Genomic DNA, 57,026 nt, shown 5'->3' on the forward strand with positions numbered 1-57,026 from the left:
CGATAGATGGCGGGGTGCACTAGGTACCTGTTTGCGGCGTACGCCGGCGCCCAGTTCCCTGCCGCTCATGGAGAACACACCCGGCCCCCGCGCGGGGCGCAAGGAATGGACCGCCCTGGGCGTCCTGATGCTGCCCCTGCTGCTCGTCTCGATGGACGTCTCGGTCCTGTACTTCGCGATTCCCTACGTCAGTCAGGACCTGGAGCCCAGCGCGACGCAGCAGTTGTGGATCCTCGACATGTACGGCTTCGTCCTCGCCGGGCTCCTCATCCCGATGGGCGCGCTCGGCGACCGGATCGGTCGGCGCGCGCTGGTGCTCGCGGGAGCGGTGCTCTTCGGAGCGGCCTCGGTCGCCGCCGCGTACGCGCACACCGCCGAACTGCTCATCGCCGTACGCGCGCTGCTGGGACTCGGCGGTGCCGCCTTGATGCCCTCGACCCTCGCCCTGATCCGCAACCTCTTCCACGACGAGAAGCAGCGCGGAAAGGCGGTGACCCTGTGGACCGCCGTCATGACGACGGGCATCTCGCTGGGGCCCGTGGTCAGCGGTCTGCTGCTGGAGCACTTCTGGTGGGGCGCGGTCTTCCTGATCAACCTGCCCGCGATGGTGCTGCTGCTCGTGCTGGTGCCGTTTCTGGTGCCTGAATTCAAGTCAGTGAAGCGTGAGCGCTTCGACCTGCTGAGCGCGGTGCTGTCACTCGGCGCTGTGCTCCTGGCCATCTACGGCATCAAGGAATGGGCCCGGCACGGGTACGAGCCGCTGCCCGCCCTCGCCGTCAGTGTGGGGCTCGTGCTCGGTTTCGTCTTCGTGCGCCGGCAGAAACACCTCGCGCATCCGGTGATCGACCTCGGCCTGCTCGGCCGGCGCGCCTTCGGCGGCCCGGTGTTCGCCAACCTCCTCGCGATGTTCGCCACGGTCGGGATGGCCGTCTTCCTCACCCAGTACCTGCAGTCCGTCCTCGGCCTGAGCCCGTTCAACGCCGCCCTGTGGAGCCTGGTACCGGCTGCCGGGGTGGCCGTCATGGCTCCGGCCGGGGCCGCGCTCGCACAGCGTATGGACCGTGCGTACGTCATGGGCGGCGGCTTCCTCCTCTCCGCCTGCGGGTTCCTCTGGCTGACCCAGGTACGCACCGACTCGGAACTCTGGTTCGTCCTCGCCGGCGTCTCCCTCTACGCGGGCGGCCTCGTCGCCGCCATGACCCTCGCCAACGAACTCGCCCTCGGCGCGGCCCCGCCGGAGCGCGCGGGATCAGCCGCGGCCGTGCTGGAGTCAGGCCAGGAGCTCGGCGGAGCGCTGGGCATGGCACTCCTCGGATCCACCGGGGCAGCGGTATACACCCGGGACATGACCGGAGCAATGCCCCCGGGAGTACCGCAGGCCGAAGCCGTCCGCGAAACACTGGGCGGCGCGACGGCCACCGCGGCCCAACTGCCGGACGGGATGGCAGATGCTGTGCTGACGGCCGCGCGTGACGCCTTCACACACGGGATGAGCTTCGCAGCCGTAGGCGCGGCCGTCGTCATGGCCGGTGCCGCCCTCTTCTCGTTCACATGGCTGAGGGGCGCAGGTAAGACGACGCGCACGGCGGAATCATCTACCGACCCGCAGCCCGCGACCCTCGCGTCGTGATGGCCAGCAATCCTGATTCGAACACCACGCAGCATGTAGCCCCGAGCTCGGTTCCCGAGGGCTCACCTGTGGTGGGCGGCGAGTCGAGTTCGGCGACGTGCCGGGCCACAGCGTCGACGCCCGGGCGGGCGTATCGCTCCAGGGAGCGGATGAAGCCGTGGCGGGAGCCGGCCAGCAGCATCGGGGTGGAGGTGCCGTCCTCGGCGTCGTACATCAGGGCGCTGTGGCGGAGCCGGTGGAGTGTCCAGCCGTTCAGGTGCTAGACGTCCCCGGGCGAGACGAGGGGGGTGGCCAGGAGCCGGGTGTTCCCCTCGAAGAGTTCCTCAGCACGCCGGTGGGAGAGCCGGGCCCGGCCGGCCTCTGGGCACACGTCGAGTGTCGGCGTACCGGCCGAGGCCTCGCGGTCGGTGAGGAACAGCGGGCGGCCTTGGGCACGGAGTGGCAGCCGCTGGGCGGCGCCGGACTTCCAGTGAATCCACTCGGTCGCCCCGCCCTTGGCGGTGATCATCCCGCGCTTGTCCTGCGGGTACAGGTCCTCGACGTTCAGGCACAGCACCTCATCGGGCCGTGCGGCGGACTCGTGGAGCATCTTCCGCTGCGTCTCCCGGAGCCCTACGTCCTGCACCGGCGGGGTCGCTAGAGCCATTTGTTGCGGCGCAGCGCGCGGTAGATGACCGTGCACACGATCGCCATGAGGGCCCAGACCGCGGGGTAGCCGTACGGGGACTTGAGTTCGGGCATGTGCTCGAAGTTCATGCCGTAGACGCCGACGATCATGGTGGGGACGGCGATGAGTGCGGCCCGGGCGCTGATGCGGCGCATGTCGGCGTTCTGCTGGACGCCCAGCTGGGCGATGCTGGCACTGAGCATGCCGGAGACGAGTTCATCGAAGGACAGGATCTGTTCGCCGACCCGCTGGTGGTGGTCGGCCACGTCCCGGAAGTACGTGGCGACGTTCGACGGGATCCCTGGGACCGCTCCTTCACTGAGGCGCTGCAGGGCGCCGGCGAGCGGCATCACGGCGCGCTTGAATTCGAGGAGCTCTCGCTTGAGCTGGTAGATCCGCCCGGCATCGACCGGACGGTCGGGGGAGAAGACTTCGGCTTCCAGGGAATCGACGTCGCCGGCGAAGGCGTCCGCGACCTCTACGTAGCGGTCGACGACCATGTCCGCCACGGCGTGCAGGACGGCCGCGGGTCCGCAGCCCAGCTGCTGCGGATCCTCCTGGAGCCGGCGGCGCACGTCTTCCAGCGGCGGCGCGCTGCCGTGGCGGACGGTGATCGCGAAGCCGGGGCCGGCGAAGACCATGATCTCGCCGGTGTCGACGATCTCGCTGGTCGCGGTGACCTTCTCGTGGTCGACGTAGACGATCGTCTCAGCACGAGGAACAGCGGTGACGGAGGCGCTGATCGTGTCGGTCATGGCATGCCTTCCTCATGTGCCGCACCCCCCGGGGGCCGGGCCTGCGGCGTTGGAATCTCGTTGCACGTAAGACCGTGACGGAGACCCGAACCCATCGGCCCCGATCGCATGACCTGCGTCACACAAGCGGGGCCGATGCCGCCGATGCAGGCTCAGGCTCAGGCGAACAGCTCGGCGAGCAGCTCAGGGCCGATGGCGATGGGAGCGGGGCGGTAGGCAGGAGGCTGGGTGCCCAGCAGCTCGCGGACCAGGAAGTCCCAGCAGCGTGTACGGACATAGGCCAAGTGGTCGATGAACGTGTGCTCGGCGCCGGGCACGATGAGCAGCTCGAAGTCCTTGCCGGCGGCGATGAGCCGGTCGGCCAGGCGGAGGGTCTGGTCCGGATGGACCTGGTCATCCATGTCGCCGTGGATCAGGAGCAGCTTGCCCACCAGGCGGTCGGCGAGGTCGATGCTGGAAGTGCGGCCCCAGGCCTCGGGGTTGTCCGCGCCGTCGTAGGTCTCCACGAAGCCGGCGTTGAAGTGGCGGGCGTCGTGCGAGCCGGAGAGTGCGGCTCCCACCTTGTACGTCTCGGGGAAGTCCAGCATCGCGCGGGCCGCGGCGAATCCGCCTCCGGAGTGGCCGAACACGCCCACGCGATCCAGGTCCATCCACGGCCGGGTCTCGGCCAGTTGACGCAGCGCCGCGACGTGGTCGGCCAGGTTGCCCGCGTCGGCCAGGTGGCCGTACGAGGCGTCGTGGAAGGCCTTGTCCCGGCCCGGGGTGCCGCGTCCGTCCAGTGCTACCACTACGAAGCCCAGTGCCGCGAGGGGTTCCGCGTCGAGGCCCAACCCGCCGGGGTCGAAGGACGGGGAGACCCGGTTGAGCTGCGGGCCGGGGTAGACGTTGTCGACCACCGGGTAGGAGCGGGCGGGGTCGAACTCCCGCGGCCGGTACAGCACTCCGCAGATGTCAGTCACCCCGTCGGCCGCCTTGACGCAGAAGCGTTCCGGCGGCGTCCAGCCGGTGGCGGTGAGCTTGCCGATGTCCGCGCGCTCCAGCTCGACCAGCACGCGGCCAGTCCAGTCGCGGACCGTCGTCACCGGCGGGGTGTCGACCGTGGACGCGGAGTCGACGAAGTAGTCCTGGTGGTCGGGGAGGGCGGCGATGTGGTCCTGGTCGTCGTGGGTGACCTTGGCGAAGCCGGAGCCGTCCAGGCCGGCCCGGCACACCGTACGCCGGTACGGGTCCCCGTCGACCAGCCCGGAGGCGGTGAAGTACACCACCCGCTCAGCCTCGTCGACACGCAGGATCTGCCGTACCGCCCACTGCCCGGAGGTGACCTGTCCAAGCAGCGCGCCGGTGCGCAGGTCGTACCGGTACAGGTGTCCCCAGCCGTCGCGCTGCGAGTACCAGAGCACCTCGTCGGCGAGCACCCGCACGATCGGCGGCTCGTACACCCACTGGTTGGGCTCGACACGGGTCGCCCCGGTCTCGCTGAGCACCGTGGTGACCTCGCCGGTGGCCGCGTCCAGCCGGTACAGGGTGAGCGTGCGCAGGTCGCGCGGCCGGCCGAGGTAGTACACCGCCGAGCTGTCCGGGGCCCACCAGGCCCACTTGATCGTGATCGGCGACAGTGTCGGCATGAGCAGCGGCTCGGCCTGGGCGCGGACCACCGTGCCCGCGGTGACGTTCAGTACGACCAGTTCGGCCAGCGGTACGTGCTCGTCCCCGGGGTAGGCGAACCGCTGGGTGTGCAGCACCGGGGCGCCACCGTCGACGGGCCTGGCCTCCAGCAGGTGGGTCTCCCGGACCTCGCGCTCGTCGGTCCGGTGCGCCAGCACCTTCGTCGAGTCCGGCGACCAGGCCACCGCGGGCGGCAGGTACGGCAGGCCGATCTTGCGCAGCAGGGTGCTGTTCGCCGTGCACTCCGGGACGGTGCCGTACTGGTGGCCGGGCGCGCCATCGGCGGTCAGTGCCCACTCGCGGCCGTCGGACAGCGAGCGCGCCCACAGGTCGTGGCCCCGCCGGGACACCGCGAACTTCCCGTCGGGTGACGGTACGTCGAGGGGGCTGCCCGGCGGATTGAACTCGGCCCGCTCGCACACGTAGTCGTCCAGGCGGCAGCGCCACCACTCGCCGAAGGAATCGAACTCGACGGTGTTCCCAGCCAGTTCGATCGCCGAGGCCGGCAGGAACTCGGGGTCGACCGGCTGCCCGGAGGCGGCGGCCAGCCCGGCGGCGAGCAGGGCGTGGTCGAAGGCCGGCTCACGGGTTCCGGCCGCCGGGTCGACCAGCACGAACCGCTTACCGACACCGTTGCTCACGGCGTACCAGAAGCGGGCCCCTCCGTCGATCCACTGCGGCCGGACCTTGTCGCCGACGACGAGCTCGCCGGGGCGGGCGGGCCGGCGCAGCAGCTGTTCCGCAGCCTGGTAGTCCTGAGTGGTGCTCATTCTTCTTATCCTTCTTCGGTGTCGGTTTGGGCATGGTGATGCCACGGTGGCGCCATCACGGCAGAGGCGATGTGGCCGAGGAGGGCTGAAGCGAGGGCGTCGGCCGTCTCGCGAGCCAGGCTGATGTGAGGTGGGCTCCGTGAGCGCCGTGTCGGCGTCTGGAATCGCTTCCCGAGCGCGTACTGCGAGGGGGCGCGACGGATTCATCCTGCAGCTACGAGCCTCTGCGTCGCTCCCTAAAAGCACCTCGGCCAGGGATATTGCTGCATCGTCCAGGTAGTTCAGTGCGGTGGCCGGAGGCGGCGTCGCGAGCTTCGCTGAGCTTGCTCGTCATGTTCACCCAAGGGGGTGCCCGTTCGGAGCTACGGGGGTCAGAGGCTGCGGGCGGTGATGTCGCCGTAGGAGGTGGTCGCGTGGATGTTCGGGCCGGAGGCGGCACCGTCGGCGTTGTTGAGCGAGTTGTGGATCCGGCCGTAGCTGGTGCCGGCGTCCAGAGAGGCGGAGACCCCGCGGGCGGCGCCGACCGAGATCTCGCCGTGCTCGGTGCTCAGGGTGACCGTGCCGGTCATGGCCTCCGCGATGTGGATGGCGCCCTTCTGGGTGCTGATCTGGGCCGGACCACCCAGGCGGCCGACCGCGACGTCGCCGGCCTGGAGGGTGAGGCGGGCGCTCGCGGTCTCGTCGAGCTTGACCGTGCCCTGCGCGCCCTCGAAGGCGACATCGCCGAGCCGTCCGACGCCGCGGAACTCGGCGCTGGCCGTCTTCGCCTCGATGCGGGAGTCGGCGGGCAGGTGGACGGTCACCTCGACGGAGCCGGAGTTGCCGAGGATCTGGTTCTTCGCCTCCGGGGCCGCGATCCGCAGGACGCCGTCGCCGTACTCGACCGTGGTCTCCTTCGCCGCCTGCGCGTCGCGGCCCTTCGAGGCGTCCGCGGGCAGGACCTCGACGGTGGTGTCGGCGCGGTCGGCGGCGATGAACCGAATGCGTCCCGCGGGGATGTCGAGGACGGCGGCGATCGGGGCAGGGGTGTCGAACTTCTGCATTGTTCTGTCCTTCGAGTCGTTGTTTCCTGCGAGGGAAAAGCTACGTTGCGTTCAGAGATTCCTCAACATATCTACTGCGAGAAATCACCATCACTGCAGGTGAAAGGCGGCAAATCGTTGCAACGATCTTCAAATTAAACGCAACGGCAGATGCCTAATCGTTGCAATGAATTGAACGTGAACGCTCATGGCCTCAGCCAGTGGCGGCCGGGACGCGCGGCGGCCGTACGTCAGGGTCCGGCGACCGTGGCGAACTGGTCCCGGGTCCGGGCGGCCTCCTTCGCGGCCGCTTCGGTCGCGCGGTTCTGCATGAGGAAGAGCGCCAGCACCGCGGCACCCAGTACCCCGCAGACACCGACCAGGAAGGTGGCGGACATCGCGGCGGTGAAGGCCTCCCGGGCGGTGGCTGCCAGCCCCTCGTCCCCGGTGCGTGCGGCCAGGACGAGCGCCTCGGAAACGGCGTGACGGGCGGCCTCGGGCGCACCGACGGGCATCTCGGAGGTGTACGTGCTCGAGAGGACTGCGCCCAGCACGGCCACACCGAGGGCGGCGCCGGCCTGCTGGATGGTGTCGTTGAGCGCGGACCCGACACCGGCACTCTCGGCCGGGACCGCCCCCATCAGGGCGCTGGTGGCCGCAGGCATCACGAGTCCGGCACCCGCTCCGATCAGGATCATCGCGGTGGTCAGCGGTCCCCAACCGTCACCCGAGGAGAGGCCGGTGAGGACACCGGACCCGGCCGCGATCAGCAGCAGGCCGAGGACCACCATGATCCGGGTGCCGGTCTTCGCCAGCAGCGCGGCGCCGATGCCGTTGAAGGCGAGGGCGGCGACAGCGAGCGGGGTGAAGGCCAGGCCGGTCTCGGTGGGCGTGTAGCCGAGGACGAACTGCAGGTACTGGGTCAGCACGAGCAGAAGGCCGCCGTTGGCGAAGGTCAGCAGCACCAGCGACAGGCTGGAGCCGGTGAAGACCCGGTTGCGGAACAGCGACACCGGGACCATCGGGTGTGCCGTACGGGTCTCCCAGACAGCGAATCCTGCCAGGCTCAGCACCGCCACGGCGAGCGTGACCTGGGTACTCGTACGCTCCAGGCCCTCCTTGGGCAGCTCGGTGATCGTCCACACCAACGCGGTCATCCCGGCCACGGACAGCACCATGCCCAGCGGATCGGCCTTGCGCCAGGGCCCCTTCGACTCCGGCATCAGGACCAGGGCCGCGAGGATGGCCAGCGCCGCGATCGGGACGTTGATCAAGAAGACCGCACCCCACCAGTACACGGCGATCAGCCAGCCGCCGAGCAGTGGGCCGCCCACCACGCCGAGCATGGACACCGAACCCCAGGCGGCGATCGCCTTGGGACGCTCCTTCTCGTCGAAGACGGTGATCAGGATGGACAGCGTGCTCGGCATGATCAGCGCGCCGCCGACGCCCATCAGCACACGGGCCAGGATCAGCTGAGCGGGACTGTCGGCGATGGTCCCGAGGACCGAGGCCGCGCCGAACACCGCGAGTCCGATGACCATCACACGACGCCGGCCGAACCGGTCGGACAGGCTGCCCGAGGTGAGGAGCAGTCCGGCGAAGACCAGGATGTAGGAGTCGATGATCCACTGAATGTCCTGCGCGCTCGCCCCCAGGTCCTCGGCGAGCGGCGGGATGGCCACCGTGAGCACCATATTGTCGATGACCAGGACCAGCGTGCTCAGGCACAGCACGACCAGGATGAGCCAGCGGCGCGGATCCGGCCGCGGAGACTCTCGTATCTCGTCCACGGAAGACGGAAACCTCTCGGTTAGATGTGTTCGGGGGCGCCGACCGGCGGCACCCATTCGGTGAGCTGGACCACGACGCCATTGGGGTCGGTGAGCTGGAACTGCAGCTCACCCCAAGGCTCTTGGTGCAGCTGTCCGGTGACGTGGGCGCCCTCGCGGCGCAGCCGTTCGTACTCGGCCACGACATCCGTGACCACGAGGGTCACGACCAGATCCGCCAGCCCCAGGCCGAGCCGGGCAGGCGGCGGGAGCTCGGGGTCGCGTTCGAGCAGGGCGATTTCGGCAGAGGCGTCATCTCGGCGGAGGCATACGTACCCCTCGGCCGACTCGGCTTCACGGAACCCCAGATGCGCGGTGAAGAACCGGCTGGACGCGCCCACGTCCTGCACGGTCAACGACACTTTGGTGGTGACGACGTTCATGCAGTCAGCATCCGTTTTGGACAAGATGATGATCAACGGCCGATCATGCAACGCCGGTTAAGTCAGGGGTTAATGATCATGCGAGGCGCGGGGGCACGTGGAGCTGCGGGACATAGAGATCTTCCTGACGCTATGTGAGGAGCTGCACTTCGGCAGGACGGCCGAGCGGCTGCACGTGTCGGCGGCGCGGGTCAGTCAGGCAATCAAGAAGCAGGAACGGTCGATCGGGGCGGAACTCTTCGAGCGGACCAGCCGCCATGTGCGGCTCACGCCGGTGGGTGAACAACTGCTCGGCGATCTGCGGCCGGTGTTCCAGAGCCTGAAGGCAAGCGTGGACCGGGCTCGGCTCGCGGCCCAGGGCAAGACGGACATCCTGCGGATCGGCCTGATGGTCACCAACGGCCACGAACTGCGACCCTTCTGGGACGCCTTCCGCTCGCAGCACCCGCAGTGGGGGCTGCGGCTGAGCCACAACGGCTACATGGACCCGTTCGCCCCACTGCGCAACGGTGAGATCGACCTGCTGCTGGCATGGCTCCCGGCGGAAGAGCCCGATCTGACCGTGGGGCCGGTGCTCTTCGACGAGCCCAGGGTCGCCCTGGTCGCCTCCGACCACCGGCTGGCCGGCCGCTCGTCGGTGACCTTGGAAGTGTTCGCGGACCACGGGATCGTGGGGCCGGACGGGTTCCAACCCGAGTACTTCGAGGATGCCTTCGTACCGTTCTCGGCGCCCAGTGGTCGTGACATCGAACGGAAGTTCCTGGTCACGACGCTGGACCAGTTGTACACGCTCGTTGCGGACGGGGAGGTCGTCCACCTGCTGGGCAATCAGGTCACCCGCTTCTACGTCCGCCCCGACGTCACGTACATCCCCGTTCGCAACACGTCCCTCCTGCGGTGGGGCCTGGTCTGGCGCTCGGACAACGACAGCCCGATGGTCCGGGCGTTCGTACGCATCGCCCGGGAACTCGGGACGATGTCGCTGTGAGTGACATGCAAGTTGATGATCAACGGCCGACCGTGTACAGCCGGTTGAGGCCAGAGTCAGTGAACAGATAGGGCGTGGGGGCGCGTGGAACTGCGTGATATCGAGATCTTCCTGACATTGTCGGAGGAGTTGCACTTCGGGAGGACGGCCGAGCGGCTGCACGTGTCGCCGGCACGGGTCAGTCAGGCCATCAAGAAGCAGGAACGGTCCATCGGGGCGGAGCTCTTCGAGCGGACCAGCCGCCAGGTCCGGCTCACGCCAGTCGGTGAGCAGCTGCGCGACGACCTGCGCCCCGTCTACCAGGGGCTGAAAGCGAGCATGGACCGGGCCCGGCTCGCCGCCCAGGGCAAGACGGACATCTTGCGGATCAACCTGTTGGTCTCCAACGCACACGAACTGCGGCCCTTCTGGGATGCCTTCCGCTCCCTGAATCCGACGTGCGGGATCCGACTCCGCTACAACGGCTTCATCGATCCGTTCGGGCCGCTGCGCAGGGGCGAAGCGGACCTGCTGCTCGCCTGGCTCCCCGTAGAGGAACCGGATCTCACCGTGGGCCCGGTGCTGTTCGCGGAGCCCCGGGTCGCAGCCGTGGCCTCCGACCACCGACTGGCGGACCGGCCGTCGGTGTCCATGGAGGTGCTCGCCGACCACGGCGTGATCGGCGGGGGATGGGTGCAGCCCGACTACTGGGAGGACGCGTTCATGCCCTTCTACACGCCCAGCGGCCGGACGATCGAACGGAACTTCACCTGCACGGATCTCGACACGCTCTACATGATCATCTCCTCGGGCGACGCCATCCACACCCTCGGCGCCCAAGTCCGCCGCTTCCACGTCCGCCCCGACGTCACGTACCTGCACCTCGACGACGCCCCGATGCTCCGCTGGGGCCTGGTCTGGCGATCGGACAACGACAACCCGATGGTGCGGTCCTTCGTAAGCATTGCCCGCGAGCTCGGGACGATGTCCTTGTGAGGGGCTTTCGGCCAGCCTCACGCACCGACCCCCTGGCCGAGGAAGTGCCGGACATCGGTCGCGAGAGCGGACATCCGCTCACGGCTTCCAGCCAGGTGGTGACGGCTGCCTCAACACCGCGCTTTGTTGGCTGTCCACAACACAGCTCACCAGCTTCCACGACAGACCGACAGCGGGCTGCGGATTCGGAGGAGAGCCCACCCAGAGCCGCCCGCGGCAGCCAAAGAGTCCGGGGACCAGACCTCTCGGCATGAGGTTCCTCTGCCGAGAGGCGCGCCCACGCCCCCTCTCCAGGCAGTTCAGCGCACTCTTCCCCTAGCCTTCAGGCGAGTTGGGGGGAGTTCCGGAGCCGGAATCGGAGGGCCGTCGTAGCCCTTCACCTCGCCGTAGCGGGTGCCGTTCATCCAGTCTTCGCGGAAGCCTGCGATATCCTCTTGGGAGCGTCCGATCCAGTTCCAGAACATCACGATCTCCTCCTCGAACGGCTCGCCGCCCAGCAGCATCAGGCCGGCGTCCGAGACCGCGCGCAGGGGGAGGTCGGTGCGGCCGCAGCCGAGGTAGAGCATGGCGCCGGGGAGGAGCGGGACGCCGTCGACGTGGGCTTCGCCCGACATCGACAGGACCGCGTACTCGAAGTCCGGGTCCAGCGGGAGCCGGGTCTCCGTGCCCGCCGCCAGGGCCAGGTCCGCGCCGACGATCGGGCTGTACGCGGTTCCGGGCGAGGTCGCCGTGTCCAGGGTGCCCAGGATGACCGTCGCCGTCAGGCCCGGGGCGCTGACCTGCGGGAGGTCCGCGTGGTGCTGGAAGTGCGGGTCGACGTCGCGGTGCGCGTCCGGGAGGGCCACCCACAGCTGCGCGCCGTGCAGGAAGCGGGCGTGCCGGCGCGGGCTCTCCTCCGAGTGGCTGATGCCCCGGCCGGAGGTCATCAGGCCGAGCTCGCGCGGGCGGATCGTTTCCAGGCTGCCGACGCTGTCGCGGTGCAGCACTTCGCCCTCGTGGAGCCAGCTGACCGTCTGGAGGCCCGAGTGGGGGTGTGGGGCCACCGCCATGCCGGGCTCGTCGGCGATGTCGTCGGGACCGTAGTGGTCGACGAAGCACCAGGCGCCGACCATGCGGCGGCCCAGGTTCGGCAGGAGCCGGCGGACCTCGGTGGACTCGCCGAGTTTGACGGTGCGCGGGCTCAGGAGCTCGCGCACGGGCTCGGCGACGACGAACCCGCGTCCGCCGCAGGTGGAGAGAGCGGGCTGGCGATCGAGATTGCTCATACCGCACAACTTAGTCCCGGCGCAGCCGCCGGGGTCAGGGGAATGTGCGTACGGATCCACGTGTTGCAGCAGCCGGACGGAACGATCAGGGCAGACGACGGCAGCGGGACCGCACCGCGTCTGCACGGCGGAAGGGATCCGATGGACGTGAGGGGCGCGATCGCCAAGGAGCAGGGCTACCTGGAGCACGGGACCGCCGCCGAGCGCTGGGACCGCGGCCGGCTCTTCTTCGAGGCGAAGGAGTACGCGAACGCCGCCCGGGTCCTGCACGGCGTGGCGGCCGAGGCCCCCGAGCTGCTGGCTCCGCGGCTGCTGCTGGCCCGCGCCTACTACCACTCCGCGCAGCTCTCCAAGGCCGAGCGCGAGCTCCGCGCCGTTCTGGACCGCTGGCGGCCCGTGGAGGACTACGCGCAGCTGATGCTCGGGCGGACCCTGGAGCGCCAGGGCAGGGCCGCCGAGGCGGCACCGTACCTGCGGATCGCCGCCGCGATGGCCGGGGACTTCCCGCAGTAGACGGCCGGGGACTTCCCGGAGCAGGGGTGGCGGATCCGCCCCCGGGGCGGGGCCGCGGCGCGGCCGTGTGCGGCGCCGCCCACTCTCCCGGCCCCGCCCGTGCGGGACCGGGGCGGTCCCTCGGTTAGCCTGGGGGCAATATGAACCGTCTGACCACGCCCTTCGGCTCCTACGAGCTCGCCCGCTTCCCCGAGGACCCGCGCGACCGGCTCTTCGCATGGGACGCCGCCGACGAGTACCTGCTGCGCCACCTCGAATCCGGTACGGGTGAACGCGGGCCGGTGGATCTGGCCGGCGCCGGGCAGATCACCGTGATCGGGGACCGCTGGGGAGCCCTGACGACGGCGCTGGCCGCGCACCACCCCACGCAGATCACCGACTCCAGCCTGACCCGCTCCGCCACCATGGCGAACCTGGACCGCAACGGGATCGGCACCGCCAAGGGCACCGTCACCCTGCTGACCACCCAGGACGCGCCGCCGGAGCGGATCGACGTGCTCCTGGTGCGGGTGCCCAAGAGCCTGGCGCTGCTGGAGGACCAGCTGTACCGGGTGGCCCCGCACGTGCACGCGGGCACCGTCGTCGTCGGCGCCGGCATGGTGAAGGAGATCCACACCTCCACGCTGCGGCTCTTCGAGAAGATCCTGGGACCGACGAAGACCTCCCTGGCCGAGAAGAAGGCCCGCCTGATCTTCTGCACGCCGGGCAACCCGGGGGCGACCCGGCCGGCGACCCCCGGACCCTGGCCGCTGACGTACGTCGTGGACGAGGACGGCGGCTCGGGCGCCGGGCTGACCGTCGTCAACCACGCGGGCATCTTCTGCGCGGACCGCCTCGACGTCGGCACCCGCTTCTTCCTCCAGAGCATCCCGACCAATACGGACGGGGCCCGGGTCGTCGACCTGGGCTGCGGCAACGGGGTCGTCGGCACGGCGGTCGCGGTGGCCGACCCGCGTGCGGAGGTCGTCTTCACCGACGAGTCGTACCAGGCGGTCGCCTCGGCCAAGGCGACGTTCCGCGCCAACGTCACGCACGAACGGGAGCGGGCGGACTTCCTCGTCGGCGACGGGGTGGCGATGCTGGACCCCGGTTCCGTGGACCTGATCCTCTGCAATCCGCCCTTCCACTCCCACCAGGCGACGACCGACGCGACGGCGCTGCGGATGTTCGCGCAGTCGCGCAAGGCGCTGCGGCCGGGCGGCGAGCTGTGGGTGGTGGCCAACCGCCACATGGGGTACCACACCCACCTGCGGCGCCTCTTCGGCAACAGCGAAGTCGCGGCGAGCGAGCCGAAGTTCGTGGTCCTGCGGGCGGTCAAGCGGCGCGAGCAGCCCCGCGGCGCGTGACCTGCCCGTACGGCCCGCCCGTACGTCCCGCGCGTCGATCCTGCGACCGCCCTGCGCTAACCCGCCGGTAGGTCCGTCGCCGCGTCCTACACTCGGCCGCGTGAGCAGTCAGGTGGATCAGGACGCGGCCGTCGGCGGGCACTACCGCCGGGACGAAGTGGCGCGCGCGGCCGGGGTCAAGGTGCGCAACCTGCGGTACTACCAGGAGCGCGGGCTCCTCCCGCCACCGCGCCGGGAGGGGCGGATCGCCTGGTACTCCGACGACCACCTGAACCGACTGCGCCTGATCAACGACCTGTTGGGGCGCGGCTATACCGTCAACGGCATCGCCGAGCTGCTGGCGGCCTGGGAACAGGGCGGCGGACTGTCCCAACTGCTGGGCCTGGAGCGGGAGATGACCCGCGACTGGGAGCAGGACGACTCGGTGGTCATGTCCCGGGCGGAGCTGCGGGAGCTGTTCGGCCCGACGGCTTCCCCCGGGGACACCCGGCGGGCGGCCGAGCTGGGCTACGTGACGATCGACGGGGACCTGGTCACGCACCGCAGCCGGCGCCTGCTGGAGGCGACGGTGACGCTGGTGCGGGCGGGGGTTCCGCTCGCGGAGGTCCTGGACGCGGGGGACTTCGTACAGACGCAGGCGGCCGCGGTCGCGGACCGCTTCGTCGCGCTCTTCAGCGCGCACGTGATCGGCACGGACGGGCTGGAGCAGCTTTCGGCCACGCGCTTGCAGCACATCACCGAGGCGGTGGCGGCGCTGCGTCCGCTGGCGGGCGAGGTCGTGGCCACCGAGTTCGCCCGGGCGATGGCCCGGCGGGTGGACGCCGAGGTCGCCGGGCTGCTGCACACGGAGTCTCCCGGGGCGTGACCGGCGAGTAGGACTCGGCCTGAAAGGTACGCCCGAGCAACCTTGCCAACCCCCATTGGCACTCTTACATTCAACTCGTCGGTAACAACGGTGCACAGCCGAACATAAGGGACGATCTCATGGCAGATTCCCCGAAGTTATCCGAGAGGGCCGACGATGCGGGCAGAGTCCGCTGGCGCCGGTTCGCCGTACTGACCCTCCCCGCCGTCGCCGTGACCGCCGGCCTCGGCATCGCCCTCGCACAGGGTGCGCTCGCCGCCTCCTTCGCCGTCTCGGGCCAGCAGTTCAAGGTGTCGGCGAAGAGCCTGGAGGGCGAGGGCTTCGCCCAGTACGGCAGCGTCGACGTCAACGCCCGCGAGGAGCTCATCCCGGTGGCCGTCACCGCCATCAGGGAGGCCAAGCTGCACAGCCTCTGCCAGTCCGTGGTGACCACCCTCCCGATCATCGGGGACATCTCGCTCAACCTCACCGCCGGCCAGAAGGCCCCCGTCGAGGCGAGCAACCTCTTCGTGGACGCCACCCAGCTCTCCGGCGACGCGGTCTTCACCAACATCGAGATCGGCCGCGACGCCTCCACCCTCGACAAGGGGCCGGCGGACGCGGTCGGCATGCAGGACCTGTTCGCCCAGCAGGCCGACACCGTCAGCATCACCGATCTCCGCCAGACGGCGTGGGCCACCAATGCGGGCACCTTCAAGCTCTCCGGGCTGAACATGAACATCAGCAAGGGCAAGAAGGAATGCTTCTGAGCCGCTGGCGGCGCTGGCGGCGCGGCCGGCCCTTCTGGGGCGGGCTGTGCGCCATCCTCGCCGGGGCCGAGATCTGCGCCCTGCCGCTCGCGCCCCTGAAGATCATGCTCCAGCAGGGGGTCGCGGGGATCCCGTCGGTCCTGATGGGCATCGTCATGATCGTGCTCGGCCTCACCGCCTGGTTCTCCCCGCCCCAGCGCGCCCTGGCCGGCGTCCTCACCACCCTCATCGCCACCGCCGCGCTGGTCCTGTCGAACCTCGGCGGGTTCCTGATCGGCACCCTGCTCGGCATCCTCGGCGGCGGCCTGATGTTCGCCTGGCAGCCGTACGCCGCCCCGCGCCCCGGCGCCGCCACGGCCGCATCCCCCACGGCCACCGCCGCCACGCCCCCCACGTCCGCTCCCCCACAGCACCACGATCCCCAAGGAGCACAGCCATGAGCCGTACGCGCACCACCACGCTCGCGCTCGCCGCGGCCGCCGCGGCCGGAGCCATGTCCCTCGCCCCGGTCTCCGCCACCGCCACGCCCTTACCCCTGGCCGGGTCGACCACCGTCACCCCGGCCGGGCACGCCTTCAAGGCCACCCTCAGCGGGAAGGCCACCCTCAAAGCCGGTTCCGTCACCGTCACTTGTACGGTCTCGGTGTCCACCGGCGCGGTGCCGGCAGCCCCCGGCAACACCAACCCGGCGGGCCCCGTCTCCTCGCCGATCTCCCCGCCCACGTACAGCTCCTGCACCTCCAGCATGTGGGGCGTGACCCCCACGGTCACCACCAGCGGGGCCTGGTCGGTGTCGATGCAGAACGGGTCCCCCATCACCGCCACCATGACCGTGCCCACGGGCGGGCTCGTCGTCCAGACCAGCGGCCTCGCCAGCTGCACCGTCACCGCCGCCCCGTCCGGACCGGCGAGCGTTCCCGGCACCTGGACGAACGGCGCCCCGCCCAGCCTGACCTTCACCAACGCCTCGGTGCCGGTCACCGTCACCGGCGGCTTCGGCTGCCCGACGAGCGCGACCGCGTCCACCTTCAACGCCGTGTACAAGGTCACCGACAGCACCAACCCCGCGCAGCAGATCACCGTCGGCCCCTGACAGGCCCGCACGCGAGGAGGCCCGCCGGTCCCGGATCGCTCCGGGACCGGCGGGCCTTCGTGCGCGGGGAGCTCAGCGGTGGGCGGGGAACTCCACCACCTGCTGATATGTGGGCCGGTTCTGCCAGTTGATCTGTGGGTGGGACAGGCCGCCCACCGGGCGCTGCACGATCGCGTCCGCGCACCACTGGTTGCCCGCGGCGCAGGTCCCGTCCGCCGGGTACACGGCGGCGGGGGTGGCGGCCGCGGCCTGCTTGAGCGTTGCCGTCATCGCGTCCCGGCAGGCGGGGAGCGAGCCGTTCCCGCAGTAGGCCCGGGCCAGGGGTCCGGACACCGGGCGGCCGAGCACCGTCCGCAGGTCCTTGTCCACGTAGCTCCACCAGCCGTACTGGAAGGCCGAGCCGGCGTGCGAACCGGTGGGCCCGTGGCCCGCGTTGGGTGCCTCGTCGATGGTGAGCGAGGCGCGCAGGGCATCGTAGAGCGGCGCCCCGAGGCCGGGCTTGAACGCGGCCTCGACGAGCCGCGGCCACCAGGCGTCCATGATCCGTACGGCGTCCGCGTGCCCGTACGTCTTGGACCCGGGCGCGGTCTCCTTGCGCTCGGCGCCCGCGGCCTGCCACGCGGCGAGCTTGTCGATCGCGGCGCCGACGGCCGGATCGGTGACGGGCGCACTGCGCAGCACGGCCAGCAGTTCGGGCAGCAGGTTCTCGGCGCGCAGGTCGGTGACCGCCGCGTCGGCCATGGCCTGGGTGAGCTTGGCCCGGGTCACGCCGCCCGCCGCGACGAGCGCTCCGACACGCTGGTCGAGGAGGTCGCCGCGGTGGACGGAGCCCATCCCGAATCCGGCCGCGGCATAGCCCTTGGCCTGCTTGTTGTTCCAACTGATGTAGTAGTCCTGGCCGATGGACTGCGGGTGCTCGGCGGGTGGGGTGTAGGAAGCCGTGTTGGCGACCGGGTCGAAGTCCTGCCATTCGTAACGCTGCTCGCCCTGGACGGGCAGCGCCGCGTCGACTCCGGCCGCACGCACCGGGTTCGACCCGCTGTTGTAGTAGGCCGCTTCGCGCGAGTCGGCGTAGAACCAGTTGAAGGCGTAGCCGATGTGCCGGGCCGCCTCCTGGAAGGTGCGGGCGTCCTTCACGTAGGAGGGGTCGTTGAACATCTGGAAGCCGATGATCGAGTCGGCTTCGTGGCGGTACGTGGAGCGCAGCGCGGTGTAGGCCACGGGCTTGCCCGCGATGGTCGCGCGGTGCGTGACGATGCCGTAGTTGGTGCGCCACACCTGCATCCGGTAGGAGCCGCCCGGGGTGGGGTCGGCGACGGACGACTTCCAGGTGTTGGTGTGTTCCAGCTTCTCCATGGGCGTGCAGGCGCCGCGGTAGAGGTACGAGGTGCTCGCCCTGGTGGGGGCGCCGCCGCCGGGCTCGCACAGTTCGACGGCGAAGGTGTCGGTGATGTCCTGGCCGGCCGAGGTGGCGCTCCAGGCGTAGTCCTGGCCGCGGCCGAGCTGTACGTACATGCTGACGCCCGCGAAGGAGGCGCCGCGCGCGCTGATGCCCGGGCCCTGGAGCTCCTGGAGCATGAGGAGTTGGGGCGCGAGGTAACCGGTCTGCGGACCGAAGACGGCGACCGGGTGGCCGCTCGCGGTCTTCGCACCGGAGACGAGCAGGGCATTGGACATGCTCTGCTTCACCGGCCTGGGCGGGTCGGCCGCGGCGGCGGTCACCGCCGAGCCCGTACGGTCGTACACGAGTTGCTCGGCGGTGACCGAGCCGGCGTCGGGCAGGGCCGCGCCCTGCGGGTCGGCGGGCTTCTGCGCGTAGGGGAAGCTCGTGCCGTCGTGGACGGTGAGCACGGCTTCCGGGTCCTCGCGCTGACGGAAGGACTCCCAGACGCGGGTGCCCTCCTCCAGGCCGTACGTCTGCTGCGCGGACAACAGGGAGAGCGCGGCCTGCACTTCGCCGCCTCCACCGCCGCCGAACAGGCCGCCCACGACGGAGGCGAGGGCGATCAGGTCGGTGAGCTTGAAGGGCTTGATCTCACCGGCGTTGGTGATCGAGTTGATGTGTCCGGTCAGCACGTACTCGCCGGGGAAGTAGCGGCCGTTCTTGGACTGCACGCGGTAGGCGTTGATGCCGTCGATGTAGGCCTGGGCGTCCTCCATCGCGAGCCGTCCGCGCTCGCCCTCCCCGGTCCGGATCCGGTCCACCTGGGCCTGGAGGTCCGCCTCGGTGTACGGGGCCTGCGGCCAGAACTGCTGCTCCAGGCCCTGGTTGGCGAGGGCGCCGCCCGCGAAGGGGGTGAGGTCGCCCCGTCCGACGTGCCGGAAGAGGTCCATCTGCCAGAGCCGGTCCTGGGCGGCCGCGTAGCCGGCGCCGAAGGACGTCCCGTAGCGGGTGGTGCCCTTGATGTGCGGGACGCCGCTCTTCTTGTCCCGGGTGATGGTGACGTCGGAGCGCGGGCTCGTGGTGGACTCGACCTGGTCGGCCGGGACGCCGAAGGAGGCGTCGTTGAAGAACTCGTTGACCTTGGCGTCGGTGAGGCCGGGATAGCCGGCCACCAGCGAGTCGTAGCGCGCCAGTTGGTCGGAGGTGTGGGCGGGCAGCGTGCCGAACGCCTTGTGGGCGAGGATCTGGGCGAGGGTGGCGTTGCCGCTCTGGCCGGGCGGCAGGATGTCCGCGCACTGCTGCCCGCAGTAGTCGGTGTAGTCGGCGCTTCCGGCATAGCCGGCGGTCGGGCGCGGCGCCGGGACGTCGGCCGCGGAAGCGGCCGGGGCGAGCAGGGCCGCTCCGAGGGCGATCAGTGCGGTGGCGACGGCAGTTCTCGTGCGAGCTCTCGTGCGCGTGGTGGGGCGTCGCATACGTGCTCCTCCGTGGGGGGCAGGAACCGGTCACGGGGAGGGTACTGGCAGGTGCTACCACGCAGTAAGATGAACGACCGTCACTTTTCGCGCGTGTTCGCGCGTGTTCGCGCGTGCGGAAAATCCGTTGCCCCCGGGCGGTCTGCCGGGTGAAGCTCCTTGGCATGTCCCACAGCACCGCGGAAACCAGCACGCGCACCCGGCACGGCGTCGCCGACCTCTTCAACGCCGACGGCCGCCTCACGACCATCCCGCGCAAGGCGGCCCGCCGCGAGCAGCTGCTCGCGCACCTCACCGAGACCCTCTTCGCGCCGGACCGCGCGTACACGGAGTCCGAGGTGAACGGACTGCTGCGGACCGCCCACGAGGACTGCGCCGCACTGCGGCGGTACCTCGTCATCGCCGGGCACCTCACCCGCACCCGCGACGGCTCCGGCTACCGGCGGGCCACGACCACCCTGTAATGGGTCGTCAGCCGGCCGTCCTCGCCGATCACATGGAAGGCCACGGCCGGCGGCTCGTCCGTGTGGATGTACTCGCTCCCCCCGGAGGCCGCCTCCCACGGGAGCCTCGTCGTGGACACCACCCCCGGAGCCACGAGCAGCGGCCGCCCGGCGAAGGTGGTCGCCGCACCGGTGTGGGCGTGCCCGCACAGGAAGGCCGTCAGGTGCGGGTGCCGCCCGGCCAGCGCCGCCAGCCGCTCCTCGCCGAACTGCCGGATGCCGTCCACGTACGGGATGTGCAGCGGGACGGGCGGGTGGTGGAAGGCGACCAGGACGGGCACCTCGTGCGGGGTGTCGGTGAGCACCCCGTCCAGCCAGGCGATCGTCGAGTCCTCCAGATACCCCCGGTGTTCACCGGGTACGGACGAATCGCACACCGCGAGGACGAAGCCGTCGCCGCGCAGCACCTGGTCGACCGGGGCCGCGGACGGGCGCTCCTCCCCCAGCAGTCCGCGCCGGAAGGCGGCGCGGTCGTCGTGGTTCCCGGGGCAGACGATCAGCGGATGGCGGGAGCCGAGGGCCTTGCGCGCCTCCTCGTACTCCTGCGGGCGCGCGTGATCGGCGATGTCCCCGCTCACCAGCACCGCGTCGAGCTCGTACGGGAGCCCCTCCAGGTACTCCATGACGGCACGGGTCCGCTCGGCGGCCCGTTCCCCGCCGTCGAGGTGGACGTCACTGAGGTGGGCTATCACGATCACGGGCGGCGACTCCTTCGGTCCGGAAGCTGGGATTGTATGCCCGTGGCACGAACCCGTGGCGCGAAGGCGACGTACGAACCCGCGGGACCGGCCACCCGCATTCTTGACCCCTAGGTCAAGAATCGATAGCGTGACGTCATGGGCAGGCCGAAGAGCTTCGAACCGGACGCGGTCATCGCACAGGCGATGGAGGCGTTCTGGACCAACGGCTACGCCGGCACCTCCCCCGCCGACCTCGCCGAGGCCACCGGGGTGGCCAAGGGCAGCCTGTACCACGCCTTCGGATCCAAGCGCGAGCTGTTCGGCAAGGCCCTCGAGCTCTACGGCCGCGCCGGCTCCGAGATGACCGAGGAGTTCCTCGCCCGGCCGAGCACGACCAAGGAGTGCATCCGCGACTACCTGACGCTCCTCGTGGACACGGACCTGGACGGACCGGTCAGGCGCGGCTGCTTCGCCACCAACGTCACACTGGAACTCGGCGGCCGGGACGAGGAGGCCACCCAGGCGGTTCACCGCATGGGGCAGCGCACCATCCAGCTCCTCACCGACCGCATCGAGCAGGGCCGCCGCGACGGCGACGTCGCCCCCGAGGTCGACGCCAGGGCACAGGCCCAGTTCCTCCTGAACACCATCGTGGGGCTGCGCGTCATGGCCAAGACCTTCGACGGGCCGACGCTCCACGGGGTCATCGACACCGCCCTGGCAGGGCTCTGACCCCGACCCGCAACGCCCCTTCGGGGGCATTTTTTACACCCTGATTTTTGACCTGCAGTTCAAGAAAAACACAGCCGGCGAAAGTGGAGTCATGGACCTCGGAATCAGCGGAAAGACCGCCCTCGTCACCGGAGCCGGCCGCGGCATCGGACTCGCCATCACCCAGGCGCTGTCCGCGGAGGGCGTCAGGGTGGTGGGCGCCGCACGCACCATCACGCCCGAGCTGGAGAAGGCCGCCGCCGCCACCGTGTCCGTCGACCTGAGCACGCGCGACGGAGCGACGAGGGCGGTCCGGGAGGCGATCGACGCGGTCGGCGGGATCGACTTCCTGGTCAACAACGTCGGCGCGGGCGATCCGGACGGGCTGTCCCTGGGCGGCTTCCTCGGCGTGGACGACGAGCAGTGGCAGGCCGTCTTCGACCTCAACCTGTTCAGCGCGGTCTGGACGACCCGGGCGGCGCTGCCGGGCATCCTGGAGCGCCGGGGGGCGATCGTCAACATCTCGTCGATCAACGCCCGCGTGCCCGCCGGTTCGCCGGTCGGTTACGCCGAGGCCTAGGCGGCGCTGAACCAGCTCAGCAAGCGGCTCAGCGAGGAACTGGCGCCGCGCGGCGTACGCGTCAACACGGTCTCACCCGGCTTCGTCTCGAGCCCGCTGTGGACCGACCCGAACGGTTTCGGCGGCAAGGTGGCCGACGCCTTCGGAGTCAGCCACAGTGACCTGCTCGCGAACATCCCCGCGCAGTTCGGCCTCTCATCGGGACGCGTCACCACCCCCGAAGAGGTGGCCGACCTGGTCTCCTTCCTCCTGTCCGAACGCGCCGCCAACATCCACGGCGCCGACCACGTCATCGACGGCGGCACCCTCAAGGCCGGCTAGGCCGGAGGGCCGGAGGGCGCTTACCGCTTCACGGCGAGTTCACGGCCAGAACCTGCGCACCGACCCCACCGAAACCGCCGACGTCGCCCAGGACCACCCGGACGTGGTGAAGGAGCTCGCGGCGGCCTGGGAAGCCGCCGCCCGGCGCAACGGCGTGTTCCCCGGCTGCGGTTCGCCCACAACGAATACGGAGAACTGCACGAGACCGACGCCGGCCCCCTGACCGCGGGCCGGCGGACGCTCACGCTCTCGGCCGAAGCCGTGGAGGGCCTGCGCTGGACGTTCCGCATCCTGATCGACGGCGTGGAGACCGGCCGTTCGAACAGCGTGCACCAGCTCATCGGCATGGCTCCGCTGCAAGGCATCAGCGTGGGCGTGGACCGCAAGTCCCCCGTCTCCTGGCCGGTCTACGAGCGCCACCGCAGCTTCCGCTACACGGGCCGCCTGCGTTCGGTGACCTACACCCCCGGCACGCGGGCGCCCTACGACCCGGCGCTCGTGGCCCGCGCCCTGCGAGAGGCGGCCGCCGCCTTCGAGTAGCGCCGCCGGGAACAACCGGCCCCGCCGGCAGGGTTGCACCGGCAGAGGGGCGGTATGCCCGCACACGCTCAGGCCAAGACGTATCCATGCAGGAGGACTGCTTTTCATGACTGACCGGCCCTTGACGCTCATGGCAGTACACGCCCACCCCGACGACGAGGCCACCAGCACCGGAGGGGTCCTCGCGCAGTACGCGGCGGAAGGCATCCGCACGGTGCTCGTGACCTGTACCGACGGCCGTTGCGGTGACGGACCGGGGGGTTCCAAGCCGGGCACTCCGGGGCACGATCCGGCAGCCGTCGCCCTGATGCGTCGGCAGGAACTCGAGGTGAGCCGTGACGTGCTGAAGATCAGCGATCTGGAGACGCTGGACTACGCCGACTCCGGGATGATGGGCTGGCCGAGCAACGACGCCCCCGGAGCCTTCTGGCAGACCCCCGTCGAGGAGGGCGCCGCCCGGCTCGCGGAGCTCATGCGGCACTACCGGCCCGACGTCGTCGTCACCTACGACGAGAACGGCTTCTACGGCCACCCCGACCACATCCAGGCCCACCGCATCACGATGGCGGCACTGGAGATGACCGATCTGGCACCGAAGGTGTACTGGACGACGATGCCCCGGTCGGCGATGCAGCGCTTCGGGGAGATCATGCGCGAGTTCGGGGAGGACATGCCGGAGCCGGATCCCGCCGAGACCGCCGCGCTGGCCGAGATCGGCCTCCCGGACGAAGAGATCACCACCTGGGTGGACACCACCCCGTTCAGCGGCCAGAAGTTCGACTCGCTGGCGGCGCACGCCAGCCAGGGCGAGAGCATCTTCTTCCTCAAGATGGGCAAGGAGAGGTTCGGCGAGCTGATGGGCGTGGAGACCTTCGTACGCGTCAAGGACGCCTCCGGCGCGACCGTACCCGAGACCGATCTCTTCGCCGGACTGCGCTGACCCACCCGCAGGACCCAAAGTCCCGGGGCACCCGGCGACGGCGAGGGCGGCGAGGGCGACGACAGCGACGCTCAGGACGAGCACCTCGTCCGCGAGACCGAAGAGACCGTCGTCGCCCTCGGCCCGATCGTTCCCGGGCCTCTACGAGGTGGTGCCGCACGACCTGCGCGACCCGCGGCGGCGCTGCTGGCCACACTCGCACCTCTCCCGCGCAAGCCGGCGGACTAGGCAGAGAACTGTCAGTTTCCGTGCCGTGAGGGGCAGGGTCGACCGGAAAGCACCCCAGACAACTGGGATGTCCGAGGGCCCGGGAGCTCGTACAGAATCGGTCCGCGGGCACCGGTCAGCTGTTCGACGGCAGGACGGTCCGGCACGTCCGACGGTTCGGTACCGCGCCATCGAGAGAGCCACGAGTGACCGGAAGGCTCCATTGACCACTACAGCGTTTCGTCGAGCAACGATCCGATTCGCCCACATGAACGCCGGGGAACTCGTGGACCGGTCCACCATCGGGGCCTCCACGGCGGTGGACCGGGAATGGGCCTGGGGCGGGTCGCGCGGTGCGGGAATCCGGATCTGCGTCATCGACAGCGGAGTCACGCCGGACCATCCCGAGATCGGCCCCCTGGAGGGGTCGTACGCGGTGGAACGCACCGAGCAGGACGCCGCGGGCGACGGCCGGCCGGGCCACCGGATCGTCCCGGACGACCAGGGCGACGCCGCCGGTCACGGCACCGCCTGCGCGGCGATCATCCGGCGGATCGCACCGGACGTGAGCCTGACCAGCGTACGGATCCTGGGGCCGGGACTCGCGGGCGACGGCAACATGCTGCTGGCCGCCCTGCGCTGGGCGGTCGCGGAGCGCTTCCACGTCGTCAACCTCAGCCTCTCCTCGCGCAAGGGCGACTTCAAGGCCGCCCTGCACGACATCGCGGACGAGGCGTACTTCAACCGGGTGGCGATCGTGGCCTCGGCGCACAACAGCCCGGTCCGCAGCTATCCCTGGATCTTTCCCTCGGTGATTTCCGTCGGGTCGCACGAGATCGCCGACGCGGAGCGCATCGAGGTCAGCCCGCAGCCCCCGGTCGAATTCTTCGCGGCCGGCGTCGGAATCGAGGTCCCGTGGACGGGCGGCGGCCGTTCGTTCCTCTCCGGGAACAGTTTCGCGACCCCCCATGTCACCGGGTTCGTGGCCCGCATCCTCGGAAAGCATCCGCATCTTCCGGTGAGCGAGGTCAAGCACGTCCTCGCCTCCCTCTCGGACAACTTCACCGACGCGTCCGACCCGCCCCGAGCCCCCACCCCTGTCACCGCTTCCGTCGTACCCGTCTCATCCACCCCGTCCGCCGAAGGAGTCGGCCATGACGAATCCGGCGCATGACGCCCCTCTCGACGCCCCTCTCGACGGCCCTGCGCTGTCCCGGCGCGACGAGGTGTTGCGCTCGACCGTACGGCTGGCCCGGCTCGTCTTCGGCGCCCCCGCCTCGTCGGTCTTCCTGCACGACGCGGCGGGCGGGGCACTCGTCCTGGAGGCGATCTCCGACCCCCGGGAGGACAGCCTGGTGGGCTGGACCATCCCCGACTACAGCAGCATAGCCGGGTGGGTCTTCCAGAGCGGGGAGGCGGTGATCGCCGACCACCTCGACGACCACCCGCAGTTCAACCGGGACTTCGCGGCCTCCACCGGCCGGATACCGAAGGCCATCATCGCCGCGCCGCTGGACACCGACGGCTCCGTCTTCGGCGTTCTGGAAGTGCTCGACCCGGAGCTGGGCCCGCGCAGCAAGACAGCCGTCCTGGAATTGGTCTCGGAGCTGGCGCGCCAGTGCGCGGCGGCCCTGGTGCTGGCGGGCCCGCCGCCCGGCCCCGCCGGACGGCACGCGGCGGCCGCCGAACGGCTGACCACCCTGGTGGCCGACCTGGCCAGCACCGACGACCCGCATGCCGCGCGAACGCTCGCCTCGCTCGAGGAGATCGCCAGCGCCCTGTCATCGAGAAGGGGGTGATCCCGTGCACCTGCTGGAAATAGGCGCCATCCGCAACAAGCCCGCCGCCGGCCTCTATCTGGCCCTGACCCGCCGCTGCCCGCTGTCGTGCGCCCATTGCTCCACCGACTCCTCCAGTACCAGCGAACAGCATCCCGAGACGCCGTTCCGCCGGCTCGTGGAGTCCTTCGACCGCGAGACCAGGCCGGACCTGCTGCTGATGTCCGGCGGTGAGGCGCTGCTGCGGGCCGCGCTCGTCGCCGACCTCGCGCGCACCGCCCGGGCCGTGGGCTCCCGTTCGTACGTGCTGTCGGGGATGTGGTTCGCCCGGGAGAGCCGGCGGCTGCCCGCCCCGGTGTCCGCGGCGATCCGCGAGGTGGACCACTTCGCGGCGAGCCTCGACGAGTTCCACGAACGCGAGGTCAGCCGGGCCGACGTCTTCCGGGCCATGCACCGCATACGCGACCTGGTGCCGCAGGTGAGCTTCCAGCTCACCGGGCGGGGGGACGACGATCCCTACCTCCAGGGCCTGGTCGACGATGTGCGCCGCGAGTTCGACGACCAAGTACCCATCCTGGTGGGCACCTTGAGTCCGATCGGCCGTGGCCGCCAGCTCGGCGGGCTGACTCCCACGCCCTCCTCCGGGGTCCCGGTCTCGCCCGTCGACCCGTGCGACCGGATCACCTGGCCGCTGGTCACCTACGACGGCACCGTCTACGCCTGCTGCAATCAGGACCTGGTGGAGCGTCGGATGCCGGAGCACCTGGTCCTCGGCCACGCGTCCCACCAGTCGTGGCCCGAACTGCGCGAGAAGTTCCTGCGCCGGGAGCTGTACCGGGCGCTGCGCGTGCTCGGACCGAGCTTCGTGGCCGCCCGGTTCTCGGACGGACCGTGCGACAAGGGCATGTGCGGCAACTGCGTCGCGCTGTCCGGCGACGCCGAGGCCGAGCGGCAGGTGACGGAGTACCTGCGCAGCGACTCCGGGCAGCAGGTCGAGGCCGCCGCCCGCCGCATGGTCGAGCAGGTGGACGGGACCGCCTTCTCGGACCGCCGCTCCGGCCGCTACGGCGGCCTGGTGTCCCTGGGATGGGAGGCGGAGCGTGAACAGCCGTCCTACACGAGCTGACACCGGAGCGGTCCGCAACCGCCCCACGCTGGCGGACACCGAGGCGATGCGCCGCCGCCGCGGCGAGTCGGTGCTGCTGTACATCACCGACCAGTGCCCGGTCGGCTGCGCCCACTGCTCGGTGGACGCCCGTGCGGACAGCGACAGGGTCGCCGACTGGGAGGTGTTCCACGACGTCGTCGCCGGCATCGTCGCGCTGCCCGGCCTGCGGTCGGTGGCGGTCTCCGGCGGCGAGCCCTTCGCCGAGCAGCGGGCGCTGCCGTACGCGATCGGGGAGTTCGCCGACGCCGGGCTGGAAACCATCGTCTTCACCAGCGGGTACTGGGCGCGCGAGAACGGCTCCGCGCCCGGCTGGGTACGGCGGCTGCTGCCGCGGATCTCCACGCTCTTCCTGAGCACGGACGGCTTCCACCAGGGCGGCGTGTCGAACCACCGGTTCGTCGGCGCCCTGCGCGCGGCCGGCCGGGCGGGCTGCCGCATCGTCGTCCAGGAACTGGACACGGGCGACGGCGCGCGGGTGGCCGAGGAGCTGCTCTTGGAGGCGCTCGGCCCGCGGTGGGCCGACCAGGCGGAGACCAACGTGATCACCCCCCTGCGGTACGGGCGGGGCGAGGGGGTCTTCGCCCTCCAGCGCCGCCACGAGGTGGGGGCGTTCGCGGCGTGCACCCTGCTCGGCTCGCCCACCGTCCGCTACGACGGGGTGGTGATCCCCTGCTGCAACGAGGGGCTGATCACCGGTCACGGCCCGGCCGCGCTGCGTGCCCCGACCCGGCGGCCCGAGGGCGTGGCGCAGGCACTGACCGGGTTCCGGGAGGATCCGCTGCTCAGGGTGGTGGGGCGCCTCGGCCCGGGGGCGGTTGCCGACCTGCCCGGCTTCGGGGCCCTGCGGGAGGAACGCTTCGAGAACGTCTGCGGCGGTTGCTGGAAGGCGTACGACATAGCCGGCCGCCCGGGGCGGGCCGCCGACTCCGTGACGGCACTGGGCGCGGCCCTGAGGGAAGGCGGTTGACGGTGGAAGAGCAGACGAGGTCGGGGGCGCTGCGCCGCAAGATCGGGCTGCTGATGCCGGCGGTGGACGCCGCGTCCCGGCAGATGTGGACCCATCCGCACAGTGACCAGGTCTACCTGGAGTGGCTCAAGACGCTCCACGGGACGATCCGGGCCACGGTGCCGCTGATGCTGGCGGCCGTCGAGCAGTGCACCGTCCGTCAGGACGACCCGGTGGCCGACCTGGTGGGCCGCTACCTGGCCAAGCACATCCGTGAGGAGTACGGGCACGACCAGTGGGTGGCCGACGACTACGTGGTGGCCGGGGGCGATCCCGAGACGCTGCGCACGACGCTGCCGGGGGCGGCCGTCGCCTCGCTGGTCGGCTCGCAGTACTACTGGCTGCGCCATGCCCATCCGGTGGCGCTCGTGGGGCACATCGCGGTGCTGGAGGGCAACCCGCCCGGTCCCGGGCTGGCCGGTGACCTGGCGGTGCGGACCGGGCTGCCGGAGGCGGCGTTCCGCACCATCGCCCGGCACGCCCAGCTGGACGTGCAGCACCGGGACGACGTGTACCGGCTGATCGACCGGCTGCCGCTCGACCCGGCACAGGAGGAACTGCTCGGTGTGAGCGCGCTGCACTCCATGCGGGGGCTGATGGAGGTGATGGAGGACGTCATCAGCCGGGTCCACCGGCGCTCCCCGGTGGCCCTGGCCGGGTGAGCCGCGTACGGGTTCCGGGCCCGCTGGCGGGCCGCGACTTCCGGCTGCTGTACACCAGCACGGTGGTCTCCGGTCTGGGCGACTGGCTGGACCAGGTGGCACTGCTGGTGCTGGTCACCACGGTCTGGCACGGCGGCGCGGGCGATCTGGCGCTGGTGGTGGCCGCGAGCATGCTGCCGCTGCTGGCGACCCCGTTCCTGGCGGTGCTCGTGGACCGCCGGCCGTCGCGCCGGGTGCTGATCCTCACCGACCTCGTGCAGGCGGGGCTCACCTTGGGCCTGGTGGTCGCCCCCGGGGTGTACTGGGCGGCCGGGCTGGTGCTGGTCCGTTCGGCGCTGGGCTCGGTCGGCGGGCTCGCCGGCCAGATCCAGTTGCGGGTCTCGGTGCCGCCCGACGGAGTCCAGGCCGCGACCGTGCTGCTCCAGACGGCGATGCAATCGGTCAAGATCCTCGGGCCCGCGCTCGGAGGCCTGCTGATCGCCTTCATGTCGCCCCGGGCGGTCTTCGCGGCCAACGCGTGCACGTTTCTCGTCGGGGTGATCGCCGCCCGTGCCCTGCGCACCACGTCGTCGCCTTCCCGGAATAGGGATCAGCACTATGTCAAGGAACTCGGGGACGGCTTCCAGCACGTTTTCGGATCCCGTCTTCTGCGTTCCCTTCTGTTCGTCATGTGCAGCCTGATGTTCGTCGTATTCCTTTACGACTCCATGGCCGCCCTGATCGTGCCGGCTCTCGGGATGGGCGCGTCCTACATCGGCTACATGGTGTCCGCCGTCGGATTGGGCGGGGTCGTGGGTTCGCTAATGGGCCGTTTCGCGGCACGTCTTCGGCCTTTCCTCACCATGGCGGGGTCGGTCCTGGTGATCGGCTGCATCATCGTCGTCATCGGATTCGCCATTGTCCGTGAAACACGTATTGACTCCGCCATATGGCTGTGTGTTATTTTCCTTCTGGGAATCGCAAGCGCCGGAATTCTCGTCACTTTTCCCAGCGTGGTGCATTCCGAGACTCCGGTCGAACTGACCGGCCGGGTATGGGCGCTCATGAATTCCGCGCCGGCCGTACTGAACGTACTGGCCCCCGTGCTGGCGGCGGCCCTGGTCGTATGGATCGGGCTCGGAAGCCTGCTGTTGCTGGCGGGCGCCGCCCTCCTGCTCACCGCTGCCGTGGTCGCCGTCCGACTCGGCGGCGTACCGCCCACCGCCCAGCCGTCCGCCGCTCCCCCGTCCGCCGCTCCGCCGTCCACGGCCCCGCCGTCCGGCGCGGACGACGACGGTGCGGACGACGACGGTGCGGACGACGACGGCGCCGGCGCCGGCCGGGCCGAGGAGCCGGCGCCCGGCCCGGCCCCCCTGAACTCCGGTGCACCGCACCGGGAAACCAGAGCCCTGCGCGGGAAACGCGCAGGCTCGTCAACCGAGGAGATCACCATGGCAGACAAGATCGACAAGCTCGCCGAAGCCGGCTTCGCGCTCAACGACGCCAACGACGCCCAGCAGGCGGTGCTCAAGTCGCTCACCGAGGACGAGATCGACGTCCTGCTGAGCGTCAAGTCCCGGGTCGAGGCCGCCGGTTCGGACGTGGAGGGCCACTCGGTCTCCGACCCCAGCGGTGGCTACCTCTGGTAGTGCCGGCCCTCGTCAGGGGATCGGCCCCGGACCGGTGACGTCTGGGCCGTAGCACACATCGGGTGGTTCACGACGGGGCAAACGTCGTGAACCACCCGGTTGCCGCTCAGTGAACGGGGAGGACAGTATGAGCACGCCCACCGGTCCCATCGTAACCACCACGAGCCGGTGCACCGGCTGCGGTGTGGACAACCCGTCGGCGGCCCGCTTCTGCATGGCCTGCGGGGTGGAGATCGGCCTACCCGCCGCCCCCGCCAGCGGCCTGCGCTTCGTCTCCGTCATCTTCTGCGACGTGGTCGGCTCCACCAAACTGGCCACCTCGCTGGAACCCGACCGGTGGGCGGCCGTCCTGGACGGCTATTTCTCCCTGGTCGGCTCGCTGGTGGAGCAGTACGGCGGCAAGGTGGAGAAGTTCATCGGCGACGCGGTCGTCGCCGTGTTCGGCGTCGAGGGGCACGGCGAGTCGGCTGCCGCCGCCGCCGTCTCCGCCGCCACCGCCATCGGGCACCGCACCGGCGAGTACGCGCGGGGCCTGGGCGAACTGCTGCTGGGCGACTTCCCGGTGCGGTCCGCGGTCGCTTCCGGCCATGTCGCGGTCAGCGCCCGGACGTCGAGCTTCGTCATCGGCTCGGTGCTCAACCGGGCCGCCCGGCTCCAGCAGTACGCCCCCGACGACGGGGTGATCGTGGACCTGGCCACCCGGCTCCAACTGCAGGACCACTTCCCGCTGCGGGCGATCGAACCCGTCGCGGCCAAGGGCTTCGCCCGGTCCGTCCCGGCCTGGATCGTCGGTCCGGCCGGCGCCCCGGCCCCCGGAACGGGCACCGTCGGACGGACCGGCCTGGCCGGTGAACTGGCCGCCCGCATCGGCGCGGCCGCCGCCGCCACCGGCCCGACCCTGATCCTGGTCGGGGGCCCCTCCGGGGTGGGCAAGTCCCGGCTGGTCGCCGAGGCGCTCGCCCATTGCACCGGCCTCGCCACAGCCGTCCTGCGCTGCCCGCCCGCCGGGACCGGACTCGGCCTGCTGGCCTGCTGCCTGTTCCTGGAGGAGATCGAGAACGCCGCCCGGCACGGCCACGACAGGGTGGACGTGACGGTGCAGCTGACCGGCGCCTCCACGCGCGCCGAGCAGGCCCTGGCCCAGGACCGCGGCGAGCTGGGCCGGGCGCTCACCGCTGCCTTGGACCGCCTGCGGGGCGATCGGCCCCTGCTTCTGGTGGTCGAGCACAGCGAGTGGACGCCCGGGGCGCTGGCCGACCTGCTCGACGAGCTGACCGCGGCACCGGGGCGGCCCGTCGTGGTGCTGCTGGTCGGGGTCTCGGCCCCCGAGGCGCTGGCCGGCCGGGAGGACCACCGGCTCACCGTGCCGCCCCTCGGACGGCCCGACGCGCGGCGGCTGGCCCACCGGCTGCTCACCGCGCAGCACGACCCGACCGCCGCCGACCGCTCCCGGCCCACCGGCACCGGGGACCCTGGAGACGACCCGGCCCCTGCCGCCCTCCTGTCCACCGGCACCGCGGCCGAGCAGATCGCCTCACGGGCCGGCGGCATCCCCCGGTACATCGAACAGATGGTCGTCCTGAGCCGCTTCGCCCAGCCCGGCGACGACTGGGCGCCACCCAGCGCGCACGCCGCGCTCGGTGCCCGGCTGGACGAGCTGGACACCGACGCACGGGAACTCCTGACGCTGCTCGCCGCCGCCGGCCGGGACCTGTCCCTGGAAGACCTGGGCGCCCTGATGGACCCCGACCGGGTCGCCGCGGCCGCGGCCTGCCTCCTCGAAGCCGGGCTGGTGGAGTCCGCCGACGCCCACAAGGGCCGGCTGGCCCCGGCCTTTCCGGTCGTGGCCGAGGTGGCACTGCGACGGCTGACGCTCTCCGAGTCCGCCGACGTGCACGCCAGGCTCGCCCGCTCCCTGGAACCGGTGGCCGAACGGCGTCCCGCCGTCGCCGGGTTGCTGGCCCGGCACTGGGAGGCGGCGCACGGCGCGTGGCGCGGGGTGGAGCCCGGCTCCGACCGGACGGCCCGGGCCGCCGAGTCCGCCGTGGCCGCCTTCGGCGTCGCCGCCCGCTTCGCCCTCTCCCGTGGGCGACCCGAACTGGTGCTGACGCTCACCGGACGGGCCCGCGCGCTGGCGGAGGCGGACCGGGCGCGGGGCCACGACCTGGACGTCCTGGAGGCGTACGCCCTCGGCACTCAGGGAATGCCGCAGGCCGCCCTCGAACGCGTCGAGCGCGTGCTGTCGGACCCCGGCCGGGCCGCCCCGGCCGCCCGGATCCGCGCCCGCCTCAACTCGCTGTACTCCCGCACCTACCTGACCGGCGACGTGCCCCCCGTACCGGACGATCCGCACTACCTCGCCGCGGTCGCCTCCCCGGAGCCCGAGGCCCGGGTCGGGGCGCACCTGTACGCCGGGCTCCAGTCCCTGCGGGCGGGCGATCACCCCGCCGCCGAGCGGGCGCTGCGCTCCGCGCTGCGGTCGGCCGACGGCGCCGGGACCTGCCTGGGTCTGACCGAGGTCTACGCCAACCTGGCGATGGCCCTGGTCAACGGCGACACCCCGGTCCCCGCCGCACTCGCCGACTGCGAGCGGCTGCATCAGGAGGTCGCCGGTTCCCGGCTGCTGAGCTCGGCCACCGGCGTCGCGCTGGCGCTGGTGCGCCACATGTCCGGCGACCGGGCGGCGGCCGACTCCGCGATGGACGAGGCCGAGGAGGTGCTGCGCGATCTGGGCCAGGGCACCGGGGCCGCGACCATCGCGGGCTGGCGCGCCGTCCTGGCGGCCCGGTCCGGAGACTGGGGTACCGCGGCCGACTGGTGGACCGCCCAGGGTGATCGCTGCGCCGCCCTCGGCATGGTCCGCCAGGCGTCGCTGTCCTGTCTGCAGGCCGAGCTGGCCCGGGAGGCGTCCGGCGAAGGACGGTCCGGCGGCGCGCGGGGCGGGCCCGTGCTCGACGAGGTGGCCGTGCCGGCCCCCGAGGCCTGGGCGGAGTACACCGTCGCCCTGCAGGCCCGCGCCGTACGGGCGTTGCGGGCCGGCGATCCGGAGCCGGCCGCGACGCACCTGGACGCCGTGGTCCGCCATCTGGGCCAGGTGCGCGGCAGCGGCGCGGTGATCACACCGCTGCTCTTCAGCGCCGTCCTCGCCGGCCGTACCGGACTCCCGGTGGCCGGGCGGGCGTTGACCGCGCTCCAGCGGGCCATCGAGGCCAAACAGGACCTGGGCGTGCGCGCCCCGCAGCCCTAGCGGTACGCACCGCCCCACCGCACGCCCCGTCCCCCGCGAGGGAACTTCCGAGAAAGCAGCCGCCCGTGCGCGTCCTCCTGCTCTACGCCAACCCCCACCAGGTGCTGCCGGTCGGCCCGTACGGACTGGAGATCCTGCGGGCCGCGGTCACCGAGAGCGGGCTGCCGGTCGAGGTGTCCGTGTGCAACCCGTTCCTCGAATCGCTCGACCACACCGGCCTGTTGACCGAGGTGCTCGACCGGACCCGGCCCGACCTCGTCGCCCTGTCGATCCGCAACATCGACAACGCCGTGGTCGCCTGCGACACGGAGGCCGGCGCGGACGGGCGGTGGATCGACGTGGTGGACTACCTGGCGCCCATCGCCGAGCTGACCGCGACGCTGCGCGCCTGGGACCCCGGACTCGCGGTGGTGGCGGGCGGCGCGGCGTTCACCTCCTGCCCGGTGGAGGTGATGGACCGGCTCGGACTGGACTTCGGACTCGCCGGTCCCGGTGAGACCGCGTTCACCGCCCTGCTGGCGCGCGTGGTCGCAGACGGCGGCGCACGGGGCGTGCGGCAGGTGGTCGCCGAGACGCTGTCCACGCTCCCCGGCGGCCTGGTGCGCAGCGCCGGCGGAGCCCTGGGTCCCGGCCTTCGGCCACAGCCCGACGTGGTGTCCCGGCCCACCACCGCGCTGCCGCATATCGCTCCGGAGTACGTGCTGTTCGCCAAGGCCCGGGGCATCCCCACCGCGCTGCGCAGCCACGCGGGCTGCCCGCTGCGCTGCTCGTACTGCGTCGATCCGCTGAACGTCGGCCGGGTGGACGCGCGCCCCGCCCGGGCCGTCGCCGCCGAGGCGGAACACTACGTCGAGCAGTACGGGCTGACCCATTTCCATCTGGCCGCCCCCGAGGTCAACCTGCCCTACGAAGGGGCGCTGACCGAGGTGTGCGAGGCACTGGCCGGCAGCCGCCACGGCGAAGTGATCAGCTGGCACGGCTACTTCAACGTCAGGCCGTTCTCCGAGCGGCTGATGGACTCCTTGATCCGGTCCCGCTGCGTGCGTCCGAGCTTCTCGGTGGACGCCTTCGACGACCGGATGCTGCGCGGGCACCACAAGAACTACCGGATGTCCGACGTCGAGGACACCTTCGGCCTGTTGCTGCGGCGCCGTCCCGAGTGGATGGACGTTCAGATCGGGGTGCTGTTCGGCCAGCCCGGCGAGACGGCCGCCACCCTGGAGAACGCGATCCGCCACATCCGCCGGCTGGCCGACCGGGGCGTGTCGGTGGGCTACTCCTGCGGGCTCCGGGTCTACCCGCACACCCCGCTGGCCCGCACCCCCCTCGACCCCCGGCACCTGTACCGGGCGGACGGGCCGCTCTCCCCGACCGGCGGCGCCGCACCCCGCACCGTCTCCGCGGCCGACCTGCTGACACCGCTGGTGTACTGCGAGCCGATGCCGCCCCGGGAGCTGGCGGCCCACCTCGCCGACCGGCTGTCCGGCTACCCCGGAGTGACCTTCATCGACGAGGGGCCGGTGAAGGAGGCCCGGCAGCCGGACTGGCTGCGCCCCCTCAACGTGGCGACCGTGCACCTCGCGCACAGGCGTTCCGGGCCCGCGGCCGAGATGCTGCGGCTGGTGCTGGGCTCGGACGACACGCGGGCGGCGGACATGGCGCGGCGACTGCTCCGGGAGGCTGCCGCCCGGCCCCCCGTCCCGGTGGGCACCGGGGGCCTCCAGACCGCCCTCGCCTGACCGCGTCCGCCCCGCCCGCGCACCCCTCCCCTCCCCCTCCCCCTGCCGTACCGCCTGCCCCATCTCCGGAGGACACCCATGGAACTGACCTGGAGCACGGATGACTTCGCCGTCTTCGACGACTTCCTCGCCCCAGAGGCCGCGGCCACGCTGTGGGAGCAACTGCGCACCGAGGACTACCACTTCGTACACGGGCGCCGGGACGGGTCGTGGAACAAGGTCTACGGGCTGCTGGACGGCAGTCCCCTCAGCGGGCCCGGCACGCTGAACGACCCGGAAGGCCACTTCGCGGGACGCTTCGCCGACCACGCTCCGCACCCGTCCGGCGGGGCGACCGACGCCGTGGTGAAGCAACTGGCCGAGGAGGCAAGCCACATCGAGCCGTGGACCGGGCGGTTCGGAACGGACTGGCACGCCTTCACCTGCCGCCCCTTCCTCTACCCGCAGGGCTCCGGACTGGCCTGGCACGACGACTCCGGCGACCGGGCCGCCTCGTTCGTGTTCTACGCGCACCCCGAGTGGCAGGCGCCCTGGGGCGCCGAGCTGCTCGTCTCCAGCGGAACACCGGGGGCGCGGTCCGCCGACCAGAACGCCCACCTCACTTCGCGGGTCGGACACTACGTCGCCCCGCACCCCAACCGACTGGTCGTCCTGCGGTCGGGCGTACCGCACATGATCAAGAAGGTGGAGCCGCACGCCGGGGACCGGGTCCGGGGCTCCGTGGCGGGCTTCTTCCTGCGCCGCCCCGCCGACCCTCCGCAGTGACCGGGGCCGCCCCGGCACCCGCCCGCCGCCCGGACGGCCGTCCCGCACGCGTGCGGCCGGCCCTCAGAGCCGGTCGTCGCGGGGTTCCGCCGCGGGCGGGGCCTCCCCCGCGCCGCGGGCACGCCGGCGGGCCGCCTCACGGACGGCGATCACGTCGATGAGGTCGCTGACGGTGCCGAGCGCCTCGGAGGAGAGCCCCACCGCACGCAGTGCCACGCTGCGCACCCCGGCGTCCCGCAGGGCGCCGAGGAGTTCGATCTCCGCGGCGATCTTCGCACCGTGCTCGTCGTCGAAGAAGTAGGCGACCGGGACCTCGAAGTGGTCGGCCAGGGCCTCCAGATGACGCTTGGTCGGGTTGTTCCTGCGCCCGGTGCGCAACTGCCAGAGATACGTGGTCGAGAAGGACACCCCGGTTGCCTCCCGGCACGCGGTGGCGACCTCCTCGTTGCTGAACGACAGGCCGTCGGGCCTGCGGGCGAGCCGGAAGAGTCCGTCGATCTTCCGACTCAGTGACGTCGGCGTGGGTTCCGTTTCGGCCACCGCCTGCTCCCTCCGGCCGCCGCCCTCCAGTACGCCTACCCGCACGAGCGAAGCCAAGTCCGTTGCTTTTCAGTGTAGTTGACACCCTCGAAGTCGACAGCCATGCTGAAGTGGTATACGGATATGAAAACCGCGACATGGTTGTTCATCTCAGATGAAATGCCTGGCTGTCCCCACCCGCCTGGGTCCACCTCCCGGAGCCGTCCTTGACGATCCCCGCGCCCTCGTCTGTGAAGAACACCCGCCCGTCCGCCGCACGCCCACCCACCGCGTTCCCCGCCGACATGGTCGGACGGGACGCCGAGATCGCCGCACTGTCGGCGCTGCTGACGGATCCGTCGACCCCCGGAGTGCTGCTGACCGGTGTCCCGGGCGCGGGCAAGACGCGGCTCGCGGCCGAGGCGGCGGCCGCGTACCGCGCGGCGACCGGCGCCACCACCGTGCGCGTCGACACCGCGGCCGAGCCCTCCGCGGACAGCACGGACAGCGCGCTCGGCCTTCTCGCCGACCTCACCGCGGGTCTGGCCGAGGGAGGGGCCCGGCCGCTCCTGCTCGTCGACGACCTCGACCGCTCGGACCACCACCGGCTGCTGCGGGCCTGCGCGGTCGCGTCCGTCGTGGTTCTCGGCACGGCCCGCCAGCCCCCCGCGGGCCACGGCCTCGTCCCCTTCCCGGTGGACCCGCTGCCCGTGCCGCTCGACTGCTCGGCGCTGGATCTCGCCGCACTGGCGCGTGTTCCCTCCGTGCAGGTGTACCTCGCCTGCCTGCGCACCATCAACCCCGCGTTCTCCCTCCAGTTACACAACCAGCAGGTCATCGCCCGGACCTGCGTCGAGGTGGGCGGCAACCCCGGCGCGCTCTGCCGCACCGCGCGGGTCGCCGCGCTGGAGAGCCCCGAGGTGGCGTGGGCCTCGCTCGGCGACCGGACCGTCCCGTACCCGGTCCACGCCGAGGACCGCGACCCCTCCGCGGCGCCGGACGGCGATCCGCAAGGCACCCCTCCCCGGACGGCCGGCGGGACCCCGGTCCGGCTGCTGTCCCACTGCCAGGTGTTCAGCGGCGGCTTCGGCCCCGAGGCGCTGCGCCACATCACGGCCGTCGCGCCGGAGGAGTTCTCCTCCGCGCTGGAGACCCTGCTGCGCGGCCATCTGCTCACCGCCTCCACCCTGCCGTCCGGCCGCCTGGACGGCACGGCCCGGTTCCGGCTGCGGCTGCCCCCGGACGGGCCCGCGCGCAGGCTGTCGCCGCCCGAGGACACCGCGGCCCGGCTGGCACACGCCCGCTACTACGCGGCCCTGGCCCGCGCGGCCGCCGGCCGGATCACCTCGGGGCACCAGCGCTCGGGCCTGATCGCCTTCTGGAGCGAGGAACGCAACCTCCGTACGGCACTGGAGACGCTGCTCCGGCACGGGCGGACCGGCGAGGCCCTCGACCTCGTCGACGGCATCCGCGTCTACTGGCGGTCAACGGGCGGCTGGAGCAGCTGGGCCGAAGGGCGCCCCCTCCCCGACCCGTCGTGGACCGCGACCGGCCGGCGCGACCGGATCCGCGTCGACCTGCTGCTCGGCGAGGCGGGCATCCTGGCGGGCCAGCCCGAAGCCACCACGGACCTGCTGGACCGGATCACGCCGGATGCCGCACAAGCCGCAGGGCTGTCCGCGCGGGTGACGCGACTGCGGGCCCTGTGCGTCCTGGCCACCGACCCCCGCCGCGGCGCCGCCCTGCTCCTCGAGGCGGCCGACCGGCACCGGTCCGACGGCGACCGCCACGAGGCCCGCTACGTGTCGCTGGAGGCCGCACTCGCGGGATTCCGCCTCGGCGACACGGCGGCCGCGGCGGCCACCGCACTGGAGGTGCTGGCCGCGGCCCAGCAGGGGCGCGACACGCTCGCCGCCGGTACCGCCCTGCTTCACCTGGCCGTCTTCGCGGCCGCGGAGGGACGCGCGCAGGCCACGGCGCACTACTGCGAGCGGGCCCTGTCGGCCCTGCGCGCGCTGGGGCCGCCGGCCGTCCTGGGCGCCATCGCCACCACGCTGGGCAGTCCCGCCCTGCCCGACGTCGTCGAACGCGCCATCGGCACCGCCCGCGGCCTGGGTGCCTTCCACACCTGGCGCGCCGCGTTCCCGGAGGAGGCGGGCACGCCCGACTTCGCCATGGCCCGGCTGGAGGAGCCGGTGCGGGAGCTGCTGGGCGAGGCCGCCCTCTCCCGCGCCCTGGTCGAGGGTTCCCAAGCGTCGCTCCCGGACCTTCTGGCCTCCCTCGTCCCGGCCCCCGCCCCTCCCGCCGCCGCGCCCGCGGGCCACTTATCCCCGGACACCCGCACCCGGATCGGCCCTCTGACGCCGCGCCAGACCGAGGTGTCGCGCCTGGTGGCGGCCGGTCTGAGCAACCGGCAGATCGCCCACCGGCTGGCGATCTCGGAGTGGACCGTGGTCAACCACATCCGGGACACGATGAAGAAGCTGGGCTGTTGTTCCCGAGTGGAGATAGCGAGCTGGATGCACCACTCCGGCCCGCGCCCGTCACCGGAACCGCCCCTGTTCCTCCGCGCGGCCTTTCCTCCGTCCACCACCGCCCTGTCGGGACCGACGCTCATCCCGTCCTAGGAGCGGCCCACCCGGTGGCGCATGTGCTCCACCAGCCCGGCCACGGTGAACGCCTCGGACACCTGGACCAGCCACGCCGCCTCCTCCTCCACCACCGAACAACCGCCCGGGTAGGCGAGCCCGACGTCCCGGTCCCCGGAGGCGCCGGGGCCGATCCTGGCGCACTCCAGTGCGGCGGCGATGACCGCGGCCTCGGCCATCGCCGCGCGGCCCGCTGGGGGCACGGGGAACCGGGCCAGCGCCGCGTCCGCCAGTGCCCGGGCGTCGGGGGGAACGAAGGAGCGGAGTTCCAGGTAGCCGTCCCGGATTTCGATCACCCGTCGATAGAGGGCGAATTCGGACCGGTACAGGGAGAACAGACGCACCGACGGCCACCCCACGTCCAGGGCCGTCCCGGGGGAAACGGCCCGTAGCGCCGACCAGAGCGGCTCCAGGGCACGGTAGGTCCGGTAGGCCCGTAGCCACCGCCCGACCGCGGTGATGCCGGAGACCCAGCCCCCGGCGGTCCCGCCCAGCACGCCCAGCGCCAGACAGCACAGACCGAGCATCCGGCCCACCGGGTCCAGCCCGGCGCTCTGCCGGTTGTCCACGGCCATGGTGACGATCGACGTCACGCCCCACAGGGCCCAGACGAGGCCCACCGTGACACTGGCCGTGATCAGCCGCAGGCCTGTGCGCAGCGCGCCCGGACCCAGCCCCCGGGCGAACCGGTGCACCGGGACCAGGAACACGGCCAGGCACCACAGGCTGTAGCCGGTGAAGACCGCGTCGCTGGAGGCGAGGAGCACCGCTCCGGCCCCCTCCACGACGAGCGAGCCGTGCCGGGTGCGTACGCCGGAGGAGAGGAACAGCACCGCGCACAGCACGATGGCCGCGAGGGTGACGCCGATGTGCAGCCGTCCGGTCGGCAGCCGGGGCCGGGGCAGGCCGATTTCGATGACGGTCAGCGGGAGGAAGGCGAGGCCGGCCATCTCCATCTCGCGCCCCAGGAGGTGGATCAGCTGCGGGGACCACGGCCACAGCGATTCCAGGTACATCGTCGGAGCGGCCAGCAGGGCCATCGCCGCGGCCCTGCAGAATCCGAAGCGGCACAGGTGGCGCACCGCGAAGGGCGAGTCGCTTCCGCCCCGCAGCAGCCGGAGTTCGTAGCAGCCCAGCCACAGCGCGGCGACGGCCGGGAGGTACGCGAGCAGGTCAGACACGTGGCCGCTCGGGGCGCCGGGAGGGCGCCCCGACGAGGGTCCCGGCCCGCCCGTGGTCCCGTCCCGGCACGGAACCTTCCCTCAGCACGCGGTGCAGGATGAGCGAGGCGAGCAGTTCCGCCTCCTGCTCGGCGGGCTCGGCGTACACGGTGCGGCCGAGGACCCGGCGCACCAGGTCGGGGGAGAGTCCGGGCAGCAGCGCGCGTACGCCCGGTGTCTCGGGGGTGGGCAACCGATCGTGCCCGCAGAGCAGATGGGCCGCCTCGTGCACGAGGATGTGCTGGCGGTGCAGTGCGCTGGTCCCCGGGGTGCACAGGATGTAGTCGGCGTGGTCGGTCGTCACCAGCAGACCGCACGGGATCGCCGCGTCCACCGCGACCGTCAGGACCTCGATCGGGCGGCCGCGCCGTTCGGCCAGGAGGGCCAGGAAGGTCTCGGCGTCGAAGGGGTCCGGCAGTTCCAGCCCCTCCGAGAGGGCGCGAACCCTCCGCCACAGGCGTCTGCGCAACCGATCGGTGAGCATCAGGGACCCCTCCCACCAGAACGGCGCGACCGCTCCGCATCCGCTGTCGTCGAGCGATCCGACGTCCCTCCCCCGGGCCGCTCAGACGTTCTGAAGGATCAGCTCGAAGCATATTTTTTGATCGTGTGCGCGTCCAGTCGTACGCCGACGGGGCCCGTTCGTACTTTGACGGGCCCGTTCGTACTTCGAGGCGGTGTGCAACCGTGCCCGTCAGGCGTCGGCGAGGAGGGGGTCGTACGGCGTACCCGTGCGACGGCCGGACATGAAGGACAGGAAGCCGCCGACGAAGGCGCTCTTGCCGTACGCGCCGTCAGCGGTGGTGAGGTCTCGATGGAAGGCGGTGCGGAAGAGGGTTCGGTACTCGTCCGCGTCGATGCTCCCGTTGCCGTCCTTGTCGGTGGCGTCGAAGAGGACCTCGGCGACGCGGATGAGCGCGGGTCCCGCGAGGGAGGGGACGGCGGTGGCGTACTCCTCGGCGCTGACGCGGCCGTCGCCGTCCGTGTCGAGGGCGGCCTGGAGTTCGCGCCACCAGGCGGCGAAGGCATCGTAGAGCCGGGTCTCCTCGGGTTCGTCCAGGTCGAGGCGGGTGGAGAGCTCGCGTGCCATGGCGGCGAGGTCGGGCCAGTCGAGGTGACCGTCGCCCGTCTGGTCCAGCACCTGGCGGAAGAACTCCTCCGCCGAGCGTCGGTTCCCGTCCGTCCCCCTCGACGGTGCCGGTTCGAAGTCGGCGTCGCCGGTGAGCGGTGCGAGGAGGCGGAGCAGGGCCGATGCCCGCTTCATGCGGGCGCGCAGGGCGGCCACGGTGCGGGTGCGGGGGTCGTCGCTGTCGGGCGAGAGCGAGAGGGCTTCGATGATGCTCTCGGCATTGATCCAGCCCGCGGGCAGGAATCGGGTGAGCCCTGCGGCGAGGTAGGCGCCCTGCATGAGGGTCTCGGCGCCCGGCATCTCCGGCAGAGCGGCCCGGCGCCGATAGGCCTCGGGGAGCGAGGCGACGGTGATCGCGCCCAGGAGCGGACCGACCACGGCGCGGCCGGCCGCCCACAGCGTCGGTGCGCCGTCGAGCAGCGCGGGAGCGGGAAGGTGGTCGAAGAGCCGGTAGAGGATGACGCGGGCCGCCTCGGTGTTCTCCAGCTCGTTCTCGACGACGCGGTCGAAGTACCGCCAGAAGTCGTTCACGTCCTCGGGGAGTTCCGCGGCGTCGCCGTCGAGCGCGGCGAGGTACGCACGGTACTCGGCGTACATCCGCTCCATCGTGTCCTGGTCGAGCGGCTGGCCGCTCAGCCGGCACATGGTGACGGCGCTCTCGAAGAGGGTGGCGACCACCCAGGCGCGGGTCGCGCGGTCCATCGCGTCGTAGGCACGGCCACGGGAGTCGGATCCGCTCATGCGGGAGTGCAGCCGGTTGAGCCGGGCGGCCTCGCGTTCGCGTTCCGCCGGGTCGGCGGCGAACATGCGCCGCATGCTGAGGAAGGTGTTGCGCAGTCGGCGCCAGGGGTGGGTGACGAAGGTGGAGTTGTCCGCGAGGGCGGCACCGATCTGCGGGTGAGCGGCCTCCAGGACGGTGGCGCGGATGATGGCCAAGGCCCAGCGCGGGTCGTCGAAGAAGGCGCAGAAATGCGAATCCGGCCCGAACAGGGTTGCCTTGTCGGCCGTTCCCGTGGTTTCGGTGGTCATGATGGGTCTCCGTTCGTCCGGGCCGGCACGCCGCCGAAGCGGCGGTCGCGGTGCCGGTAGGTGTGCAGGCAGGCCAGGAAGCCGGGGGCCCGGAAGTCCGGCCACAGCACTTCGGGGAAGACCCACTCGGCGTAGGCGACCTGCCAGAGCATGAAGTTGGAGATGCGCTGCTCACCGGAGGTGCGGATGACCAGATCCACATCGGGGGTGTCGGGGAAGGGCAAGTGGTCCGCGAAGAGCCGCTCGGTCACCTCCTCGGCGGGCGTCCCGCTGAGGATCAGCGACCTCGCGGCCTCGACGATGTCCCGGCGTCCCCCGTGGTCGAAGGCGACGGTCAGCGTCATCCCCCGGTTCTCGGCGGTCAGTACCGCCACGTCCTCGAAGTCCCGGGCCAGTGCAGGGGGGATCCTCGGGTCGCTGACCCCGAGGAAACGGCAGCGGATACCGCGCGCGAGCAACAGCGGCGCGTGCTTGCGCACGACCCGCCGCACCAGACGCATCAGGAACTCGACCTCGCTGCCGGGGCGGTTCCAGTTCTCGGTGGAGAACGCGTACAGGCTGAGCCACTCCACACCGGCGGCCCGGGCCGCCTCGATGACGTCGATGACCGCGGCCTCCGCCGCCCGGTGACCCGCCGTACGGGGAAGCGAACGCCGCTGCGCCCAGCGCCCGTTGCCGTCCATCACGCAGGCCACATGCCGCGGCCCCGGACGCAAAGCCCGTTCCTCCCGCCGCTGTCCACCGGATCCGCCACTGCTCTGCGGCCCGCACGGCGGATCCTGCGTCACCGCCCGTGCGCCCGGGACTCCGCGGTCCGTCACCCCCGGCCCTGCCCTGTCCGGAGCGGCACGACCAGCCACACCATGCTCTTTCACGCCCAGTCCGCCTCGCCCAAGCCCCACCAGCGCATTCCCTCCCCGGAGTCTGACAGCGCGAAAGGGCCATGATCGGCCGAACGAGCCGCCATCACCTTCGACCCATACGTTCGATTCCGCCCAAGGGGTGTCGACGGCCCGAACGGCTGCGCGACGATGCCGCGGCTGCCGCGAGGCGGGTGCACGGGGCGGAGGGCCTCTTGCGCGACCTCCGCCAAACCGTTTTGGTGACTCCCGTCACCCAGGGGGCGAACGGGAAGGCAGGCACAGATGACGGACACCACTGAGACGGGCACCGTGGGGAGCGAAACCCACGCTCCGCGCAAGGCGAGTTGGCGATCGATCGGCCCCGGAATCGTCGTGGCGGCGACCGGTGTCGGGGCCGGCGACCTCGTTGCCACGCTCCTCGCGGGCAGCAAGTTCGGCTACACACTGCTGTGGGCCGCCGTCATCGGCTGCCTCGTCAAGATCTCGCTCGCCGAGGCGGCCGGTCGCTGGCACCTCGCCACCGGCCGTACCCTCTTCGACGGCTGGCACAGCCTCGGCTCCTGGACCACCGTCTACTTCGCGGGGTACGTCGTCGTCTGGGGCTTCGTCTACGGCGCCGCCGCGATGTCCTCCAGTGCGCTCCCGCTGGCCGCGCTCTTCCCGGGCACCATGGACCTGAAGCTCTGGGCCGTGCTGTGCGGTCTGGCCGGGCTGGTCTTCGTCTGGTTCAACCGGTACGCCGTCTTCGAGAAGGTCATGACCGTCCTGGTCGGCGTCATGTTCCTGGTCACCGTGTACCTCGCGATCCGCGTCACGCCCCGGCTCGACGCGGCCTTCGCCGGCCTCGCGCCCGTACTGCCGGACGGTTCCCTGGTCTACACGCTCGGACTGATCGGCGGCGTGGGCGGCACGATCACCCTCGCCGCGTACGGCTACTGGGTGAACGCGAAGGGCTGGACGAACCCGAGTTGGATGAAGGTGATGCGGCTCGACAACCGCGTCGCCTACGTCACCACCGGGATCTTCGTGGTGGCCATGCTCATCGTCGGGGCCGAGCTGCTGCACTCGTCCGGCGTGGCCCTGGCCAAGGGGGACAAGGGGCTGCTCGATCTGAGCGCCGTCCTGGAGGAGCAGTACGGAAGGGCGACCGCCAAGCTGTTCCTGGTCGGGTTCTTCGCCACGTCCTTCACCTCGCTGATCGGCGTGTGGCACGGAGTGAGCCTGATGTTCGCCGACTTCGCCACGAAGTTCCGGCCTTCCCTCGTCCCGGCCGGGACGAACCCGGCCAAGTCCCTGCCCTTCCGGGTCTATCTGCTCTGGCTCACCTTCCCACCCATCAGCCTGCTCTTCCTGGACCAGCCCTTCGGTCTCATCGTCGTGTACGGAGTGATCGGCGCACTCTTCATGCCCTTCCTCGCCTTGACACTGCTGTGGCTGCTCAACTCCTCACGCACACCGGCCCAGTGGCGCAACGGCCTGCTGAGCAACGCGATGCTGGGGGCCGCCGGCCTGTTGTTCGTGGTGCTGTGCGTCCAGCAGCTGTGGGAGCTGCTCAGGTAGCGCTCAGGCCGTCCTCGAGCGTCCAGCCGACCTCCAACCGCAGCGGCGGAACCGAGCATGGCACCCCCTGCACACCGTCGCCTCTCGGCAGGTTGCACGAACTCTCGCCGCGCCGCTTGCCGCGATTGCGCAGAGACGGGCCCCGAACCGTGCTTCAGGATGTGCGATCAAACAAGGTGTGAGCCGGATGTGACATCCGGTTCACCGTGACGGCATCGGGAGTCGACCGTGCTCTGGAGAAGGCTGCTCGTACCTCTGACCTCGCTCGTGCTCGTGCTGACGGCTTCCGGCGGCGCGGGTGCGGCAGCGGCGCCCACCGGTTCCGCTTCCGAAGCGGTCGCGGCCGACTACGGCGCTTCCGGCCCCTACGCCACCGCGGTGGACGTCGGGGTCGTGACCACCCTCTACTACCCGCGCGACATCGCGACCAGCGGCCGCCGCCACCCCGTGATCGTGTGGGGAAACGGCACCTTCGCCTTTCCAGTCGTCTACCGCGACCTGTTGCTGCACTGGGCCAGTCAGGGCTTCATCGTCGCGGCCGCCAACACCCCCCAGTCGAACCTCGGCGTTTCCATGCGCGCCGGCATCGACCTGCTCGCCCGCCGGAACGCCGACCCCGGCAGCGCCTTCCACGACCACGTCGATCTGGAGCACATCGGCGCGTCCGGTCACTCGCAGGGTGGAGCCGCCGCCATCGTCGTCGGCGCGGACCCGCGCATCGACACCATCCTGCCCATCCAGCCCGGGCCGCTCGCCGACATCGACGACGTGCGCGTGCCCGCGCTGCTCCTGGCGGGGCAGAAGGACAGCATCGTCTTCCCCTTCCTGGTCAAGGCCTTCTACGACGCCGCGGACCACATCCCGGCCGTCTACGGGGAACTGCGCGGCGCCGACCACTTCACGGTCGTGGGCGACCCGGGCCCGTTCGCCGCGCCCACCACCGCCTGGTTCAGGGCGCACCTGATGGGAGACCAGGCCGCGCGTGCCCAGTTCTTCGGGACCGGCTGCGGGATCTGTACCGACAGCGGCACCTGGTCCGACGTCCGCCGCAACGGCCTCGTCGCCCAGTGAACCGTCCCCGAGGACTTCTTGCGCCCTGACCGGTGGCCGACCGATCCACACGTATCCGCCCGTCCCCGGCGCTGTCACGGCCGGGGCGGGCGGCCCTCCTCACACGAAACGCGAAAGGACTGCGATGGACCTCATCGTGGCCACCGGGCAGGGCAAGGTCCGGGGCCGTTTCCACAACGGGATCGCCACCTTCCTCGGCATCCCGTACGCCGCTCCGCCCTTCGGCGCCCACCGCTTCCGCGCTCCCGCCCCGGTCGAACCCTGGGAAGGGGTGCGGGACGCGCTGGAGTACGGGCCCACCGCCCCCAAGCGCCCCTACCGTCCGCCCCTCGACCGGCTGATACCCGACCCCTGCATCGCCGGGGACGACTGTCTCAACCTCAACGTCTGGACGCCGTCCGTCGGCGAGGGCCGGCTGCCGGTCATGGTCTGGATCCACGGCGGTTCCCTGCGCAACGGCTCGGCGAGCCTGCCGCTCTACGACGGACGCGCCTTCGCGCGCGACGGGGTGGTCCTCGTCTCCGTCAACTACCGGCTCGGCGTCGAGGGGTTCGGGGTCTTCCCCGACGCCCCCGCCAACCGGGGCCTCCTCGACCAGGTCGCGGCCCTGCTCTGGGTCCGCGACAACATCGCCTCCTTCGGCGGGGATCCGGCGAACGTCACCGTGTGCGGGGAGTCCGCCGGGGCCATCAGCGTCGCGGCCCTCATGACCAGCCCCGCCGCGTCCGGGCTCTTCCGCCGGGCGATCCTGCAGAGCGGCCCCCCGCACACCGTGTCGCGCCGCGAGGGCGCGAAGCCGGTGCGGGCGATGGCGAGGAGACTGCGGATCCCGGCCACCGCCGAGGCGTTCGCGGGCGTGGACCGGAACCTGCTGCTGGACGCGCAGGCCGCGGTGGTCGACCGGTCGGACCCCATCGGCGGCGGTCCCGGGTTCCACATCGTGGCCGACGGCGACCTCGTGCCCGCCGACCCGCCCCTTCCCCGGGCCGACCTCCTGCTGGGCTGCAACCGGGAGGAGTACCGGCTGTGGTTCGTACCCGGCGGCACGGTGGACCGCGTCAGCCGGCTCACCCTGCGGCTCGCCCTGCTCAAGTTCCGTGTCCCGCAGCGGGTGGCGCGGCTGTACGGAGCCACCCGGCCGCACGCCAAACCAGGTGAGCTCCTCGGGGAGATGGCCACCGACCTACTGCTGCGGGGGCCCCTCAACCGCCTGGCCGACTCGCGGCCCGACCGCACCTTCCTCTACGAATTCGCCTGGCGCTCGCCCGTGATGGGGCTCGGCGCGTGCCACGCGCTGGAACTCGGCTTCGTCTTCGACAACCTGCGCGCCGCCGAGGACCTGACCGGGCCGGAGGCCCCCCAGCCACTGGCGGACGCCATGCACCGCGCCTGGGTCTCCTTCGCCGCCACGGGGCACCCGGGCTGGCCGGGCTGGAACGCGGACCGGCCCGTCATGGTCTTCGATCACCCCGACTCCGGCCCGGTCCTCGCGCCCCGGCACGAGGAACTCCGCGCCTGGCTGTGACCGCTGACGGGTGTCATCCGGCGGTGCCACGATGATCCGCGGGCCCGGCCAGGTCCCTGGCGATGAGCGCCGCCTGGATCAGCCGGGCCTGTGCGGGAACCGCGAGGTCGAGGCCGGTCAGCGTGCTCACCCGCTGCAACCGGTAGTCAAGGGTGTTGCGGTGCACGCACAGATCCGACGCCGTCCGGCGGCGGTTGAGCCCGCGCTCCACGAACACGCGCAGCGTTTCGAGCAGGAAGGGATGTTCCTCCAAGGGGTCGAGCTTGGCCGCCAGCCGTACGAGGCCGTCCCCGGGGCGCGCGATCTGGTGCTCCAGCAGCACGTCGTCGAGGCGGTAGCACCCGGGCGGGCGCCCCAGACGCCGTACGAGGTCCAGTACGCGGCCGGCCTCCTGCGCCGCCGCCGGGACGGCGGCCGGGACGGAGCAGCGGGCGGCGGCGACGCGCACGCTCTGCCCCACGTCCGTCTCCAGCCGGGCCACCAGGCCGGGCACGTCGGCGGTGCCCGGCAGCAGGGCGATCCAGGAGACGTGGTCCATCAGCACGGGGATCCCGGTGAAGGCGTCGAGCGAGGACTGCACCAGTCTCGCCGGCGGGTCGGACTCGAACGCGAAGGCGACCACCTCGTGCTCGCCCACCACGGACACCCGCGCCACGTCGGCCAGCTCCTCGTACGGCCGTCCCGCCAGCAGGGCGCCGAGCAGGGCCCGGCGTACCCGCTTGTCCTCGCTGTGGAGGTCCTCCTGGGCGTTCTGGTGGGCGAGGACGACCGCGGGCAGCGCGGCGTGCAGGCAGGCGAGGAGCCTGCCGCCCGCTCCGGCCAGCTCGCCGGGCTCCGCGATCTCGGTCAGCGTCTGCCACCACACCTCGGCGCCGATCAGGTACGCGGTGATCACCGCTTCGAGGGGGACGCGCTCCTCGGCCCGGCGCGCCGACCACTCGATGAGCCGGGTCAGGTCGCCCGGACTCACCGGACCCCCGCCGCCGTCACGCAGTGCCCTGAGCAGCAGCGCGTGCACCGCCGCGATGGACCGCGCGACCTCGCCCTGGAGGGTGGCGCGGGGCAGCGCCCCGTAGAACGGCGCCTCCGCCGCGCAGCGCGCGACCACCACGGCGGTGAGGTCACCGACGCGGGCGGCCATCCGGGCGTGCAGGTCCGACATCGGCGCATCGTCACACCGCCCCGACCGTGGCGTCAATCGCTGCCCCCTCATGCCCGGGGCCTTGCCCGCGCGGCGGCGCCCGCACTCATGCGCGGGCTTCTCGCAGCTCGCGCTTGAGCACCCCGCCGACCTCACCGTCCGGCAGGAGCGCTATGTGCTCCTCCTGCTCGGGGTCGGTGATCGCGGCCTCGACGCCCCACACGGGGTGGCCGACGGTCCCGGGACGGCGGCCGGTGGTGTGCTGGTTGAGGTGGCGGCCGGGGAGGTCTCGGTCAGCCCGTAGCCCTCCAGGACCTCGGTGCCGAAGGCCGCCTCGAAGCGCTCCAGCAGGGCGACCGGGAGCGCCGCGCCGCCGGAGACGCACACCCGGAGCGCCGCGGGGCGGCGGTCGTCGTCCGTGCGGGCCCGGGTGAGGGCGTGGTACATCGTCGGGACGCCCATGAACACGGTGACCCGCTCGCGGATCATGGCGTCCAGGGCGGTGGGGCCGGCGAAGCGGGGCAGCAGGACGAGGGTGGCACCGGCGCGCAGGGTGGCGTTCATCGCGCAGCTCTGCCCGAATACGGTGCGGGCCGCATCGGACGTATCGCCGAACTGACCGGCTGGTCGGCGGAATCCGGCGAGGCCCGGCTGGGCTGGGCGCTCGCGCTGCGGGCACTGGGAGGAGCAGCGCCCTGAGCTCGTACGGGGAGGTGCCTTCGTGCCTGAGTACGAACGACCGGGCAACTGAGTACGAGAACCCGGGCAGTTACGGCACCCGGGCGGTTCAATGGACCCATGGTCGATCCGAACAGCGCGCAACCGCAGGCCTCGTCGGCACGGCGCACGAGGCCGTGCCAGTGGTGCGGTCGCCCCGTGCCGCAGCGCTTCCCGCTGATGCCCAAGCTCCACTGCGACAGGAACCACTGGCTGAACGACGTGCGCGACAATTTCTGGCGCAAGCTGTTCGAGCACAGCTGAGCGCCCTACTCGTACCGCAAAGCGGTCCCGAGCAGATGGCGCGTCGCCCCGGCCGGCGGCAGTGCTCCTCGTAGGGTTCTGCTTTCCGGGCAAGGCTGCCGGCCGGGTGTCAACCCACCCGGCACCGCCAGGCCGCGCATGGGCGTGATCGTAGGCGGCGGCCCTCACGACCCCGTGAAAGGAATGCCGTGCATCTTCGTCTCCTGCTGGCCGGCACGACGCTCGCGTCAGCGCTGTGGTCCTCGGCAGCCGGTCAGCCGGTCGTCAGGGCGGTGGGGGAGTTCCGGTTCGCTTACACGATGCACGGCCACGGCGACTACACGGCGTCCCTGGTCGATCCCCGAGTGGGAGTGTGCATCGACGCCTCGATCGTCGCGGACGAGGCCCAGCCTCCGGACGCGGTGCAGGACGCCATGAACCACACGGACACCGAAGCCACGATGTACCAGGGCGCGTTCTGCTCCGGCGAGCGAGTGGCGATCGGCGCACGGACGGAGAACCACACGTTCCCCTTCAGGTCCGTGAGGTTCGGAGCGCCGCTCGATCCCGGTGCGATCCGGTCGGCAGCGCGGACTGCCGGATCCGCGTACCCCTGGAAGCACACCTCCGATGGGCCGTGTGGATCAGCGGCATTGACTCTTCCAGGGGCCGATCCCTCCTCGACGGCGAGCCCCTCTCGTGAAGAGGCCGCGGTGTTGGCTACGAAGGAGTCAGGCAGCGGAGAAGGTACCCGGGAGAGGTGAATGGAGCAGTCGCAGGCGGCCGAAGGTGCGGGGACGGGCCCTCCTCCCCTCTCGACCGACCGCAGACGCCTCCTCGCACTCGCCGTCGCGTCCCTGGGTGCCGCCCGCTTCCCTGGCGCCGCCGCCGTCGCGCACGCCGTCCCGCGCTGCGGCATCGACGTGGCGGCGGAGAACGCCCTCACCGGCACGGCCGACTGGCGCGTGACCCGTACGGGAGCGGCCGGGGACATCGAGGGCTTCGCCGGCCGGGTCAGCGTTCTGCCCGGCGAACCAGTCGACTTGCACGTATCGACCACCGCGACGAGCTACACCGTCTCCGCGTTCCGCATGGGCTGGTACGGCGGCACCCGGGGGCGCCTGGTGTGGCGGTCCTCGCCGCTGCCCGGAGCAGTGCAGCCTCGGGCCGTGACCGACGCCGAGACCCGCATGCCCCACGCCGACTGGCAGCCTTCTGCCCGGCTGGACACCGCCGAATGGCCCGAAGGGTGCTATCTCCTGCGCCTGGAAACCGGCGACGGCCGTGCGCAGCGATACGTGCCGCTCACCATCCGCTCGGCCTCCACCACCGGCCGCCTGGTGATCGTCAACTCCGTGGCGACCTGGCAGGCGTACAACCGCTGGGGCGGCGCCGACCTCTACAAGGGGACCACCGGGAAGAAGGCCTCGCGTTCGCTGGCCGTCTCCTTCGACCGCCCCTACGCCGGCGGCCGGGGATCCGGTCAGTTCCTCGTCTACGAAGCCCCGCTCGTCGCACTCGCCGAACGCATGGGCCTTGCCCTGGCCTACGCCACCGGACCCGACATCGCACGGGACCCGCAACTCCTGTGCGGGGCGGCCGCGATCCTCTCCCTGGGACACGACGAGTACTGGAGCCCGGAGCAACGGCTTCATGTGGCCGCAGCGCGAGACACCGGTACCAATCTGGCGGTCCTGGGCGCCAACTGCTGTTACCGCCGCATCCGCTACGAGCCCTCCCCGCTCGGCTCCCACCGGATCGTGGTCTGCTACAAGGACGACTACGCCCGGGACCCGGGCCACCAGCGCGGACTACCGCCGACCAACGACTTCCGGAGTTCCCCGGCGGCCGATGCCGAGAGCAAGCTTCTCGGAGTCATCTATTCCGGCTACCCGGTCGATGCCCCCTACGTCGTCACCCACCCCCACCACTGGCTGCTCGCGGGGACCGGTGCCCGGCTCGGCGAGTCCATCCCCCACCTCGTCGGGGTCGAGTACGACCGGGTCAACACCGGACATCCCACCCCGAGACCGATCGAGATCCTCTCGCACTCCCCGGTGGTGCGCAAAGGACGCCGGGCCCACGCGAACTCGGCCTACCTGACGCTGCCCGGCGGCGCAGGAGTCTTCGCCACCGGCACCATGCGCTGGGTCGAGGCACTGGACGCCGGCGGGCCCGGCGCGGCCCACCACGGCTTGGACGCGCGGGCCGGCACGTTCACCCGCGTCGTCACCGAGAACGTCCTGCGCGCCTTCGCGCAGGGCCCGGCCGGGACCTGCCGCCCGGCGGCCGACAACGTGGCCGACCACTACCCGGCAAGCCCGGCGGCCGCCACTCCCGCCCCGTAGTTCCCCCGGCCCGAACCCGGACTCCGCGAAGCGTGTACACCCCGAAAGGCCGTCATGCGCAGACTCCGTACCTCTCTCGTCGCCCTCTCCACCCTCGTCGCGCTCACCGCACTCGCCCCCGCCGCCCACCCCACATCCGCCCGCACACCGGGGGCCGGTACCAACATCCTCGTCGTCGGCATCGACAGTCGGGCAGGCCTGTCCAAGGCCGAGAAGAACCGCCTCAACGTCGGCGGCAAGGGGTGCAACTGCACCGACGTGATGATGCTCGTCCACGTGTCCGCCGACGAACGGCGCGCCAGTGTCGTCTCCATCCCCCGTGATTCCTACGTCACGTACCCCGAGGACAAGACGCCCGCTCGCTCAGGCAAGATCAATGGCGCCTATGCCATCGGTGGGGCCGCCCTCACGATCCGCACCGTCGAAAAGGTCACGGGCCTGCGCGTCGACCACTACCTCGAAACCGGATTCACCGGCTTCGAACAGGCGGTCAACTCCCTCGGCGGTGCGGTCATCTGCACCGACAAGCCCCTCCAGGACGTCAACTCCGGCCTCGATGTCACCGCCGGCGTCCACGAGGTGGACGGCCGGGGCAGCCTCCGCTACGTCCGCGCCCGCCACATCAACCACCCCGGCGATCTCGGCCGCGTCCGACGGCAGCAGCGCTTCACCACCGACCTCCTTGCACGCCTGACCGCCCGTGATGCCCTCTCCGGCCCCCTCGCCGCCGCACGGACCGCGCGCTCCCTGCTGAAGTCCGTCCGTACCGACCCCGGGACCAGCTTGGAGGATCTGGTCCGCATCGGTTGGGCCCTGGGCCGGCTGAAGCCCAGCCAGAGGGAGTTCGCCACCGTCCCGATCAGCGTGTTCGACCACCGGGTCCCGGGAGTCGGCTCGACGCTGCTGTGGGATGCAACCCGCTCCGACGCACTGTGGTCCGCCCTCGCCGCGGACAAGCCCATCACAGGCGACACCCGCATCCAGCCGGCGTCCGGTACGCCCGCCAGACCGGAAAAGGTGCAAGCCCGCGTAGACGACGCCGCTGTGGCGCCGGCTCTGCGAGCCGCCGGTTTCCAAGTCACCGACACCTCCGCGACGGCACCGGCCACGCGCCCCGCCGGCCCGCCCGTCATCCGTTACGCCCCGGGCGCCGAATACGGCGCGATCACCCTCGCCACTGCCCTTCCGGGAGCCCGTCTCGAACGTGTTGCCGGACATGACGCGATGTTCGACGTCGCGCTCGGCACCAGCCCGGTGACTGTCCAGAAGGTCCACTACGACCGCAACACCATCGAAGGCTCCCCTGCGGCCGGTCACCAACTGGGCTGCATGGACGGACGGCTTTGACGCTCCGTCCGGCTCCACGTCCGGGTTCCGATCCTCCCACTGCCTTTCAGCGTTCTCGCGAGGCCCCGCCCAACGCCCCTGTTCGTACGTAGCGGCGGTACCTAGCCCCTGTACGTCTCCAGCAGTCGCAGCCAGACCTCGCTGATCGTCGGGAACGACGGGACCGCGTGCCACAGCCGGTCGACGGGCACCTCGCCCGCGACCGCGATGGTCGCCGCGTGCAAGAGCTCGGCGGCGCCCGGCCCGACGAAGGTGACGCCGAGCAGGATCTCGCGGTCCAGGTCCACCACCATGCGGGCCCGGCCGCGGTAGCCGTCGGCGTACAGGCCCGCTCCGGAGACCTTGCCGAGGTCGTAATCCACGGCCCGGACCCGGTGGCCGGCGCGCTCCGCCTCCGCCAGGGTCAGGCCCACGGACGCGGCCTCCGGGTCGGTGAAGACGGCCTGCGGGAGGGCGTCCGTGTCCGCGGTCGCCACGTGCGCGCCCCAGCGGCCGGTGTCGAGCGGGGCGTTGCCCGCCGCCCGGGCGGCGATGACGGAGCCCGCGATCCGGGCCTGGTACTTCCCCTGGTGGGTGAGCAGCGCCCGGTGGTTCACGTCGCCGACCGCGTACAGCCAGTCGATCCCCGGAACCCGGCAGCTGTCGTCCACCCCGATCCACCCGCCCGGCGCGAGCCCGACGGTGTCCAGCCCGATGTCCTCGGTGCGCGGGGTGCGCCCCGTCGCCATCAGCAGCTCGTCGCCCTCCAGCGTCTCGCCGCCTTCGAGCACCACGGTGACGGGCCCGGTCGAGCCGTCCCGTGCGACGGACTCGACGGCCACCCCCGTACGGACCACCGCGCCCGCCTCGCGCAGCGCCTCGGCGACCAGTTCCCCGGCGAAGGGCTCCATGCGCGGCAGCAGCCCGGAACCCCGTACGAGCAGGGTCACCTCGGAGCCGAGGGCCTGCCAGGCCGTGGCCATCTCCACGGCCACCACCGACCCGCCGACGATCAGCAGCCGGCCCGGCGCCGCCTGCGCCGACGTGGCCTCGCGGCTGGTCCACGGCCGGGCGTCCGCGAGCCCCGGCAGCTCCGGGATCACGGCCCGGGTGCCGGTCGCGACGACGACCGCGTGCCGGGCGGAGAGCACGTGGTGCTCCCCCTCCGGGCTGGTGACCGCGACCTTGCGGACCCCGTACAGCCGCCCGTGGCCCCGGTACACGTGGGCGCCGACCGACTCCAGCCAGTCGACCTGCCCGTCGTCCTTCCAGTTCCCCGTCCAGTAGTCCCGGTGCGCGAACACCGCTTCCGCGTCCAGCGGACCGGCCGCGGACCCCGCGAGACCGGGCACCCGGCGCGCGTCGGCCCGGGCCAGCACCGGGCGCAGCAGCGCCTTGCTGGGGATGCAGGCCCAGTACGAGCACTCGCCGCCCACCAGCTCGCTCTCGACCAGCGCCGTGCTCAGCCCGGCGGCGCGGGTCCGGTCCACGACATTCTCTCCGGCCGGCCCCCCGCCGAGGACGATTACGTCGTACTCCACCGCTTCAGTCATGCGGTCCAGTCTCACCGCCCGGCGGGGGCCCGTCACGTAATCAGGCGTCCGGCGTGCCGGGCTCCTCGGCCGTGGCGCCGGCGGCGCCGCCCTGCTCGGCGGCGATCTTCGTGCGCACCTCGTCCATGTCGAGGGCCCGGGCCTGGGCGATGAGGTCCGTCAGCGCCGCCTCGGGCAGCGCGCCGGGCTGCGAGAAGATCGCGACCTGATCCCGGACGATCATGAGGGTCGGGATCGAGCTGATCTGGAAGGCGGCGGCCAGCTCCTGCTGCGCCTCGGTGTCCACCTTGGCGAAGAGCAGGTCGGGATTGGCCCCGGCGGCCTTCTCGTAGACCGGGGCGAACTGCAGGCAGGGACGGCACCAGCCCGCCCAGAAGTCGATCAGGACGAACGAGTTCTCGCTCACCGTCCGGTCGAAGTTCTCCTTGGTGAGTTCGACAGTAGCCACGGTTTTCCAGACCTCCAGAGTGCTGTGCTGCTTGTTTTCCCTGAACGAACGACCGGCTCGAAGCATTCCTGGCCGCGCAGTATGCGCACCATGCACACAATGGGCCCATGACGCCGAGGCCGGGGCCTCCGGGGAGACTCCCTGGATCCGGGGAGCCCTCTAGAACGGATGGCCGCCCGGGGTGGCTCGGAGCGTGGTCCAGCGCAGCTCGGTGAAGGCGTCGAGGTTCGCCTCGCCGCCGAAGCGGGCGCCGGTGCCGGACGCGCCGACGCCGCCGAAGGGGGCCACGGCCTCGTCGTTCACCGTCTGGTCGTTGACGTGCGCGATCCCGACCGGGATACGCCCCGCCAGCTCCAGCCCGCGCGCCGCGTCGCCGGTCACGATCCCGAGGGAGAGCCCGTAGGGGCCGGCGGAGGCCAGCTCCACGGCCTCGTCCTCCGTCGCGAAGGACCGTACGGGCGCCACCGGCCCGAAGACCTCCTCCGCGTAGGCGGGGCTGTCGTCGCCCGCACCCGCCAGCACCGTCGGCCGGTAGAAGAGGTCCTGGTGGGCGCCGCCCGTGACGAGTTTGGCGCCCTGCGCGGTGCTGGCCTCCACCAGGCCGTGGACCCGGTCCAGCTGGGACCGGTCGATGAGCGGCCCCAGGTGCACCCGCTCGCGGTACGGGTCCCCGACCGCGAGCTCGTCCGCGCGCGCGGCGAGCCGCTCCACGTACTCGTCGTAGAGCGAGGCGTGCACGAGGTGGCGGCCTGCCGTCATGCAGATCTGGCCCTGATGGAAGAAGGAGCCCCAGGACGCCTGCGCGACGGCCGCCCCGACGTCGGCGTCACGGAGCACGACGAGCGCCGAGTTTCCGCCCAACTCCAGGTGGGCGCGCTTGAGGTGACGCCCCGCCAGCTCACCGACGGCCCGGCCGCTCGCGGTGGACCCGGTGAACGACACGACCCTGACCAGGGGATCGGCGACCACGGCCGCGCCCGTCTGCGCGCCGCCGGGCAGGACGTGCAGCAGCCCGCCCGGCAGGCCGGCCGCCGCGAAGACGGCGGCGAGGGCGAGCCCGCCGCTGACGGCGGTCCGGCGGTCCGGCTTGAGGAGCACCGCGTTGCCGAGGGCGAGCGCGGGCGCGACCGAGCGGATCGAGAGGATCAGCGGCGCGTTGAAGGGCGCCACCACCCCCACCACACCGACGGGTTCGCGGCGCGTGAAGGACAGCCGCGGGGCCTCGCTCGGCAGCACCTGCCCGGCCGGACGCGAGGCGAGGGCCGCGGCCTCGTAGCACTCCTGCGCGGCGACGTGCAGCTCGAAGTCGGCCTTGCCGGGGATGGATCCGGACTCGCGGACCAGCCAGTCGCGCAGCTCCTCCGCGTGGGCGGCAAACAGGTCACCGGCCCGGCGCAGCACGGCCGCCCGCTCCATGTGGGTGGCCCGCGCCCAGTCCCGCTGGGCCGCGCGGGCCCGTACGGCGACCTCCGCCACATCGGCCGGGGCGGCCAGGTCGATGGTCGCGAGGGTCTGGCCGGTGGCGGGTTCGAGGACCGGAGCGGTGCCTCCGGTGAGGGTGGGTCCGTCCTGCCAGAGCGTCGGATCGAGGAACGGCATGGCGCAGGGCCTCCGGATGCGGGGAGCGTGGCGGGGGGGTGGCGGCAGCACGCGCCATCGTGCCACCCCACCGCATCGGAGGCATCAATTCTCCTCCCCTACCGAGCAGTTGCCGCCCGACTATGACCGGAAACGATCGACCGGACGGAGTCGGGGTCAGCGCTCCAGAACGAGGGCGATCCCCTGCCCCACCCCGATGCAGAGGGCCGCGATCCCGGTACCGGATCCGGCCGCCGCG

The 57,026-nt window shown here is 71.7% G+C and carries 50 protein-coding genes and 2 pseudogenes (1 of these 52 running past the window's edge); 31 read left to right on the forward strand and 21 right to left on the reverse strand.

The features are described 5' to 3' along the window. Positions 1-67: 67 nt before the first annotated feature. Positions 68-1,630, forward strand: a complete 1,563-nt coding sequence (locus AC3IX6_RS03185) for an MFS transporter (protein ID WP_489368662.1) — start codon at positions 68-70, stop codon at positions 1,628-1,630. Here AC3IX6_RS03185 and AC3IX6_RS03190 read toward each other — a convergent pair. From AC3IX6_RS03190 to AC3IX6_RS03220, 7 genes are all read right to left on the reverse strand, one after another. Continuing rightward, positions 1,596-1,844: a hypothetical protein gene (locus AC3IX6_RS03190; RefSeq protein ID WP_489368664.1), complete on the reverse strand. Its 249-nt coding sequence runs from the start codon at positions 1,842-1,844 to the stop codon at positions 1,596-1,598. The two genes, AC3IX6_RS03185 and AC3IX6_RS03190, sit on opposite strands and share 35 nt — an antisense overlap. Positions 1,845-1,889: 45 nt before the next feature. After that, the gene (locus AC3IX6_RS03195) at positions 1,890-2,219 is read right to left on the reverse strand and encodes a hypothetical protein (protein WP_489368665.1); all 330 of its coding nucleotides are present in this window, start codon (positions 2,217-2,219) and stop codon (positions 1,890-1,892) included. A 47-nt stretch (positions 2,220-2,266) separates the two neighbouring features. Beyond that, complete coding sequence (locus AC3IX6_RS03200; RefSeq protein ID WP_489368666.1) at positions 2,267-3,052, reverse strand: magnesium and cobalt transport protein CorA; 786 nt, start codon at positions 3,050-3,052, stop codon at positions 2,267-2,269. 158 nt (positions 3,053-3,210) lie between these two features. Then, complete coding sequence (locus AC3IX6_RS03205; protein WP_489368667.1) at positions 3,211-5,487, reverse strand: S9 family peptidase; 2,277 nt, start codon at positions 5,485-5,487, stop codon at positions 3,211-3,213. Between the two features lie 371 nt (positions 5,488-5,858). Beyond that, on the reverse strand, positions 5,859-6,530 hold the full coding sequence (locus tag AC3IX6_RS03210) for a DUF4097 family beta strand repeat-containing protein (protein ID WP_489368668.1): 672 nt from the start codon (positions 6,528-6,530) through the stop codon (positions 5,859-5,861). A gap of 230 nt (positions 6,531-6,760) precedes the next feature. Continuing rightward, complete coding sequence (locus tag AC3IX6_RS03215; RefSeq protein WP_489368670.1) at positions 6,761-8,359, reverse strand: MFS transporter; 1,599 nt, start codon at positions 8,357-8,359, stop codon at positions 6,761-6,763. Then, positions 8,323-8,760: a VOC family protein gene (locus AC3IX6_RS03220; RefSeq protein ID WP_489368671.1), complete on the reverse strand. Its 438-nt coding sequence runs from the start codon at positions 8,758-8,760 to the stop codon at positions 8,323-8,325. Before AC3IX6_RS03220 ends, AC3IX6_RS03215 begins: the two co-directional genes overlap by 37 nt. Positions 8,761-8,821: 61 nt before the next feature. On the opposite strand from AC3IX6_RS03220, the gene AC3IX6_RS03225 reads away from it, so the two are divergent. Next, a complete protein-coding gene (locus tag AC3IX6_RS03225; protein WP_489368672.1) occupies positions 8,822-9,712 on the forward strand; it encodes a LysR family transcriptional regulator in 891 nt (296 codons plus the stop codon). Positions 9,713-9,796: 84 nt separating this feature from the next. Then, positions 9,797-10,687 (forward strand): LysR family transcriptional regulator, encoded by an 891-nt coding sequence (locus AC3IX6_RS03230; protein ID WP_489368673.1) that lies wholly within the window; start codon positions 9,797-9,799, stop codon positions 10,685-10,687. A gap of 299 nt (positions 10,688-10,986) precedes the next feature. On the opposite strand, the gene AC3IX6_RS03235 is transcribed toward AC3IX6_RS03230, so the two are convergent. Then, a complete protein-coding gene (locus tag AC3IX6_RS03235; RefSeq protein WP_489368674.1) occupies positions 10,987-11,952 on the reverse strand; it encodes a pirin family protein in 966 nt (321 codons plus the stop codon). Between the two features lie 141 nt (positions 11,953-12,093). On the opposite strand from AC3IX6_RS03235, the gene AC3IX6_RS03240 reads away from it, so the two are divergent. From AC3IX6_RS03240 to AC3IX6_RS03265, 6 genes are all read left to right on the forward strand, one after another. Next, positions 12,094-12,465, forward strand: a complete 372-nt coding sequence (locus AC3IX6_RS03240; RefSeq protein ID WP_489368675.1) for a tetratricopeptide repeat protein — start codon at positions 12,094-12,096, stop codon at positions 12,463-12,465. 140 nt (positions 12,466-12,605) lie between these two features. Then, entirely contained in the window at positions 12,606-13,811 is a 1,206-nt protein-coding gene (locus AC3IX6_RS03245) for a methyltransferase (protein ID WP_489368676.1), read from the forward strand. Positions 13,812-13,911: 100 nt separating this feature from the next. Further along, positions 13,912-14,676, forward strand: coding sequence for a MerR family transcriptional regulator (locus AC3IX6_RS03250; protein ID WP_489368677.1), 765 nt, complete (start codon positions 13,912-13,914; stop codon positions 14,674-14,676). Positions 14,677-14,795: 119 nt separating this feature from the next. After that, positions 14,796-15,425, forward strand: a complete 630-nt coding sequence (locus AC3IX6_RS03255; RefSeq protein ID WP_385367803.1) for a DUF6230 family protein — start codon at positions 14,796-14,798, stop codon at positions 15,423-15,425. Then, positions 15,416-15,865, forward strand: coding sequence for a DUF6114 domain-containing protein (locus AC3IX6_RS03260; RefSeq protein WP_489368678.1), 450 nt, complete (start codon positions 15,416-15,418; stop codon positions 15,863-15,865). Before AC3IX6_RS03255 ends, AC3IX6_RS03260 begins: the two co-directional genes overlap by 10 nt. Next, positions 15,862-16,518 carry a hypothetical protein gene (locus tag AC3IX6_RS03265; RefSeq protein ID WP_489368680.1) on the forward strand — a complete coding sequence of 219 codons (657 nt, stop codon included), beginning with the start codon at positions 15,862-15,864 and terminating at the stop codon, positions 16,516-16,518. The genes AC3IX6_RS03260 and AC3IX6_RS03265 overlap by 4 nt, the downstream gene beginning before the upstream one ends. A 72-nt stretch (positions 16,519-16,590) precedes the next feature. Here the strand turns inward: AC3IX6_RS03265 and AC3IX6_RS03270 are convergent, their stop codons facing one another. After that, positions 16,591-19,374: a penicillin acylase family protein gene (locus tag AC3IX6_RS03270; RefSeq protein WP_489368681.1), complete on the reverse strand. Its 2,784-nt coding sequence runs from the start codon at positions 19,372-19,374 to the stop codon at positions 16,591-16,593. Positions 19,375-19,538: 164 nt separating this feature from the next. Between AC3IX6_RS03270 and AC3IX6_RS03275 the strand changes: the two genes are divergently transcribed. Next, the gene (locus tag AC3IX6_RS03275) at positions 19,539-19,838 is read left to right on the forward strand and encodes a DUF2087 domain-containing protein (protein ID WP_489368682.1); all 300 of its coding nucleotides are present in this window, start codon (positions 19,539-19,541) and stop codon (positions 19,836-19,838) included. Here AC3IX6_RS03275 and AC3IX6_RS03280 read toward each other — a convergent pair. Next, positions 19,811-20,575 (reverse strand): metallophosphoesterase, encoded by a 765-nt coding sequence (locus AC3IX6_RS03280; RefSeq protein WP_489368684.1) that lies wholly within the window; start codon positions 20,573-20,575, stop codon positions 19,811-19,813. The genes AC3IX6_RS03275 and AC3IX6_RS03280 overlap by 28 nt on opposite strands. A gap of 138 nt (positions 20,576-20,713) precedes the next feature. Between AC3IX6_RS03280 and AC3IX6_RS03285 the strand changes: the two genes are divergently transcribed. The 13 genes and pseudogenes from AC3IX6_RS03285 (at position 20,714) to AC3IX6_RS03345 (ending at position 35,849) form a co-directional block, all read left to right on the forward strand. Further along, positions 20,714-21,289 carry a TetR/AcrR family transcriptional regulator gene (locus tag AC3IX6_RS03285; protein ID WP_489368685.1) on the forward strand — a complete coding sequence of 192 codons (576 nt, stop codon included), beginning with the start codon at positions 20,714-20,716 and terminating at the stop codon, positions 21,287-21,289. 91 nt (positions 21,290-21,380) lie between these two features. Further along, a pseudogene (locus tag AC3IX6_RS03290) lies at positions 21,381-22,169 on the forward strand (SDR family oxidoreductase). Between the two features lie 49 nt (positions 22,170-22,218). After that, positions 22,219-22,709, forward strand: a pseudogene (locus AC3IX6_RS03295) (arylsulfatase); the annotation flags it as partial. 106 nt (positions 22,710-22,815) lie between these two features. After that, positions 22,816-23,649: a PIG-L family deacetylase gene (locus AC3IX6_RS03300; RefSeq protein ID WP_489368686.1), complete on the forward strand. Its 834-nt coding sequence runs from the start codon at positions 22,816-22,818 to the stop codon at positions 23,647-23,649. Between the two features lie 475 nt (positions 23,650-24,124). Next, positions 24,125-25,030 (forward strand): S8 family serine peptidase, encoded by a 906-nt coding sequence (locus AC3IX6_RS03305; RefSeq protein ID WP_489368687.1) that lies wholly within the window; start codon positions 24,125-24,127, stop codon positions 25,028-25,030. Next, complete coding sequence (locus AC3IX6_RS03310) at positions 25,011-25,655, forward strand: GAF domain-containing protein (RefSeq protein WP_489368688.1); 645 nt, start codon at positions 25,011-25,013, stop codon at positions 25,653-25,655. Before AC3IX6_RS03305 ends, AC3IX6_RS03310 begins: the two co-directional genes overlap by 20 nt. 4 nt (positions 25,656-25,659) lie before the next feature. After that, positions 25,660-26,760 (forward strand): radical SAM/SPASM domain-containing protein, encoded by a 1,101-nt coding sequence (locus AC3IX6_RS03315; protein WP_489368689.1) that lies wholly within the window; start codon positions 25,660-25,662, stop codon positions 26,758-26,760. Beyond that, positions 26,735-27,769 (forward strand): hypothetical protein, encoded by a 1,035-nt coding sequence (locus AC3IX6_RS03320; protein ID WP_489368690.1) that lies wholly within the window; start codon positions 26,735-26,737, stop codon positions 27,767-27,769. Before AC3IX6_RS03315 ends, AC3IX6_RS03320 begins: the two co-directional genes overlap by 26 nt. 2 nt (positions 27,770-27,771) lie before the next feature. Further along, on the forward strand, positions 27,772-28,470 hold the full coding sequence (locus tag AC3IX6_RS03325; RefSeq protein ID WP_489368691.1) for an iron-containing redox enzyme family protein: 699 nt from the start codon (positions 27,772-27,774) through the stop codon (positions 28,468-28,470). Next, on the forward strand, positions 28,467-30,098 hold the full coding sequence (locus tag AC3IX6_RS03330) for an MFS transporter (protein ID WP_489368692.1): 1,632 nt from the start codon (positions 28,467-28,469) through the stop codon (positions 30,096-30,098). The genes AC3IX6_RS03325 and AC3IX6_RS03330 overlap by 4 nt, the downstream gene beginning before the upstream one ends. Positions 30,099-30,225: 127 nt before the next feature. Then, the gene (locus tag AC3IX6_RS03335) at positions 30,226-33,345 is read left to right on the forward strand and encodes an AAA family ATPase (RefSeq protein ID WP_489368693.1); all 3,120 of its coding nucleotides are present in this window, start codon (positions 30,226-30,228) and stop codon (positions 33,343-33,345) included. Positions 33,346-33,410: 65 nt separating this feature from the next. Beyond that, the gene (locus tag AC3IX6_RS03340) at positions 33,411-35,084 is read left to right on the forward strand and encodes a B12-binding domain-containing radical SAM protein (protein WP_489368694.1); all 1,674 of its coding nucleotides are present in this window, start codon (positions 33,411-33,413) and stop codon (positions 35,082-35,084) included. A gap of 78 nt (positions 35,085-35,162) precedes the next feature. Beyond that, positions 35,163-35,849: a 2OG-Fe(II) oxygenase gene (locus tag AC3IX6_RS03345; RefSeq protein WP_489368695.1), complete on the forward strand. Its 687-nt coding sequence runs from the start codon at positions 35,163-35,165 to the stop codon at positions 35,847-35,849. A gap of 63 nt (positions 35,850-35,912) precedes the next feature. On the opposite strand, the gene AC3IX6_RS03350 is transcribed toward AC3IX6_RS03345, so the two are convergent. Then, positions 35,913-36,389, reverse strand: coding sequence for a helix-turn-helix domain-containing protein (locus AC3IX6_RS03350; RefSeq protein WP_489368696.1), 477 nt, complete (start codon positions 36,387-36,389; stop codon positions 35,913-35,915). Between the two features lie 206 nt (positions 36,390-36,595). On the opposite strand from AC3IX6_RS03350, the gene AC3IX6_RS03355 reads away from it, so the two are divergent. After that, on the forward strand, positions 36,596-38,995 hold the full coding sequence (locus tag AC3IX6_RS03355; protein WP_489368698.1) for a LuxR C-terminal-related transcriptional regulator: 2,400 nt from the start codon (positions 36,596-36,598) through the stop codon (positions 38,993-38,995). Here AC3IX6_RS03355 and AC3IX6_RS03360 read toward each other — a convergent pair. The 4 genes from AC3IX6_RS03360 to uppS all read right to left on the reverse strand — a co-directional run bounded on the left by AC3IX6_RS03360 (position 38,992) and on the right by uppS (position 43,110). Continuing rightward, positions 38,992-40,197, reverse strand: a complete 1,206-nt coding sequence (locus AC3IX6_RS03360; protein WP_489368699.1) for an MAB_1171c family putative transporter — start codon at positions 40,195-40,197, stop codon at positions 38,992-38,994. The two genes, AC3IX6_RS03355 and AC3IX6_RS03360, sit on opposite strands and share 4 nt — an antisense overlap. Beyond that, positions 40,190-40,720: a ParH-like protein gene (locus AC3IX6_RS03365; RefSeq protein WP_489368700.1), complete on the reverse strand. Its 531-nt coding sequence runs from the start codon at positions 40,718-40,720 to the stop codon at positions 40,190-40,192. Before AC3IX6_RS03365 ends, AC3IX6_RS03360 begins: the two co-directional genes overlap by 8 nt. 210 nt (positions 40,721-40,930) lie before the next feature. Further along, on the reverse strand, positions 40,931-42,394 hold the full coding sequence (locus tag AC3IX6_RS03370) for an oxygenase MpaB family protein (RefSeq protein WP_489368701.1): 1,464 nt from the start codon (positions 42,392-42,394) through the stop codon (positions 40,931-40,933). After that, a complete protein-coding gene (uppS, locus tag AC3IX6_RS03375; RefSeq protein WP_489368702.1) occupies positions 42,391-43,110 on the reverse strand; it encodes a polyprenyl diphosphate synthase in 720 nt (239 codons plus the stop codon). The genes AC3IX6_RS03370 and uppS overlap by 4 nt, the downstream gene beginning before the upstream one ends. Before the next feature lie 429 nt (positions 43,111-43,539). Between uppS and AC3IX6_RS03380 the strand changes: the two genes are divergently transcribed. From AC3IX6_RS03380 to AC3IX6_RS03390, 3 genes are all read left to right on the forward strand, one after another. After that, positions 43,540-44,817, forward strand: coding sequence for an Nramp family divalent metal transporter (locus AC3IX6_RS03380; protein WP_489368703.1), 1,278 nt, complete (start codon positions 43,540-43,542; stop codon positions 44,815-44,817). A gap of 228 nt (positions 44,818-45,045) precedes the next feature. Further along, positions 45,046-45,888, forward strand: a complete 843-nt coding sequence (locus tag AC3IX6_RS03385; protein ID WP_489368705.1) for an alpha/beta hydrolase family protein — start codon at positions 45,046-45,048, stop codon at positions 45,886-45,888. A gap of 124 nt (positions 45,889-46,012) precedes the next feature. After that, positions 46,013-47,413 carry a carboxylesterase/lipase family protein gene (locus AC3IX6_RS03390; RefSeq protein WP_489368706.1) on the forward strand — a complete coding sequence of 467 codons (1,401 nt, stop codon included), beginning with the start codon at positions 46,013-46,015 and terminating at the stop codon, positions 47,411-47,413. 13 nt (positions 47,414-47,426) lie between these two features. Here AC3IX6_RS03390 and AC3IX6_RS03395 read toward each other — a convergent pair whose 3' ends face one another. Beyond that, positions 47,427-48,575, reverse strand: coding sequence for a PucR family transcriptional regulator (locus tag AC3IX6_RS03395; RefSeq protein WP_489368707.1), 1,149 nt, complete (start codon positions 48,573-48,575; stop codon positions 47,427-47,429). Positions 48,576-48,725: 150 nt separating this feature from the next. Next, positions 48,726-49,118, reverse strand: coding sequence for an AMP-binding protein (locus tag AC3IX6_RS03400; RefSeq protein ID WP_489368708.1), 393 nt, complete (start codon positions 49,116-49,118; stop codon positions 48,726-48,728). A gap of 234 nt (positions 49,119-49,352) precedes the next feature. Here AC3IX6_RS03400 and AC3IX6_RS03405 point away from each other — a divergent pair, with 234 nt between their 5' ends. From AC3IX6_RS03405 to AC3IX6_RS03420, 4 genes are all read left to right on the forward strand, one after another. Then, positions 49,353-49,535 carry a hypothetical protein gene (locus AC3IX6_RS03405; RefSeq protein WP_489368710.1) on the forward strand — a complete coding sequence of 61 codons (183 nt, stop codon included), beginning with the start codon at positions 49,353-49,355 and terminating at the stop codon, positions 49,533-49,535. 188 nt (positions 49,536-49,723) lie between these two features. Further along, positions 49,724-50,278 carry a hypothetical protein gene (locus AC3IX6_RS03410; RefSeq protein ID WP_489368711.1) on the forward strand — a complete coding sequence of 185 codons (555 nt, stop codon included), beginning with the start codon at positions 49,724-49,726 and terminating at the stop codon, positions 50,276-50,278. Next, positions 50,279-51,862, forward strand: a complete 1,584-nt coding sequence (locus AC3IX6_RS03415; RefSeq protein ID WP_489368712.1) for a N,N-dimethylformamidase beta subunit family domain-containing protein — start codon at positions 50,279-50,281, stop codon at positions 51,860-51,862. Positions 51,863-51,916: 54 nt separating this feature from the next. Continuing rightward, positions 51,917-53,209, forward strand: a complete 1,293-nt coding sequence (locus AC3IX6_RS03420) for an LCP family protein (RefSeq protein ID WP_489368713.1) — start codon at positions 51,917-51,919, stop codon at positions 53,207-53,209. Between the two features lie 101 nt (positions 53,210-53,310). Here AC3IX6_RS03420 and AC3IX6_RS03425 read toward each other — a convergent pair whose 3' ends face one another. The 4 genes from AC3IX6_RS03425 to AC3IX6_RS03440 all read right to left on the reverse strand — a co-directional run. Next, positions 53,311-54,741: a dihydrolipoyl dehydrogenase family protein gene (locus tag AC3IX6_RS03425; RefSeq protein ID WP_489368714.1), complete on the reverse strand. Its 1,431-nt coding sequence runs from the start codon at positions 54,739-54,741 to the stop codon at positions 53,311-53,313. Positions 54,742-54,781: 40 nt separating this feature from the next. Then, complete coding sequence (locus AC3IX6_RS03430; protein ID WP_489368715.1) at positions 54,782-55,189, reverse strand: thioredoxin family protein; 408 nt, start codon at positions 55,187-55,189, stop codon at positions 54,782-54,784. A 159-nt stretch (positions 55,190-55,348) separates the two neighbouring features. Continuing rightward, positions 55,349-56,788 carry an aldehyde dehydrogenase family protein gene (locus AC3IX6_RS03435; RefSeq protein WP_489368716.1) on the reverse strand — a complete coding sequence of 480 codons (1,440 nt, stop codon included), beginning with the start codon at positions 56,786-56,788 and terminating at the stop codon, positions 55,349-55,351. Between the two features lie 156 nt (positions 56,789-56,944). Beyond that, positions 56,945-57,026, reverse strand: partial view of a thiolase family protein gene (locus AC3IX6_RS03440; RefSeq protein WP_489368717.1) — the final stretch only. 1,118 nt of this gene lie beyond the right edge of the window; 82 of the gene's 1,200 nt are visible here — the last part of the coding sequence; its start codon lies off the right edge, out of view; its stop codon occupies positions 56,945-56,947.

The organism is Streptomyces sp. GL_141, assembly GCF_057834385.1.

Coding starts and splice junctions, on each gene's coding strand:
- AC3IX6_RS03185 (WP_489368662.1), top strand. CDS start 68: ATGGAGAACACACCCGGCCCCCGCGCGGGGCGCAAGGAATGGACCGCC.
- AC3IX6_RS03190 (WP_489368664.1), bottom strand. CDS start 1,844: ATGTACGACGCCGAGGACGGCACCTCCACCCCGATGCTGCTGGCCGGC.
- AC3IX6_RS03195 (WP_489368665.1), bottom strand. CDS start 2,219: ATGCTCCACGAGTCCGCCGCACGGCCCGATGAGGTGCTGTGCCTGAAC.
- AC3IX6_RS03200 (WP_489368666.1), bottom strand. CDS start 3,052: ATGACCGACACGATCAGCGCCTCCGTCACCGCTGTTCCTCGTGCTGAG.
- AC3IX6_RS03205 (WP_489368667.1), bottom strand. CDS start 5,487: ATGAGCACCACTCAGGACTACCAGGCTGCGGAACAGCTGCTGCGCCGG.
- AC3IX6_RS03210 (WP_489368668.1), bottom strand. CDS start 6,530: ATGCAGAAGTTCGACACCCCTGCCCCGATCGCCGCCGTCCTCGACATC.
- AC3IX6_RS03215 (WP_489368670.1), bottom strand. CDS start 8,359: ATGGGTGCCGCCGGTCGGCGCCCCCGAACACATCTAACCGAGAGGTTT.
- AC3IX6_RS03235 (WP_489368674.1), bottom strand. CDS start 11,952: ATGAGCAATCTCGATCGCCAGCCCGCTCTCTCCACCTGCGGCGGACGC.
- AC3IX6_RS03240 (WP_489368675.1), top strand. CDS start 12,094: ATGGACGTGAGGGGCGCGATCGCCAAGGAGCAGGGCTACCTGGAGCAC.
- AC3IX6_RS03245 (WP_489368676.1), top strand. CDS start 12,606: ATGAACCGTCTGACCACGCCCTTCGGCTCCTACGAGCTCGCCCGCTTC.
- AC3IX6_RS03255 (WP_385367803.1), top strand. CDS start 14,796: ATGGCAGATTCCCCGAAGTTATCCGAGAGGGCCGACGATGCGGGCAGA.
- AC3IX6_RS03260 (WP_489368678.1), top strand. CDS start 15,416: ATGCTTCTGAGCCGCTGGCGGCGCTGGCGGCGCGGCCGGCCCTTCTGG.
- AC3IX6_RS03265 (WP_489368680.1), top strand. CDS start 15,862: ATGAGCCGTACGCGCACCACCACGCTCGCGCTCGCCGCGGCCGCCGCG.
- AC3IX6_RS03270 (WP_489368681.1), bottom strand. CDS start 19,374: ATGCGACGCCCCACCACGCGCACGAGAGCTCGCACGAGAACTGCCGTC.
- AC3IX6_RS03275 (WP_489368682.1), top strand. CDS start 19,539: ATGTCCCACAGCACCGCGGAAACCAGCACGCGCACCCGGCACGGCGTC.
- AC3IX6_RS03285 (WP_489368685.1), top strand. CDS start 20,714: ATGGGCAGGCCGAAGAGCTTCGAACCGGACGCGGTCATCGCACAGGCG.
- AC3IX6_RS03300 (WP_489368686.1), top strand. CDS start 22,816: ATGACTGACCGGCCCTTGACGCTCATGGCAGTACACGCCCACCCCGAC.
- AC3IX6_RS03305 (WP_489368687.1), top strand. CDS start 24,125: ATGAACGCCGGGGAACTCGTGGACCGGTCCACCATCGGGGCCTCCACG.
- AC3IX6_RS03310 (WP_489368688.1), top strand. CDS start 25,011: ATGACGAATCCGGCGCATGACGCCCCTCTCGACGCCCCTCTCGACGGC.
- AC3IX6_RS03335 (WP_489368693.1), top strand. CDS start 30,226: ATGAGCACGCCCACCGGTCCCATCGTAACCACCACGAGCCGGTGCACC.
- AC3IX6_RS03345 (WP_489368695.1), top strand. CDS start 35,163: ATGGAACTGACCTGGAGCACGGATGACTTCGCCGTCTTCGACGACTTC.
- AC3IX6_RS03365 (WP_489368700.1), bottom strand. CDS start 40,720: ATGCTCACCGATCGGTTGCGCAGACGCCTGTGGCGGAGGGTTCGCGCC.
- AC3IX6_RS03370 (WP_489368701.1), bottom strand. CDS start 42,394: ATGACCACCGAAACCACGGGAACGGCCGACAAGGCAACCCTGTTCGGG.
- AC3IX6_RS03380 (WP_489368703.1), top strand. CDS start 43,540: ATGACGGACACCACTGAGACGGGCACCGTGGGGAGCGAAACCCACGCT.
- AC3IX6_RS03390 (WP_489368706.1), top strand. CDS start 46,013: ATGGACCTCATCGTGGCCACCGGGCAGGGCAAGGTCCGGGGCCGTTTC.
- AC3IX6_RS03395 (WP_489368707.1), bottom strand. CDS start 48,575: ATGTCGGACCTGCACGCCCGGATGGCCGCCCGCGTCGGTGACCTCACC.
- AC3IX6_RS03400 (WP_489368708.1), bottom strand. CDS start 49,118: ATGAACGCCACCCTGCGCGCCGGTGCCACCCTCGTCCTGCTGCCCCGC.
- AC3IX6_RS03405 (WP_489368710.1), top strand. CDS start 49,353: ATGGTCGATCCGAACAGCGCGCAACCGCAGGCCTCGTCGGCACGGCGC.
- AC3IX6_RS03415 (WP_489368712.1), top strand. CDS start 50,279: ATGGAGCAGTCGCAGGCGGCCGAAGGTGCGGGGACGGGCCCTCCTCCC.
- AC3IX6_RS03420 (WP_489368713.1), top strand. CDS start 51,917: ATGCGCAGACTCCGTACCTCTCTCGTCGCCCTCTCCACCCTCGTCGCG.
- AC3IX6_RS03425 (WP_489368714.1), bottom strand. CDS start 54,741: ATGACTGAAGCGGTGGAGTACGACGTAATCGTCCTCGGCGGGGGGCCG.
- AC3IX6_RS03435 (WP_489368716.1), bottom strand. CDS start 56,788: ATGCCGTTCCTCGATCCGACGCTCTGGCAGGACGGACCCACCCTCACC.